The organism is Brachybacterium sp. AOP42-C2-15 (assembly GCF_052377065.1).
In the GTDB taxonomy this organism is placed as follows: Bacteria; Actinomycetota; Actinomycetes; order Actinomycetales; family Dermabacteraceae; genus Brachybacterium.
The window spans coordinates 57,672-113,758 of record NZ_JBQSWK010000006.1 but is presented as its reverse complement, the minus strand read 5'-3'; the positions used below and the strand labels follow the sequence as shown (position 1 = coordinate 113,758).

General features: G+C 71.5%; 48 protein-coding genes and 1 pseudogene (2 of these 49 cut by a window edge). 30 read left to right on the top strand and 19 right to left on the bottom strand.

All coding sequences use genetic code 11. The annotated features are described in order from the left end of the window. On the top strand, positions 1-241 hold the 3' portion of the coding sequence (locus ACT3SQ_RS05105) for a GNAT family N-acetyltransferase (RefSeq protein WP_441444859.1). The gene continues 218 nt to the left of window position 1, outside the view; the window shows 241 of its 459 coding nt (coding positions 219-459); its start codon lies beyond the left edge, outside the window; its stop codon occupies positions 239-241. 229 nt (positions 242-470) lie between these two features. Next, positions 471-959, top strand: a complete 489-nt coding sequence (locus ACT3SQ_RS05100; protein WP_444592151.1) for a DUF4383 domain-containing protein — start codon at positions 471-473, stop codon at positions 957-959. 40 nt (positions 960-999) lie between these two features. On the opposite strand, the gene ACT3SQ_RS05095 is transcribed toward ACT3SQ_RS05100, so the two are convergent. Further along, the gene (locus tag ACT3SQ_RS05095; protein WP_441444862.1) at positions 1,000-2,073 is read right to left on the bottom strand and encodes an erythromycin esterase family protein; all 1,074 of its coding nucleotides are present in this window, start codon (positions 2,071-2,073) and stop codon (positions 1,000-1,002) included. Positions 2,074-2,145: 72 nt separating this feature from the next. On the opposite strand from ACT3SQ_RS05095, the gene ACT3SQ_RS05090 reads away from it, so the two are divergent. Together ACT3SQ_RS05090 and ACT3SQ_RS05085 are read left to right on the top strand one after the other, a co-directional pair. Further along, positions 2,146-2,514: an ArsR/SmtB family transcription factor gene (locus ACT3SQ_RS05090; RefSeq protein WP_441444863.1), complete on the top strand. Its 369-nt coding sequence runs from the start codon at positions 2,146-2,148 to the stop codon at positions 2,512-2,514. Continuing rightward, a complete protein-coding gene (locus ACT3SQ_RS05085; RefSeq protein ID WP_441444864.1) occupies positions 2,511-4,220 on the top strand; it encodes a SulP family inorganic anion transporter in 1,710 nt (569 codons plus the stop codon). Before ACT3SQ_RS05090 ends, ACT3SQ_RS05085 begins: the two co-directional genes overlap by 4 nt. 12 nt (positions 4,221-4,232) lie before the next feature. Here the strand turns inward: ACT3SQ_RS05085 and ACT3SQ_RS05080 are convergent, their stop codons facing one another. Next, the gene (locus ACT3SQ_RS05080; protein ID WP_444600889.1) at positions 4,233-6,869 is read right to left on the bottom strand and encodes an FAD/NAD(P)-binding protein; all 2,637 of its coding nucleotides are present in this window, start codon (positions 6,867-6,869) and stop codon (positions 4,233-4,235) included. Between the two features lie 147 nt (positions 6,870-7,016). On the opposite strand from ACT3SQ_RS05080, the gene ACT3SQ_RS05075 reads away from it, so the two are divergent. The 8 genes from ACT3SQ_RS05075 (at position 7,017) to ACT3SQ_RS05040 (ending at position 15,753) form a co-directional block, all read left to right on the top strand. Next, on the top strand, positions 7,017-8,054 hold the full coding sequence (locus ACT3SQ_RS05075; protein WP_442332130.1) for an amino acid ABC transporter permease: 1,038 nt from the start codon (positions 7,017-7,019) through the stop codon (positions 8,052-8,054). Beyond that, positions 8,051-9,103, top strand: a complete 1,053-nt coding sequence (locus tag ACT3SQ_RS05070) for an amino acid ABC transporter ATP-binding protein (RefSeq protein WP_442332129.1) — start codon at positions 8,051-8,053, stop codon at positions 9,101-9,103. Before ACT3SQ_RS05075 ends, ACT3SQ_RS05070 begins: the two co-directional genes overlap by 4 nt. Next, positions 9,100-10,158, top strand: a complete 1,059-nt coding sequence (locus ACT3SQ_RS05065) for a transporter substrate-binding domain-containing protein (RefSeq protein WP_441444868.1) — start codon at positions 9,100-9,102, stop codon at positions 10,156-10,158. The genes ACT3SQ_RS05070 and ACT3SQ_RS05065 overlap by 4 nt, the downstream gene beginning before the upstream one ends. After that, positions 10,155-11,126, top strand: coding sequence for an LLM class flavin-dependent oxidoreductase (locus ACT3SQ_RS05060; protein ID WP_442332128.1), 972 nt, complete (start codon positions 10,155-10,157; stop codon positions 11,124-11,126). Before ACT3SQ_RS05065 ends, ACT3SQ_RS05060 begins: the two co-directional genes overlap by 4 nt. Continuing rightward, the gene (locus tag ACT3SQ_RS05055) at positions 11,123-12,499 is read left to right on the top strand and encodes an LLM class flavin-dependent oxidoreductase (RefSeq protein ID WP_441444870.1); all 1,377 of its coding nucleotides are present in this window, start codon (positions 11,123-11,125) and stop codon (positions 12,497-12,499) included. Before ACT3SQ_RS05060 ends, ACT3SQ_RS05055 begins: the two co-directional genes overlap by 4 nt. Before the next feature lie 345 nt (positions 12,500-12,844). After that, positions 12,845-14,125 carry a hypothetical protein gene (locus tag ACT3SQ_RS05050; RefSeq protein ID WP_442332127.1) on the top strand — a complete coding sequence of 427 codons (1,281 nt, stop codon included), beginning with the start codon at positions 12,845-12,847 and terminating at the stop codon, positions 14,123-14,125. Positions 14,126-14,350: 225 nt separating this feature from the next. Further along, entirely contained in the window at positions 14,351-15,265 is a 915-nt protein-coding gene (locus ACT3SQ_RS05045) for a LysR family transcriptional regulator (RefSeq protein ID WP_441446277.1), read from the top strand. Between the two features lie 53 nt (positions 15,266-15,318). Continuing rightward, on the top strand, positions 15,319-15,753 hold the full coding sequence (locus tag ACT3SQ_RS05040; protein WP_441446278.1) for a hypothetical protein: 435 nt from the start codon (positions 15,319-15,321) through the stop codon (positions 15,751-15,753). A 1-nt stretch (position 15,754) separates the two neighbouring features. On the opposite strand, the gene ACT3SQ_RS05035 is transcribed toward ACT3SQ_RS05040, so the two are convergent. Beyond that, the gene (locus ACT3SQ_RS05035; RefSeq protein WP_345076171.1) at positions 15,755-16,039 is read right to left on the bottom strand and encodes a YciI family protein; all 285 of its coding nucleotides are present in this window, start codon (positions 16,037-16,039) and stop codon (positions 15,755-15,757) included. A gap of 369 nt (positions 16,040-16,408) precedes the next feature. Here ACT3SQ_RS05035 and ACT3SQ_RS05030 point away from each other — a divergent pair, with 369 nt between their 5' ends. From ACT3SQ_RS05030 to ACT3SQ_RS05020, 3 genes are read left to right on the top strand one after another with little or no spacing between them, the layout of a single operon-like run. Further along, positions 16,409-16,756 (top strand): ArsR/SmtB family transcription factor, encoded by a 348-nt coding sequence (locus ACT3SQ_RS05030; RefSeq protein WP_345076170.1) that lies wholly within the window; start codon positions 16,409-16,411, stop codon positions 16,754-16,756. Positions 16,757-16,758: 2 nt separating this feature from the next. Next, positions 16,759-17,958, top strand: a complete 1,200-nt coding sequence (locus tag ACT3SQ_RS05025) for a serine hydrolase domain-containing protein (RefSeq protein ID WP_441446279.1) — start codon at positions 16,759-16,761, stop codon at positions 17,956-17,958. Beyond that, positions 17,958-18,326 carry a hypothetical protein gene (locus tag ACT3SQ_RS05020; RefSeq protein WP_442332126.1) on the top strand — a complete coding sequence of 123 codons (369 nt, stop codon included), beginning with the start codon at positions 17,958-17,960 and terminating at the stop codon, positions 18,324-18,326. The genes ACT3SQ_RS05025 and ACT3SQ_RS05020 overlap by 1 nt, the downstream gene beginning before the upstream one ends. 9 nt (positions 18,327-18,335) lie before the next feature. Here ACT3SQ_RS05020 and ACT3SQ_RS05015 read toward each other — a convergent pair whose 3' ends face one another. Next, a complete protein-coding gene (locus ACT3SQ_RS05015) occupies positions 18,336-19,121 on the bottom strand; it encodes an alpha/beta hydrolase (RefSeq protein WP_442332125.1) in 786 nt (261 codons plus the stop codon). Positions 19,122-19,193: 72 nt separating this feature from the next. Here ACT3SQ_RS05015 and ACT3SQ_RS05010 point away from each other — a divergent pair, with 72 nt between their 5' ends. The 5 genes from ACT3SQ_RS05010 to ACT3SQ_RS04990 all read left to right on the top strand — a co-directional run bounded on the left by ACT3SQ_RS05010 (position 19,194) and on the right by ACT3SQ_RS04990 (position 25,665). Further along, positions 19,194-20,636, top strand: a complete 1,443-nt coding sequence (locus tag ACT3SQ_RS05010; RefSeq protein ID WP_444600888.1) for an alpha-amylase family glycosyl hydrolase — start codon at positions 19,194-19,196, stop codon at positions 20,634-20,636. Positions 20,637-20,718: 82 nt separating this feature from the next. After that, the gene (locus ACT3SQ_RS05005; RefSeq protein WP_345076165.1) at positions 20,719-21,105 is read left to right on the top strand and encodes a hypothetical protein; all 387 of its coding nucleotides are present in this window, start codon (positions 20,719-20,721) and stop codon (positions 21,103-21,105) included. A 69-nt stretch (positions 21,106-21,174) separates the two neighbouring features. Then, the gene (locus ACT3SQ_RS05000; RefSeq protein WP_442332123.1) at positions 21,175-21,534 is read left to right on the top strand and encodes a hypothetical protein; all 360 of its coding nucleotides are present in this window, start codon (positions 21,175-21,177) and stop codon (positions 21,532-21,534) included. A gap of 481 nt (positions 21,535-22,015) precedes the next feature. Next, entirely contained in the window at positions 22,016-23,842 is a 1,827-nt protein-coding gene (locus tag ACT3SQ_RS04995) for an ABC transporter ATP-binding protein (RefSeq protein WP_444599209.1), read from the top strand. Further along, the gene (locus ACT3SQ_RS04990; protein ID WP_442332727.1) at positions 23,839-25,665 is read left to right on the top strand and encodes an ABC transporter ATP-binding protein; all 1,827 of its coding nucleotides are present in this window, start codon (positions 23,839-23,841) and stop codon (positions 25,663-25,665) included. The genes ACT3SQ_RS04995 and ACT3SQ_RS04990 overlap by 4 nt, the downstream gene beginning before the upstream one ends. Positions 25,666-25,957: 292 nt before the next feature. Here ACT3SQ_RS04990 and ACT3SQ_RS04985 read toward each other — a convergent pair whose 3' ends face one another. Then, positions 25,958-26,617 (bottom strand): GNAT family N-acetyltransferase, encoded by a 660-nt coding sequence (locus ACT3SQ_RS04985; protein ID WP_442332726.1) that lies wholly within the window; start codon positions 26,615-26,617, stop codon positions 25,958-25,960. Between the two features lie 58 nt (positions 26,618-26,675). Between ACT3SQ_RS04985 and ACT3SQ_RS04980 the strand changes: the two genes are divergently transcribed. Beyond that, positions 26,676-27,305, top strand: a complete 630-nt coding sequence (locus tag ACT3SQ_RS04980) for a pyroglutamyl-peptidase I (protein WP_442332725.1) — start codon at positions 26,676-26,678, stop codon at positions 27,303-27,305. Positions 27,306-27,695: 390 nt separating this feature from the next. Here the strand turns inward: ACT3SQ_RS04980 and ACT3SQ_RS04975 are convergent, their stop codons facing one another. The 3 genes from ACT3SQ_RS04975 to ACT3SQ_RS04965 all read right to left on the bottom strand — a co-directional run bounded on the left by ACT3SQ_RS04975 (position 27,696) and on the right by ACT3SQ_RS04965 (position 29,839). After that, entirely contained in the window at positions 27,696-27,881 is a 186-nt protein-coding gene (locus tag ACT3SQ_RS04975) for a hypothetical protein (protein WP_442332724.1), read from the bottom strand. Positions 27,882-28,102: 221 nt separating this feature from the next. Next, positions 28,103-29,020 carry a rhomboid family intramembrane serine protease gene (locus ACT3SQ_RS04970; protein WP_442332723.1) on the bottom strand — a complete coding sequence of 306 codons (918 nt, stop codon included), beginning with the start codon at positions 29,018-29,020 and terminating at the stop codon, positions 28,103-28,105. Positions 29,021-29,110: 90 nt separating this feature from the next. Then, complete coding sequence (locus ACT3SQ_RS04965) at positions 29,111-29,839, bottom strand: DNA glycosylase AlkZ-like family protein (RefSeq protein WP_442332722.1); 729 nt, start codon at positions 29,837-29,839, stop codon at positions 29,111-29,113. 49 nt (positions 29,840-29,888) lie between these two features. Here ACT3SQ_RS04965 and ACT3SQ_RS04960 point away from each other — a divergent pair. Then, positions 29,889-30,296: pseudogene (locus ACT3SQ_RS04960) on the top strand (MMPL family transporter); the annotation flags it as partial. Positions 30,297-30,435: 139 nt separating this feature from the next. Further along, entirely contained in the window at positions 30,436-31,632 is a 1,197-nt protein-coding gene (locus ACT3SQ_RS04955) for a hypothetical protein (protein ID WP_442332721.1), read from the top strand. Positions 31,633-31,662: 30 nt separating this feature from the next. Here the strand turns inward: ACT3SQ_RS04955 and ACT3SQ_RS04950 are convergent, their stop codons facing one another. Then, on the bottom strand, positions 31,663-32,151 hold the full coding sequence (locus tag ACT3SQ_RS04950) for a lipoprotein LpqH (RefSeq protein ID WP_442332720.1): 489 nt from the start codon (positions 32,149-32,151) through the stop codon (positions 31,663-31,665). A 4-nt stretch (positions 32,152-32,155) separates the two neighbouring features. Beyond that, on the bottom strand, positions 32,156-32,692 hold the full coding sequence (locus ACT3SQ_RS04945; RefSeq protein ID WP_442332719.1) for a peptidylprolyl isomerase: 537 nt from the start codon (positions 32,690-32,692) through the stop codon (positions 32,156-32,158). A 200-nt stretch (positions 32,693-32,892) separates the two neighbouring features. On the opposite strand from ACT3SQ_RS04945, the gene ACT3SQ_RS04940 reads away from it, so the two are divergent. The 5 genes from ACT3SQ_RS04940 to ACT3SQ_RS04920 all read left to right on the top strand — a co-directional run bounded on the left by ACT3SQ_RS04940 (position 32,893) and on the right by ACT3SQ_RS04920 (position 39,621). Continuing rightward, the gene (locus ACT3SQ_RS04940) at positions 32,893-33,687 is read left to right on the top strand and encodes a hypothetical protein (RefSeq protein ID WP_444592141.1); all 795 of its coding nucleotides are present in this window, start codon (positions 32,893-32,895) and stop codon (positions 33,685-33,687) included. Between the two features lie 46 nt (positions 33,688-33,733). Next, the gene (locus ACT3SQ_RS04935; protein WP_442332583.1) at positions 33,734-34,381 is read left to right on the top strand and encodes a GNAT family N-acetyltransferase; all 648 of its coding nucleotides are present in this window, start codon (positions 33,734-33,736) and stop codon (positions 34,379-34,381) included. A 10-nt stretch (positions 34,382-34,391) separates the two neighbouring features. After that, a complete protein-coding gene (gene gluQRS, locus ACT3SQ_RS04930; protein ID WP_442332582.1) occupies positions 34,392-35,312 on the top strand; it encodes a tRNA glutamyl-Q(34) synthetase GluQRS in 921 nt (306 codons plus the stop codon). A gap of 89 nt (positions 35,313-35,401) precedes the next feature. Beyond that, positions 35,402-38,539, top strand: coding sequence for a YhgE/Pip family protein (locus ACT3SQ_RS04925; RefSeq protein ID WP_442332584.1), 3,138 nt, complete (start codon positions 35,402-35,404; stop codon positions 38,537-38,539). A gap of 257 nt (positions 38,540-38,796) precedes the next feature. Further along, complete coding sequence (locus ACT3SQ_RS04920; protein ID WP_442332581.1) at positions 38,797-39,621, top strand: endonuclease domain-containing protein; 825 nt, start codon at positions 38,797-38,799, stop codon at positions 39,619-39,621. Positions 39,622-39,891: 270 nt separating this feature from the next. Here ACT3SQ_RS04920 and ACT3SQ_RS04915 read toward each other — a convergent pair whose 3' ends face one another. The 8 genes from ACT3SQ_RS04915 to ACT3SQ_RS04880 all read right to left on the bottom strand — a co-directional run bounded on the left by ACT3SQ_RS04915 (position 39,892) and on the right by ACT3SQ_RS04880 (position 53,990). Continuing rightward, on the bottom strand, positions 39,892-41,277 hold the full coding sequence (locus tag ACT3SQ_RS04915; RefSeq protein WP_444599208.1) for a UDP-glucose dehydrogenase family protein: 1,386 nt from the start codon (positions 41,275-41,277) through the stop codon (positions 39,892-39,894). Next, positions 41,274-43,715: a phosphotransferase gene (locus ACT3SQ_RS04910; protein ID WP_444600887.1), complete on the bottom strand. Its 2,442-nt coding sequence runs from the start codon at positions 43,713-43,715 to the stop codon at positions 41,274-41,276. The genes ACT3SQ_RS04915 and ACT3SQ_RS04910 overlap by 4 nt, the downstream gene beginning before the upstream one ends. Next, positions 43,715-45,691: an ABC transporter ATP-binding protein gene (locus ACT3SQ_RS04905; protein ID WP_444599206.1), complete on the bottom strand. Its 1,977-nt coding sequence runs from the start codon at positions 45,689-45,691 to the stop codon at positions 43,715-43,717. The genes ACT3SQ_RS04910 and ACT3SQ_RS04905 overlap by 1 nt, the downstream gene beginning before the upstream one ends. Beyond that, positions 45,691-46,956: a glycosyltransferase family 4 protein gene (locus ACT3SQ_RS04900; RefSeq protein WP_444599205.1), complete on the bottom strand. Its 1,266-nt coding sequence runs from the start codon at positions 46,954-46,956 to the stop codon at positions 45,691-45,693. The genes ACT3SQ_RS04905 and ACT3SQ_RS04900 overlap by 1 nt, the downstream gene beginning before the upstream one ends. Continuing rightward, positions 46,953-48,296 carry a glycosyltransferase family 4 protein gene (locus ACT3SQ_RS04895; protein WP_444599204.1) on the bottom strand — a complete coding sequence of 448 codons (1,344 nt, stop codon included), beginning with the start codon at positions 48,294-48,296 and terminating at the stop codon, positions 46,953-46,955. The genes ACT3SQ_RS04900 and ACT3SQ_RS04895 overlap by 4 nt, the downstream gene beginning before the upstream one ends. After that, positions 48,286-49,524, bottom strand: coding sequence for a glycosyltransferase family protein (locus tag ACT3SQ_RS04890; protein WP_441444635.1), 1,239 nt, complete (start codon positions 49,522-49,524; stop codon positions 48,286-48,288). Before ACT3SQ_RS04890 ends, ACT3SQ_RS04895 begins: the two co-directional genes overlap by 11 nt. Before the next feature lie 214 nt (positions 49,525-49,738). Continuing rightward, a complete protein-coding gene (locus ACT3SQ_RS04885) occupies positions 49,739-51,121 on the bottom strand; it encodes a UDP-glucose dehydrogenase family protein (RefSeq protein WP_444599203.1) in 1,383 nt (460 codons plus the stop codon). 112 nt (positions 51,122-51,233) lie between these two features. Then, on the bottom strand, positions 51,234-53,990 hold the full coding sequence (locus ACT3SQ_RS04880) for an ABC transporter transmembrane domain-containing protein (protein WP_444600886.1): 2,757 nt from the start codon (positions 53,988-53,990) through the stop codon (positions 51,234-51,236). Between the two features lie 363 nt (positions 53,991-54,353). Here ACT3SQ_RS04880 and ACT3SQ_RS04875 point away from each other — a divergent pair, with 363 nt between their 5' ends. Further along, a complete protein-coding gene (locus ACT3SQ_RS04875) occupies positions 54,354-55,070 on the top strand; it encodes a DsbA family oxidoreductase (protein ID WP_442332610.1) in 717 nt (238 codons plus the stop codon). Beyond that, positions 55,067-55,273 (top strand): hypothetical protein, encoded by a 207-nt coding sequence (locus tag ACT3SQ_RS04870; RefSeq protein WP_444600885.1) that lies wholly within the window; start codon positions 55,067-55,069, stop codon positions 55,271-55,273. The genes ACT3SQ_RS04875 and ACT3SQ_RS04870 overlap by 4 nt, the downstream gene beginning before the upstream one ends. 120 nt (positions 55,274-55,393) lie before the next feature. Here the strand turns inward: ACT3SQ_RS04870 and ACT3SQ_RS04865 are convergent, their stop codons facing one another. Beyond that, positions 55,394-56,087, bottom strand: partial view of a VOC family protein gene (locus tag ACT3SQ_RS04865; protein ID WP_444600884.1) — the 3' portion only. 257 nt of this gene lie beyond the right edge of the window; only the last 694 of its 951 coding nucleotides appear in the window; the start codon falls outside the window, past its right edge — the gene reads right to left on this strand; it ends in the stop codon at positions 55,394-55,396.

The window sequence follows — 56,087 nt, the reverse complement described above, 5'->3', positions numbered from 1 at the left end:
GCACCGCGGCCGGGGCATCGGCGCGGCGCTGATGCGCGAGGCCGAGCAGCTCGCTGAGCCAGCCGGGCGGCTCCGCCTCGGCGTCGGCACGGACAACCCCGACGCCCGCCGGCTCTACGAGCGGCTCGGTTATCGCGGGCTCGGCGAGCTCGTCACCACGACCTACGACTACATGGACGACGAGGGCGTGCGCCGCACCGCCACGGAGACCGACGAATGGATGGAGAAGGACCTGAGCTGACGCGCGCCGCGCCTCCCGCCGCGCGGCGCCATCGCCTCTCCGTCCCGTCACCCCTCCGTCCCGTTGCCCTTCGTCCCGTCGGCCCCTTCCACGCCGTTCGACACGGGCGTACTCTGAAATCCACAGCGTCGAGCGGATCACCCGCTTCCCAGCCGTGCGGTCGGTGCGAGCACCGCCCCGGCCGACCCGTCGGAGCTCCTGCACGGAGCACACGAACGGAGGGACAGACATGTTCATCGACGGCCCCGTCCACCCACCCCTGACCCGCGCGGACGACGACCCCGCGCGCGCACCCGTGAGGTGGGCCGCGATCATCTGCGGGATGTTCTTCCTCGCGATCGGCTTCGCAGGATTCTTCCCCGGCTTGACGTCGAACTACAACAACATCGAGATGGGCTACGGCTCCGAGGCGATGGTGCTGGGCATCTTCCAGGTGTCCGCGTTGCACAACCTCGTCCACCTGCTCTTCGGCGCCGTCGCCATCGCGCAGTCGAGGTTTCCGTACTCGGCGCGCCGGATCCTGCGCATCGGCGGCGGCCTCGCCGCAGTGCTGTGGCTCTTCGGCCTGCTCGTCGACCCGAACTCGTACTCGAACTTCCTGCCGCTGAACCTCGTCGACACCTGGGCGTACTTCGTCCTGGCGATCGTCATGATCGGGCTCTCGTTCCTCTCCGGCGACGTCACGCCCGCCACAGCGAAGGCCGACCACCGCTCCTGAACGTCGGCCATGGGCCGACGACGCGCGTGCTCCGACGCCCCTACCGCAGCACGGCGCGCGTCGCCGTGGCATCCGCCGTGCTGCCTGGCAGGTGGATGAGCGCCGAGAAATCGGTGGAGGCTCTGCGCACCTCGAAGGTGTCCCGCACGGCCCGTGAGTCAGTGAACAGGGACGTGTCCACCTGCCAGCCGATGAACCGGCGGGGGCCGGGGTGCACGAACTCCTCGCTGGTCACGACGGCTCGGCCGAGCTCGGCGAGCGCGCGGTCGGTGGTGTCCGCGTGGACCGGCGGCAGCGGCACCGCCGCGTAGTCGTCTCTGCCGGTCGAAGGGTCCACAGCCCGGCATTCACCCTCGCCGCACAGCATCCCCACTGGCACGTACCGCTCCCCGAGCGCCTGGTCGATCAGGTGCCCCATCGTCGGTCCGCCCCAGCCCTCGGGGTTCCGGGCGAGGTGCTCGTTGTGCGCCCAGAGCACGGTGATCCCGTGGCGGGGCAGGTTCTCGAGCAGGGTGTCGGCCATGTGGGCCTCGCGGCGGTGCAGCCGGGTGAGGTCCGGCGCGAGCAGGTACGCGTCGGCGTGACGGCGGAGATTCTGCGCGAGCGCCGCCGTCTGCGGATCTCCGTCGGCCTCGAGCGTGCGGCACACCTGCACCAGCGCGCTCACCCCGTCGGCCGTGAGCGCATCGCGAGCAGCGACCGCGCGCAGCGCCGGCGCCTGTGCACCCCTCTCGAGCAGCGCGCGAGCGGTGCGATAGGGCTTGGAGATGTCGACCCCGAGGAACCGGGGTCGCCCCGCTGTGGGGAGGGTCGCGATGATCTGCTGCAGGGTGCGCAGGCCATCCCGGATGGTCGTGGTGTTCCAGAGCGAGCTGCCCAGGTCCCAGGCGGCGTCGAGGTCTCCCCCTCCGCGCAGCGCGGCATCGACCTGCAGGCCTACCGTGAAGGACTCCTCGAATGCGAGCATCGCGAGGCTGCCCGTCCGGGCCAGCTTGTGGATCATCTCGAACTTCAGGGCGAACGCCTCAGCGGTTCCGTGCGTGGGCTCCCCCAGCCCCAGCACCGCGTCCTCCGCGAGGCCCGAGAGGAGTCTGCTGACGAGGGAGGCGCTCATACGGACAGCTTTCCATCACGTTGGTCACCATCGCGTGCGACCCGCACTCCCCCGCGATATGATGATTTCATCATGCCACTATCTCAGAGCCAGCGTCCCCTCTACGAGGTCAAGGCCAACCTGTTCAAGGGGCTCTCCCACCCGTTCCGCATCCGCCTGCTCGAGCTGCTCGCCGACGCCGACGAAGTCAGCGTCGCCGCGCTCCAGGCCGAGACCGAGCTCGAGGCCTCCCACCTCTCCCAGCATCTGGCCGTGCTGCGTCGCCACCACCTGGTGACCTCCGAGCGTCGCGCGAGCCACGTCTACTACCGCCTGGCCGATCCGCGCATCCGCGAGCTGCTGGCGGTGGCCCGCGCCCTCCTGCTGAACATGCTCAGCGAGGACCGTGCACGGCTGGATGCCGCCCAGAGCCTGCCCGAGATCAAGGCGGCACAGCGATGACCGCCCCCGCCCTCTCCGCGCGTCTGCGCACGGCATTGGTGCGCTCCCGCGGCCTGTGGCCCGCCCGCGAGGACTACCGCCTGCTGCCGAAGACCTGGCGGAAGGACCTGCTCGCGGGCGTGACCGTCGGCATCGTCGCGCTGCCGCTCGCGCTCGGCTTCGGCGTCAGCTCCGGCCTCACCGCGGAGCAGGGGCTCATCACCGCGATCGTCGCCGGACTGCTCGCCGCCGTGTTCGGCGGCTCGAACGTGCAGGTCTCAGGGCCGACGGGGGCCATGGTGGTGGTCCTGGTCCCGATCGTCGCCAACTACGGCGTGGGCGCGATCGCGGCCGTGACCCTGCTGGCCGGGCTGATCGTCACGGTCACCGGACTGCTGCGCCTGGGGAAGGTCGTCTCGATCATCCCGTGGCCGGTGATCGAGGGGTTCACACTCGGCATCGCCTGCATCATCTTCATGCAGCAGATCCCGCTGATCACCTCCGCGGATCCGGCCGCGCCGGGCGAGCACAGCTCGAACGCCCTGGTCGCCGCCGCGCAGTCCCTCATCGCCGCGGACCCCGCCTACCTGCTGTGGGCACTGGGGGCGGTGGCGATCGTGGCGGCCTGCATGGTGATCGCGCCCCGGATCCATCCCTCGATCCCCGGCTCCCTCATCGGGATCGCCGTCGTCGCACTGCTGGCCGTGCTGATCCCCGGTCCGCTGGCCACGATCGGCGCGATCCCCGCGAGCCTGCCCGCCCCCTCGCTGCCGCGCATCGATCCCGAGCTGCTGGGCGTGCTGCTGCCGGCCGCCGCCACCGTCGCGGCGCTCGCTGCGATCGAGTCGCTGCTCTCCGCGCGGGTGGCCGGCTCCATGGCGGACACCGGCGCCTTCGACCCCGACCGCGAGCTGGTGGGACAGGGGATCGCCTCGATCGGCGCGTCCCTGTTCGGCGGCATGCCCGCGACCGGCGCGATCGCCCGCACCTCGGTGTCGATCCGCGCCGGGGCCCGCACCCGCGCAGCCTCGATCGTGCACGCGCTGGTGCTGCTCGCGGTGGTGTACGTCGCGGCCGGACCGGTGGGGATGATCCCGCTGGCGGCCCTGGCCGGGGTGCTGTTCATGACCGCGATCCGGATGGTGCGCCTGGCCACGGTGCGGGCAATCATGACCTCCACCCGCTCCGATGCCTGGATCTTCGCGATCACCGCATTGATCACCGTGTCCTTCGACCTGATCGTCGCGGTGCTGATCGGCGTGACGCTCGCAGCGGTCGTCGCCCTGCGCGCCGCCTCCCGCTCGACCGGCGTGACGCTCGAACCGATCCGCGCAGAGCAGCCCAGCGAGCTCGACACCTCGATCGTCGCAGTCCGCTTCCAGGGACCGCTGTTCTTCGTCTCTTCCGAGCGGGTCTTCGAGACGGTCATGGGAGTGGGCGAGGTGACCGTGGTGATCCTGCGGCTGGCCCGCCTCGAGCGGGTCGACGCCTCCGGCGCCCAGGTGCTGGCAGAGCTCGTGCGCGGGCTCGAGCGGCGCGGCATCACGGTGCTGATCAAGGGGGTGCAGGACAGCCACAGCTCCCTGTTCCGCCAGGTCGGAGTGCTCGCGGCACTGCGCCACCACAAGCACCTGTTCGTGGACTTCGACAGCGCGCTCGAGCACGCGAGATCGCACGTGGAGCGGGCGCGCGCCGCGCAGCCGCCGTCCGCCGTCGCGGGATCCTGAGGCGGCAACCTCTCAGGCGACGCGCACCAGCTCCCGGCGGAGCCGGCTCAGCTCATCCCGGGTGCTCCACCCGCTGAACAGACCGGCTCCCGGCTCGAGCTCGCGCCCCTCGGCGAGGGTGCCGACCCGCACGGGCTCGTAGCCGATCAGATGCAGCAACCGGCCCACGGCATCGGCGGCTCGCTGATCGTCGGCCGCCACGGCGATCGCCCGCCGCTGTGGATCGCCGTCCTCGCGGCCGTGGTCCTCGACGTCGTGATAGCCGATGTGGTTCAGGGTCTTCACCACGTGCGCCGCGGGCAGGCGGGCCGCGAGCAGCTCGCTCGTGGACAGCAGTCCGTCGAGGTCGCCGAGCTCGGCGCGGGCGGCCGCGACCGCGGCGGCGTCCGCCTCGCCCCAGGGATTGGTCGCGTCGATCACCACGACGTCCTGGAATGCGGCGGGCTCGAGGGCGAGGGCGACATGCAGAGGCACCGTGATCGCGACGACGTCGCAGCTCAACGCGAGGACGTCGGGGCCGACGTGCCTCGCACCGGGCAGCCTCGCGGCGAGCGCGGCAGCCGGGGAGCGCCCGGCCACGGTGACCTCGACACCGCGGCGCAGGGCGGCGCGGGTGAGGGCGCTGCCGCTCTTGCCCGGGCCCAGCACCCCCAGGCGCGGAATGCGCGCCGTGCGCGGGACGGTCGCCCCGGCGGACTCCACCGCCGGCTCCACCGCCAACTCGACGGCCGGCTCCACGGGCGACTCGAGGGGCGACTCGATGGAGAGGGTCGCCGTGCTCGGCCGCGCCGTCTCGCCGTGGCGCAGCGCGCCGTGACGCAGCGCGGCATCCAGCAGATCGCGGGCGAGGGCATCGTTGCGACGGTGGCAGGGGGCGTTGGTGCGAGGGCGGGCGAACGCGCCGACGGGCAGCTCGGAGGTCCAGGGGCCGACGGCCCACAGCCGAGGCTGCGCCTGGCCGTCCGGTCCGATCACCCGGTGGTGGGAATCGACCTCGAGCGTGCCGGGTGAGGCGGCGGACTCCTTGCCCACCGCCGTCCCACCGCCGGTCACGAGGTCCCGCAGCAGCGGATTCGTGGACTCGGCCAGGGACGGCTCGGGCAGGAAGGCGTCGACCAGGGCGTCGGTCGTGACGCGCACGCCCGCCCCGCCGCGCGCAGTGAACAGGCCGGAGGCCTCGTCGGCGCTGACCCTCACCTGCGGTCCCAGGAAGTGGACCACCCCGGCACGCTCGAGCGCGAGCAGCTGGTGCAGGCGGTGCGGCGGGGGCCCGGAGTCGACGAAGCTGAACAGTGAGTGCCACCAGCGCGGGTAGCCGCCGGCCTCGCCGCCGCGGAGCCGTGCGGCGGGCAGCTGATCCACGAGCACGCCGTGCAGGCGCAGCAGCAGCTGGAACAGAGCCCGGGCGGAGCTGACGTCCCCGTGGGTGCGGGAGCGGAGGTCGTGCTCGATGTGACGCACCACGGCGTCGCGGGTGACCCGCGGATGGGCATCGCCCTCCAGCCAGGACAGTGGACGGTCCAGCCAGTCGAGGGGCTCCTCACCAGGGGCTGCGAGGGGCGAGGCCGGCACCCAGCGGTGGATCTCTGCGGCGATCAGCGGCACCACGTCGGCGCGGAAGTCGAGGAGGCCGTCGGCGTCCTCCCGCTCGCGCAGCGCCCCGGGGGTGACATGCACGAGGTCGCCGAGCCCAGCGGGCTCGCCCTCGTCGCGGACCTTCGAGTGGTAGGGCACCCCACGGCGCGATCCCACCCAGAGCCGGGGCTCCCGGCCCGAGGGGACATAGTTCAGGCGCCCGTGCTCTCCCGGTCGCGGATCCGGCGTGAACACTCCCCCGCGCCCCTCGGTGAGCAGCGCCATCAGGTCGATGAAGGCCAGGCCCATGCCACGCACGATCACGTCATGCCCGGGGGCGAGGAGGTCCAGCTGCGCGTCGGAGGCCTGGGACGGCGCGAGATAGGTGCCGCCGTGGCGGCGGGCGAAGGAGGACAGCTGGTGCCGGACGGCCGACGGGCGCGCATCGGTATGTCCCGCGGCCAGGAGCAGCAGGTCCGCGCGCAGCGGGTCACGGTCCTCGAGCTCGACCACCCAGCCCGCTCCGTCGACCGCGGCGGTGGGGCGCACCACCGTGGGACGGACCGCGGGAGGGCGCACCGCGGTCGCCGTGGTGCGGTGCACGGTGACCGTGACCGCCTGCGGCAGTCGTGTGAGGACCTGTCCGAAGAACCATTCGAGGTAGAGCGCCTGCACACGCCGGCTCGGGAAGTCCGCGGCCTGCAGCGCCTCGATCTCGGCGAGGCGCTCGGTGCCGGCGGTGGGTGCCTCGATGGTGCCGCGACGGATCCCCTCGGCCCACTCCGCGAGCGAGGGGCCTGCCTGGACGGGGCCGGCGCAGTCGACCGTGTCATCGGGATAGATCGAGACGTCCGCCGCGCGCGAGTTCATCAGCAGCAGCGGGCTCTCCGTGGCCCGCCAGATGCGTCCGGCTCCGGGCATGTGCGGATCCACGATGTCGACCTGCAGCGGGGCGTGCGCGAGGGTCTCGCACAGCGCGGCATTCGCGCCGAGCCGCTCGAGCACGCCGATCGCTCGCGGTCCGCCGCCGATGATCGCCAGGCGCGTGCTCGCTGCCCTGATCGAGGAGTTCATCCGTCGGGATCCCTTCTGAGGTGCTTCTGTGTCATACCGTGACGATCCATAGCCGCCGCCTTGCATGTTCATTAGATTGGCTTATACCGTCGGGTCCTGCAAGCCCGGACCACGCTCCGGTTCACGTTCCGTCACGGAAGGCACCTCATGACCTCGTCCGTCGTCTCCCCTGAGACCGCACGCCGCACGCCCCCGGCCACCCACGCCGCCGGGCATGCCCCGGCGAGGGGACCGCACGAGATGTCGTGCCCGAACGGCCAAGCACCGCCCGAAGACCTCTCCCACCTGCGGGTCGTCCCAGCCCGGCATCCTGGCCGCGTGGTGCTCGCGGTGGTCGTCGGCCTGGTCGTCGCCGCCGTGCTGTACTCCTTCGTCACCAACCCGAGGTGGGAGTGGGGCGTGGTCGCCCAGTGGTTCTTCGCGGAGTCGATCATCCGCGGACTGCTCGAGACGCTGAAGCTGACCGTGCTCGCCGGCGCCCTGGGCTTCAGCCTGGGACTCCTGCTCGCCCTGATGCGCCTGTCCCCGTCGGCCCTGATCTCGGGTGTGAGCTGGACGTTCTCCTGGGTCTTCCGCTCCACCCCGCTGCTGGTGCAGCTGCTGCTCTGGTACAACCTCGGCTACCTGTACGAGCAGGTGCGGCTCGGGATCCCGTTCACCGATGCGACCTTCTTCGAAGCACGCACCAGCGACCTGATGACGCCGATGCTCGCCGCGGTGCTGGGCCTGGGCCTGCACCAGGCGGCCTACTCCGCAGAGCTGATCCGCGGCGGCATCCTCTCGGTGGACCAGGGCCAGCTGGAGGCGGCGAGCGCGCTCGGCATCCCCGCCCGAGACCGTTCGCTGCGGATCGTGCTGCCGCAGGCGATGCGCGCGATCCTGCCGCCCGCCTTCAACGAGATCATCGGGCTGGTCAAGGGCACCTCGATCGTCTACGTGCTCGCCCATGCGGAGCTGTTCTTCACCATCCAGCTGATCTACGGCCGCACCCAGCAGGTACTGCCGATGCTGCTGGTCGCGACAGTCTGGTACGTGGTGATCACCTCGGCGCTGTCCGTCGGCCAGTACTACATCGAGCGCCACTACTCCAAGGGGGCGGTGCGCACCCTGCCACCCACCCCGCTGCAGTCGCTGCGCGCCCGCCTGGCCCGCTTCCGCCCCACCCCGACGGGAGCCCCCGCATGAACCTGCTGACCCGACTCCCCCGCCGCCGCAGGCCCGGCCCCGCCCCGGCGCTGAGCAGCGCGCCGCGCAGCGCGCCGATCTCGGTCGATTCCGAGCCCGGATCCGCCGATATCGGCTCAGAACCGTCCGATCTGGCCGATCTCGATCTCGCCGATCTCGACCGTCGGGCCGTCGACGCGGCGGACACCGCCGCACCCGGCCACCGGCGCGGCGGACTGGTCGAGATCCGCGGCGTGCACAAGTCCTTCGGGGACCTCGAGGTGCTGCGCGGCATCGACCTGCGGATCGAACCCGGCTCCGTCACCGTGATCCTGGGCCCCTCCGGCTCCGGGAAGTCCACCCTGCTGCGCACCATCAACCACCTCGAGCCCGTCACCGAGGGCCTGGTCAGCGTGGACGGGGAGGTCATCGGCCACCGTCGCGAGGGGAACCGGCTGCATGAGCTGCACGAACGGGAGGTGCTGCGCCAGCGCACCGCGATCGGCATGGTGTTCCAGAGCTTCAACCTCTTCGCCCACATGACGGCGCTCGCGAACGTCGCCGAGGCGCCCCGGCGCGCTCTCGGGGTGCCCCGGCGCGAGGCCGAGGCGCGCGCCCGGGAACTGCTCGCCCTGGTGGGGCTCTCCGACAAGGAGCGTGTCTACCCCCGTCAGCTCTCCGGCGGGCAGCAGCAGCGGGTTGCGATCGCCCGGGCCCTCGCTCTGCGGCCGAAGGTGCTGCTGTTCGACGAGCCCACCAGCGCACTGGACCCCGAGCTGGTCGAGGAGGTGCTGGCGGTGATCCGGTCACTGGCGCGTGCTGGCACCACGCTGGTGATCGTCACCCACGAGATCTCCTTCGCCCGCGACGTCGCCGACACCGTGGTCTTCATGGACCACGGCCGGATCGTCGAACAGGGACCACCCGCGGAGGTCCTCGACCACCCACGCCACGAACGCACCCGTTCGTTCCTGCAGCGGGTGCGCACCGGCGAGGGCGTCCCCGTCGCCGCAGCTGCCCTGCCTGACCTTCCTGACCTGCCCCACCATCATCCCGAGGACCACTCATGACCCATCGCTCCCAGCCCCACCGCACCCCGTCCCGCTCCACGCTGCCTCCCCGCACCCCGTCCCGCCCCACGCTGTCACGCCGCACCCTGGCAGCGTCTGGCCTGCTGCTGCCCGCCGCCCTGCTCGCGGCCTGCTCCGATCCCGCTCCTGCCGCCATCGCTGGCAACGACTCAGGCTCCGGCTCTGCGGCGTCCGACGGCGGCGGGGCGAACGCGGGAGGCATCGACACCTCCGGCACCCAGGAGCTGATCCGCGCCACGGCTGATGAAGAGATCGCCGCCCTGCTGCCACCTGAGGTCGCCGAATCCGGCGTGCTGCGGGTGGGCATCAATGGCACCAGCGCCGCACCGCTGTCCTTCCTCGCCGATGACAACCAGACCTACATCGGCTCCGAGATCGACATCGCCCGCATCGTCGCGGACAAGCTCGGCCTCGAGTTCGAGCTGAAGCTGACCACCTGGGAGAACTGGCCCCTCAAGCTCGAGGCCGGAGAGTTCGACGTGGTCCACGCCAACATCGGCGTCAACGCTGAACGGCTGCAGAAGTTCGACTTCGCCTCCTACCGCGCGGCCTACATGTCGTTCCTGGTCAAGAAGGGCGCGGACTTCTGGCTCGAGGACGCCGACTCCCTCAGCGGACGCATCATCGCCGTCGGCAACGCCACCAACCAAGAGCGGATCCTCACCGACTGGAACGCCGAGCTGGAGTCGGCGGGCAAGGAGCCCGCGGAGCTGAAGAACTACTCCACCGACGCCGACACCCTGCTCGCCCTCGGCTCCGGACGCGTCGACGGCTACATCTCCCCCTTCGCCTCGCTGAGCTTCATCGCGGCACGTCGTGATGACTTCGAGCTGCAGGGGCGGATCAATGCCGGTTGGCCCGACGAGACCCTGGTCGCCGGAACCTTCGCCGGCGGCAGCGGTCTCGCCGCCCCGTACGCGGCGGCGCTCAACGCCCTGATCGCCGACGGCACCTACGGCAAGGTCCTCGAGCGCTGGCAGCTGAGCGAAGAAGCGCTGACCGAATCCCGCGCCCACACGAAGGAGAACCCGTGAGCACCACCACCCATGAGCTGCCCGGGCACCCCGCCGCAGCCTCCGACCGGGCACTGCCCGTGCTCGCCGTCGACCTCGTCACCGATCCCGCCCTGCTGGGCGGCCTCGCGGACCTGGCCCGCGGCCTCGAGAACTCCGGCATCGGTGCCCTGACCCTCAGCGACGGCGGCCTGCACCCGATCCATGTCGCCTCCCATCTCGCGCCGCTGACGGAGCACATCGGCCTGCTGCCACGCACCGACGCGGTCTACGTCGAGCCGTTCCACCTGGCCACCCAGCTGATGAGCCTCGATCACCTCAGCCACGGCCGGGCCGGCTGGCTGCTGAGCGCCGAGACCGACCCGGGGGTGGCCGCGACCGTCGGCCGCGCCGTGCTCGACCTCGACGCCACCGCCCGCGAGGCGGCCGACGTGCTCGAGGCCGCGCGGCGCATCTGGGACTCCTGGGCACCGAACGCGGTGGTGCGCGACGTCGAGCGCGGGCTGTACGTGGACGCCTCGCGCCTGCAGTACGCCGACGTCGAGGCCGAGACGTTCTCGGTGCGCGGCCCGGCGATCACCCCGCGCTCCCCGCAGGGGCTGCTCCCGGTGCTGGTCGCCGATGCGGATCGCGCCGCCGCCGGCGAGCGCGTGACGGCTGAGCTGGCCGACGGGCGGGTGCTGGACCTGGACGTCTCCGGCGGTGCGCTCTCTGGCGCCGTGAGCACTCTGATCCGGGAGGACACCACGCGCACCTCCGACGCCGCCTCGGTGCGGCTGGTGCGCCTGGTGGGCCTGGACCTCGCGGCCGATCCCCTGGGCACGGTCGCCGAGCTCGCCACCGCCCTGCGCGCCGAGGGCCTGATCGCCCCGGGCCCCTCCTCCGGGCAGGACCTGCGCACGCAGCTCGGGCTCGAGCCTGCACCGTTCCGTCCCGATCCCGCACGGCGCGGCGACCGCGCCCGCCTGTCCCGCGAGGAGTCCGCATGACCACCGCCCCGTCCCTTACGCCGACTGAGGCTCCGCTCTCTTCGGAGGCCGCCGCGCTCGCCACCGGCCCGGCCGAGCACCCGCTGCACCCCGACCACACCCCCACCGGGCAGCTCGCCTTCGGCGCGTTCTTCCAGGGAGTGAACTCCTCGACGATCTGGCGCCTGCCCTCCAGCGGCGATCAGGTGGCATGGGAGTCCTTCGAGGCGCTGGTGCGCACCGCGGAGCGTGGGAAGTTCGCGGCCTTCTTCCTCGGCGAGGGCCTGCGGCTGCGAGAGCACCGCGGGGTCCCCTTCGAGCTCGACGTCGCCGGACGCCCCGACGCGCAGACCCTGCTCGCAGCCCTCGCCGCGGTCACGGAGAGGATCGGGCTGGTCGCCACCCAGAACACCACCTACAACGATCCGGTGGATCTGGCCCGACGCCTGCAGACCCTCGATCTGCTCTCCGGCGGCCGGGCGGGCTGGAACATCGTCACCACGGACAACGCCTGGACCGGGGAGAACTTCCGCCGCGGCGGCTACCTCGCTCACGCGGACAGATACGTCCATGCCGAGGCGTTCGTGCAGATCGCCGAGCAGTACTGGCGCGGCGAGCAGATCACGCACGACGGCCCCCACTACTCGGTACGCGCTCAGGGCGAGCTGCCCCGCTCCCCGCAGGGCCAGCCGGTGCTGTTCCAAGCCGGGGCCTCCCCCACCGGGCAGGACTTCGCCGCCCGCACGGCGGACGTCATCTTCTCCCCGCACGGCTCCCTCGAGGCGGCGGTCGAATTCCGCCGCAGCATCGTCGAGCGCACCGTCGCCGCCGGCAGGGACGCGGGCTCGGTGAAGATCCTCCCAGGGGCGGAAGTGGTGCTCGCCCCCACCGAGGCCGAGGCCGAGGCGAAGATCCGCTGGGTGCGCGACCTGCAGATCGGCCCCGAGCAGGCCATCGCCCTGCTCGAGCAGTACTGGGGCCGGGACCTCTCCGCCTTCGATCCCGACGGGCCGCTCCCGGACGTGCCGCCGGAGGTGGTCGAGTCCGGGGTGACCCGCGGGGCCGGCTTCCAGTTCGCCAAGGCCGAGGAACTCACCCGCGCCTGGCGCGAGGAGGCCGCGGAGAAGGGCCAGTCCATCCTCGAGTTCGCCCGCACCAAGGCCGGCGCCCGGCGCGGCACCTTCAGCGGCAGCTACGACGCGGTCGCCGATCGGCTGGTGGAGTTCGCACGCCTGGGGGCGATCGACGGCCTGAACATCACCCCGTGGCTGATCCCCTCCGGGCTCGACGACATCGTGGACCACCTGATCCCTCGCCTGCAGGAGCGCGGGGTCTATCCGGCCGACTACGCGGGGGCCACGCTGCGCGAGAACCTGGGGCTGCCGCCGGTGTGAGGGGCTAGGTGGGCGGGGCTGTGCGGATGGGGCTGTGTGGATGGGGCTGTACGGATGAGGCCCCGTGGATGAGGCCAGGTGGATGGGCCCTGCGCATCGAGTCGTGAGTTCTGTACCGAAAGGCTGCGTTAGAGGCACAGAAGTTACGACTCGATGCCCCGGCGGCCCCTACCCTCACCGTCCAACTTCCCCGGCCACGCCAGCGCATAGTGCCTCGCAACAAACCGATCACGAATTATTTCGACGCCAGATTTTCCTCTGGTCGGGCACCGAATGTCGGTTCTGCGCGAGACACTCATGAGGATGTGGCAGCACGAAGCCGCCCCCTAGCTCCCGGAGCACCGAATGACGAATGAGATCGAAGTGATCAGCGACGGCGATGGACTCGCCGTGCTCGGTGCTCCCGGGGACGTCGACGCCTTCTTGACGTCATTCGGTTTCGAGTCCCGCGAGCTCGAGCTCCACCGGCTCGGCCCGTCGTATAAAACCTCTGCAGGCATGCTGAACGCCGGGGCTGGGGTCGCGGCGAACTCGGGCCGCTGGATGAAGCTCACGTCGGAATCCTTCGCCGCGTCGAAGGCTCTGCCGCTCGTCAAGAACGCCTCCACCGGGAACCTCCACGCCACCCTCCGCGCGTCGAGCGGCCAGTTCGCCAAGAACCTGCAGTTCGTTGCGGGGCCGGCATCCCTGCTCAACCCCGCCGCCCTCGCCGCCGCCGGAGCGGTCATGTCGCAGATGGCGATGCAGGAGGCGATCGAGGAGATCGGCGAGTACCTCGCCGTCATCGACGAGAAGATCGACGACATCCTGCGTGCGCAGAAGGATTCGGTGTTCTCGGACATGATCGGCGTCGACCTCATGATCGAGGAAGCCATGACGGTTCGCGACGAGGTGGGCCGCGTCTCGGAGGTGACCTGGTCCAAGATCCAGAACTCCGCGCTGACCCTCGCCACCACCGAGGCTTATGCGCTGCGGCAGATCGATGCGCAGGCGGAGAAAGTCGAGAAGGCGAGTGTCGCGGACCTCGCCACGAAGGCGAAGGCCGCCGAGTCCACCGTGCGCGAGTGGCTCGCCGTGCTCGCGCGCTGCGTCCAGCTGCAGGATGCCCTGGCGGTCCTTGAGCTCGATCGAGTCCTCGACAGCGCGCCGGAGGATCTCGACCGCCACCGCCTCGGACTCCGCGCGGCACGGGCAAAGCGCCTCGCGCTGATCCACCGCACGACCGAGGAGCTGCTCGAGCGCATGAACACCACCATCCGTCGGGCCAACGCCAAGGTCCTCCTGTCCCCGCGGCCGGCTCGCGCGGCGGTCACCTCCAGCAATCTCGTCGTGGGCCGAGTGCTCGACTTCCAGACGGCCCTGGAGATCGAGGACGGCCACGACTCCACAGATGCGAAGCGATGGCGGACGGCAGCCGGAGAGGTGCGCGACAAGGTCGTCAGAACCGGCGTTGACGGCGCCGGCGCAGCGATCCAGTTCGGTGGCGACACCGCGGGTCGCGTCCGCTCCGGGGCCGGTCGCTTCTCGGAAGGCGCCCGCGCGTTCCGCGAGGCCGTCCGTCGCGAAGACCCCGAGGCGAGTGACGAATCGGCGACCGCGCAGCCGGTGGACGAGCAGGCCAAGTAGCTCGCCTCACCGCATATAGCAGCTCGATGCTGCGGGAGAACCTGAGTCCTCCACCCCACCGAGCCGTAGGAAACGTGCCGCAGATTCCGCTTCGGGGCACGTTTCCTACGGCTCGCTACATCCCGCTGCACCTGACCAGCCGAGTCGTAGAGTGCCCGACCCCCAGAAGGAGCGCTGTGCCCGAACCCATAAGCCAGGCTTGCCACCCGCGCCTAGGATGGGGTCATGGATCCACGTCGCCTGCTCATCTTCCGCACTGTGGTGCGCAACGGCTCGATCGGTGCCGGCGCCCGCGAGCTGGGCTGGACCCAGCCCGCGGTCTCCCAGCACCTCGCCGCGCTGGAGAAGGAGGTGGGCACCCAGCTGCTGCTGCGCTCCTCCGCCGGCATCACGCCGACGGAGGCCGGCACCCGCCTCGCCGCGCATGCCGAGGCGATCGCCGCGCAGCTGCATGCCGCTGAGGAGGAGCTCGCCGACATCACGGCGCTGCGGCGCGGGACGGTGAAGTTCGGGACGTTCCCGTCGGCCGCGGCGATGCTGCTGCCGCCGGTGCTGAAGCGGCTCTCCGAGACCGCTCCGGATCTGGACGTGACCTTCGCGGAGCTCGAGCCGCCGGATGCGGTGGTCGCGCTGCGCGAGGGCGAGCTGGATCTCGCGCTGGTGTTCCGCTACCCGTGCAGCGACATCGGCGATGAGGGCACCCTGGAGTGGACCCCGCTGATGGAGGACCGCGTGATGGTGGTGCTGCCGCGCGACCACCCTCGGGCCGAGGATCCGGACCTCACCCTCGGCGACCTGGCGAAGGATCCGTGGATCGCGGGCTGCGAGCGCTGCCGGGCGAACCTGATCTCCAGTGCGCGCCGCGCCGGCTTCTCCCCGCAGGTGCGCCACTCCACCGATGACACGATCGTGGTCCAGCAGCTGATCATGCATGGCGGCGGCGTCGCGCTGATGCCGGAGACCGCCCTCGAGGCGGCACCGTCGGCCGATCTGGTGGTGCGTGCCATCCCGAACCTCGACAACCGGATGATCGGGCTGCTGAACCGTCGCGGCGCGCTCGCGATCCCGGCAGTGGGCGCCCTGCGGGATGCGCTGGTGGCTGAGACCACCGAGCGCCTGGACACGGCGGTGATGATCTGAGCCCCCGCACGGCCGGCGGTGCCCCGGCACGTACCTGGGTGCGGCCGGGCCTGATGCTCATCGGGGGCCTGCTGCTGGCGGTACTGCTGCTGCTCGCCGACCAGTGGATCGCCGCGATCGCTGTCGCGCTGTTCTCCGTCTTCATGGCGTACTGGACCAGCCCACTGCGCTCCGGCCCGCACGTTCCGCTGGCCGAGGCCCGCACGCAGGGACCGGGCACCGCGATCATCCTGTGGGCACCCGGCAACCCGCTCTCGGCCCGCCTGCAAGCGGCGATCCGCGGCCCCCGCCAGGACGTGGCCTGGGTGAACGTGTTCCGCGACCCGCACGCGCAGGAGCTGCTGACCGCGCACGGCGGCACGGGCGCACTGCCGCTCGTGCTGCTCGGCGAGCAGACGATCGCGAACGCAACCGCCGGGATGCTGCTGGACCTGCAGGAAGCCGAGCAGCGGCGTCGGACCGAGGGCGGGGACGTCGGCGAGCGCTGACTCAGGCGCCGGGCAGCTGCCCGATCACGACGGTCCACTCGCGCACGCTGCGGTCCGCGATGACCCGCTCGCGCTTGAAGGGGTCGCCGTCGAGCTTGGCGAGCGCATCCTCCGCGGAGTCCGCGAGGAGGATCAGCAGCGCCCCGGGCTCGCCGCTCAGCGGGCCGGACAGCAGCAGCGTCCCTTCGCGGTGCAGCTCGGAGAGGTGCTCACGATGCTCGGGGCGGAAGGTCGCGACGCGCGAGGCGTCATCGATGTAGGTGTACTGAACGGCGAAAGCGGCCATGGCTTCTCCCTGGGGCGGGGGCCGACGCCGGTGCGCGGCCCGTAGTTATCTGGGTTCATCGTCCCGCATCTGCGCGGGTCACGCGGGGTCGTCCAGGAGACCGCATCTTTCCTTTTCCGTAATTACGGATATAGTGGGTCTCGTTCCCGACCCGCAAGGAGGCCCGACATTCCCGTCGCCCCCGCCCCCGCCGAGCTCCTGGAGCGGCTCTCCGCCCTCGAGGCACGGGTCGCCGAGCTCGAGGGCGAACGCAGCGACGCTCCATCACCGCCCCGCAGCACCACCGCGAGCGATGCGGGCGACAGCGCGCCCGAGGATCCGTTCTGGGCGCTCGCCTCGCTCAAGGAGCACCTGCCCGCACCGGGCGGGGTGCTGCTGACCGGCGCGGTCGATGTCGGGGCGGGACATCTGGAGTACCAGTGGGCGCGCCCCACCGAGCACCTGCTGGAGACGGACTGGCAGCAGCATGCGGAATCCGTCGGCGCCCTCGGCCATCCCCTGCGGATGGCGATCCTGCGTCGGCTGCTGGACGGCGAGCACACCGTCGCCCAGCTGGTCGAGGAGCTCGAGCTGGGCTCCACCGGCATCGCCTACCACCACCTCTCCGCTCTGCAGGCAGGCGGCTGGGTACACTCGCCGCGCCGCGGCAGCTGGGCCCTGCTCACTCCCCGCGTGATCCCCCTGCTGACCATCCTCATCGCCCTCGAGAGGGGCTGAGCGTGAACTCCCCCCGGCCCGCCAGCCCTCACGACCCCGCGCCCGAGACCACCGCTCCTGCCGATCCCGCCGAGCCGGTCGGCCCCGCCGCTCCGGCACCCACTGCATCGGCACCCTCAGGCCCGGTCACCCGCCGCACGGTCCTCGCGGCAGGGATCCCGGCCGTCGTCGGTCTCGTCGGCCTGGGGGCACTGACCAACCCCCGCCCCGCGAGCCTTGGAGACCCCATCGGAGATCAGCAGCTGACCAGCGCCCTCGCCCCGCATCTCAGCGGCCACCGACGGGTCGCCGTCGCCTACCTCGACGGCAGCGGCAGCCCCCGCTTCGCCGGCTTCGGGGCCGACGAGACCAGCGAGTTCGAGATCGGCTCGATCTCCAAGACCTTCGCCGGCGCACTGCTCGCCGAGGCGATCACCCGCGGCGAGGTCACCGCGGAGACGACCGTGGCCGAACTACTCGGGGCGGAGGCCGCGGGCAGCGAGATCGCGGGCGTCACCCTCGCCGAGCTCGCCACCCACACCTCGGGGATGCCGCGCCTGGCCCTCGCCGCGCTGCCCGGCTCGATGGTCGCGAACTTCCTGCGCAAGGACCCGTATGCGCGGCGGGATGCCGCACAGGTGATCGATGATGCCCTGGGCAGCGCTCTCACCGGGCGGGGCGAGTTCGCCTACTCGAACCTGGGCGTCGCCCTCCAGGGCCAGCTGCTGGCCCGCGCGGCCGGGACCGACTATGCCTCACTGCTCACCGAGCGGATCCTGGACCCGATGGAGCTGAGCGGCACCTACGCCCCGATCCTTCCCGAGCACCTGAGGGAGTCGGCGACCCGGGGCCGAGGGAAGAACGGCCTGGCGCAGGCCGCATGGACGATGTACGGCAGCGCTCCAGCGGGCGGCATCCGCTCCACCGCGAAGGACATGGCAACCTACCTGGCCGGCACGTTCGACGGTTCGGCGCCCGGCGCGGCCGCCGCCTCGGAGGTCCTGCACAGGGTCGACGAGACCGAGAACATCGGCATGAACTGGTTCCAGGAGGACTTCGGCGACGGCACCTGGCACACCTTCCACAACGGCATGACCGGGGGCTATGCCTCGTTCGTGGGGTTCACGCCGGAGACCGGGCGCGGGATCGTGCTGCTCACCGATACCTCTCGCAGCCTGGATGCCCTCGCGATGGACGTGCTCACCAAGCAGGTGGCGCTGTGATGAGCCTGCTCCCGCTGCTGGTGGGACTGCTCCTGGCCGCGATGCTGCTGACCTCTCTCGTGTCCCTGCTCCGCCACCACCAGCATCCGTGGCGGATCCTCGAGCGGGCGCTCGGCAGTGCGAGCCTCCTTGCGATCATCGGCGTGATCGGGATCGTGCCCGCGTCGCTGTGGTGGGTGCCGTGGCTGCTGACGCTGCTGCTCGCCGCCGGTGTCGTCGTCGCCTGTCGGCGCCTGCTCACCCAGGCTCCGCCTGCTCAGCCCTCCCGGCGCCAGGCGACTGCCCTTTCCGCGCCGAGCCGCTCGAACCTCATCACGGAAGGGCTGCTCTACCTCGGACTGCTGGTCATCGCGCTGGCCGCAGGCTGACCCGGTCGCTCAGCTGCGGAGCGGCAGCCAGTCGAGCACGTCCTGGATGCCCTGGTCCCAGAACTCCCAGGTGTGCGCGCCGGGGCGCAGCCGGGAGCTGAGCTCCACGCCCTGCTCCTCGGCGGCGGAGAGGAAGCGACGGTTGTGGTCTAACAGCTGATCCTCGGTCCCGCAGTCCAGGAACAGAGCCGGCAGAACCGCCGGATCGGCGGCGCCGAGCAGGCCCAGCAGATCGTCCTGCGTCTCGGCGATATCGCGTCCGGCCCAGATCCGCTCGGCGAGATGGCCGGTGTTCAGATCCAGGCTCAGCGAGGCAGGGTCCAGCGCACCGGACAGGCTCGCCGCGGCCGCGAACCGCTCCGGATGGTTCAGCGCGAGCTTGAAGGCCCCGAAGCCGCCCATCGACAGGCCCGCCACGAAGGTGTCCTCCCGCGCGGTGGAGACGCGGAAGGTGCGAGCGATCAGCTGCGGCAGCTCCTCGGTGATGAAGGTCCAGTACTTCTCCCCCACCGCTTCGTCGGCGTAGAAGGAGCGGCGCACTTCGGGCATCACCACGGCGATGCCCTTCTCGGTCGCGTAGCGCTCGATCGAGGTGCGGCGCTCCCAGATCGTGCAGTCATCGCTCAGCCCGTGCAGCAGATACAGCACGGGAACACCGCGGCCAGAGCCCGCCGTGGAGGCGTCGCCGCCTGCCCCCTCCATTCCGATTCCCGCAGCGGCCTGCGGCATCAGCACCACCATCGAGGTGCCCATGCCGAGGGATTCGGAGAAGAAGTCGGTGCGCATGCGGATCATCGGTGATCGCTCCTGGGTCGGGTCCGGCGAAGTGCTGGCCCTATTGAACACTCCCCCGCTTACGATGGCGCCATGACTACCGTGCCCGCTCCGTCCTGGATCCGCGATGCCATCTGCTGGCAGGTCTACCCGCTGGGCTTCTGCGGCGCACCGCGCGTGCGCACAGACCTCGGCGGCGAGGGCTACGGCGGGGCCGACGGGGAGAACGTGGTGCACCGTCTGCGCCGCCTGGACGGCTGGCTCGACCACCTGGTGGGCCTCGGTGCGAACGTGCTGCTGCTGAACCCGATCTTCGACTCCGTCTCCCACGGCTACGACACCCTCGAGCATCGCCGCCTCGACCCGCGGCTCGGCGACGAGGACGATTTCGACGCCCTGATCATCGCCTGCCACGCCCGGGGCGTCCGGGTGGTGCTCGATGGCGTGTTCAACCACGTCTCGGACAGCCACCCGGTGGCGCGGCAGGCGATCGCCGCCGGTCCCGGCACCGAGGACGGCGCCCGGATCCGCTGGTCCGGCACCAGCCCCTACGGCTTCGAGGGCAACGCGGACCTCATCGAGATCGACCTGGCTGACTCCGTGATCCAGGATCGGGTCGTGGAGATCATGGGGCGCTGGCTCGAGCGGGGGGCCGACGGCTGGCGGCTGGACGCGATGTACGCGGCAGGGGCCGAGGCCTGGGCGCCGATCCTCGAACGGGTGCGGGCCGCGCATCCCGAAGCGTGGATCCTCGGCGAGGTCATCCACGGCGACTATCCGGCCTTCGCCGCCGCGTCCACTGCGGATTCGATCACCCAGTACGAGCTGTGGAAGGCGATCTGGTCCGGGCTGCGCGATCACAACCTGTTCGAGCTCGCCCACGCCCTGGGTCGCCACCAGGAGTTCCTGGAGGCCGAGGGCGGGGCGCATCCGCAGACCTTCGTGGGCAACCACGACACCACCCGCATCGCCTCCCAGCTCACCGACGGGCGAGACCTCGCCGCAGCCTTCGCGCTGCTGGCGCTGCTGCCCGGGATCCCGACGATCTACGCCGGGGATGAGTTCGGCGCCACCGGCATCAAGGAGGAGCGGGTGGGAGGGGATGACGCGATCCGGCCCTGGTTCCCCGGCAGCCCTGAGGAGGTGGTCGCCGCGGCCGCCGCCGCGGACAGCGCCCCGGGCGGGCCCCACCACCTCACTCTGCTGAAGCCCGACGCCGCGGAGCGCATCCTGGAGGTGCATCGCCGGCTGTTCTCGCTGCGCCGCCGGGAGCCATGGCTCGTGACCGCGTCGGTGCGCGTGGAGGAGGACTCGCTCGAGAACACCTGGGTGCAGATCGTGCTCACGCCCGGGGAGGGGGACAGCGCTGACGGGGTGCCGCCCTCGCCACTCACCCTGGTGCTGAATCTCGGGGACGAGGACCGACCCGCGCCAGGCGAGGTGCTCGAGGTGGTCAGCGGCGCGGACATGCTCGACGGCGTCGGCCCGGCGGCACCCGGCGTGGTGCCCGCACACGGCATCGCCGTGGTGCGGTGATATGGGGCCGCTACCCCGTCGATGACGGGCCGGACACACCGGACGGTGAACCGTCGGCCTGCCCGTAACCTACGATTCGGACATGATCATCGCCGGTCGCATACTCCTGCTCGTCGTGTCGTTCGTCCTGTTCGGGTGGGCGCTGGCCCTGTTCGTCACGGGAGGCACGACACGGGTCATGCTGGAGGAACGCATCGATTCGGAGCATTTCACGGCGGTGATCGCGGAGATCAAGTGTGGATCTGTGGCCGAAGGATTGAACTCCCACGTCATCTACGACGTCATCGATACCGTGGACGGCGAAGAGGCCGGAGCGGTCAGCGGCCCCACGGGGAGCGGCAATGAGCTCCTGATCGGGCAGTCCTGCGAGTCGTTCCGGAGCGCGCGGTCGACGGGGATCACCTTGCTCGCGGCCCCCACGATCGTTGCCGGTGTGGGCGGGTTCGCGCTGTCGTCTCGACGGAAGTAGGCGACCGCCTCACCCCACCCCGAAGCAGCGCCTCCGCGGCCACGCACCCCTCCGTCGTAGGCTCGTCCCATGAGCATCGCGATCAAGCCCGCCGAGTCCGTGAACACCGCCCCCGTCGTCGCCCTCGGGCTGGTCGGAGGCTGGCTGACCGCCCGCGAGACCGGCATCCGGCCGCTCGGCGGCGTGGTGCTCGCCGCCGCCGGGCTCTACGCGGGCCGCAGCTGGCTGGCCCGTCGCGGCCCCGCCACCACCGCCGTGCTCGGCGCGACCTACGTGGTCGGCTTCGGGCTCTCCCACCCGCTGGCCAAGAAGATCGGCCCGTGGCCGGCGGTGCTCACCGTCACCGCCGCAGCCGCCGGCGCCGCCGCACTGCTCTCCGACGCCGCGTACAGCGGATGGCTCCCCGCCGAGCCCGACGCCGACGCCTGAGCTCGAGTCCAAGCCCAAGCCCAAGCCCAAGCCCAAGCCCAAGCCCAAGCTTCCCCCGCCCCGCCGATCCCCTCCCAACTGTCGTTGCGCCGCCCCGCGAGCGACAGTTCAGAGGGGATGGCTCACCGCTCGTGCATCCATCCCCTCTGAGCTGTCGTCCGACCACCCTCGTGGCGACAGCTGAGAGGGGATGCCCGGCTCCGGGCGCGGGCGGGGAGAGCTGAGGGGATGCCCGGCTCCGGGCGCGGGCGGGAGAGCTTCTGGGCAACTCCGGGCGCGGGCGGGAGAGCTGATGCCCGACTCAGCATGAGGGCTGGGAGAGCTGAGGGGAGGCTCGCGATGCGGGAACGGAATCGGTCACGGCTCCGGTCGCGCTTCAGAGGAATGCGCTTAACAGGTTTCCATCGTTGAGATAGTTGACTAAGCTAAGCCTCCGGTCCGAACGTCGGGCCGCCCGATCCCCCCGAGGTTCTCTCCCCCCATGCTCGGCACCATGCGCCGTCTCTGGCAGACGGTCCGTCCGATCCGCTTCCGCCTCTATCTCGGCCTGCTCAGCGCCATGACCGCGTCAATCGTGGCGCTCATGATCCCTCAGGTCCTCGAGTACATCGTCAATCGGCTCGACTCCGACGCGACCTCCGTCGTCATCTGGACCGGTGGCGCGATCGTGCTGGCCCTCGGCATCGTCGAAGCCTCCCTGATCTGGATGCGCCGCACCTTCGCGGTCGCCCCCTCGACCACCGTCGAGAAGCAGATCCGGGTGGACTTCTACCGCAAGGTCCAGAACCTGCCGGTCACCTTCCATGACGGGTGGGGCTCCGGCCAGCTGCTCTCGCGCATGCTGAGCGACATCAACCAGATCCGCCGCTGGATCGCCTTCGGCATGATCATGGCCGTGACCAGCATGGTCACCGTCGTGGTGGGCATGGGCCTGCTGGTGCGCTCCTCCGCGATCCTCGCGCTGATCTTCTTCTGCGCCGCGGTGCCGGTGACGGTGATCGCCTATCGCTTCAACCGCTCCTACTCCGTCCTCTCCCGCCTCTCGCAGGATCAGAACGGTGACCTCGCCACCACCATCGAGCAGTCCGTGCAGGGCATCCGGGTGCTCAAGGCCTTCGGCCGCGGGCCGACGGCCCTCGAGGGCTTCACCGAGCAGGCCGAGGAGCTGCGCCGCACCGAGGTGCGCAAGGCGACCGCTATCGCCCGCTTCGACATGTTCATGTTCATGCTGCCGGAGCTCGCCCTCGGCGTGGCCCTGCTGGTGGGCCTGCACCTGACGGCCTCGGGGTCGATCTCCACCGGCCAGCTGGCCTCCTATTTCGCGACCGCCACCCTGGTGGTGGGTCCGGTGCGGATGCTCGGCATGCTGCTGGGCCAGGCAGTCAACGCGACCACCGCCCTGGACCGCCACTACGAGGTGATGGACTCCGCCGAGGCCATCACCTCCCCTGCCTCTCCGCAGCGCCTCGATCCCGCCGCCGCCACCGGCGCGGTGCGCTTCGAGGGCGTCCACTTCCGTTACGAGGACGCCCCGGACCACATGCCCGACGTGATCAACGGAGTGGACCTCGAGATCCGCCCGGGCGAGACCATGGCACTGGTGGGCGTGACCGGCAGCGGCAAATCCACCCTGCTGCAGCTGGTGCCGCGCCTGTACGACGTGACCGCCGGCGCGATCACGATCGACGGCATCGACATCCGCGAGCTGGACCTGATCAGCCTGCGCACCCTCACCGCAGTCGCCTTCGAGGACGCCACCCTGTTCTCCGACTCGGTGCGCGAGAACGTGCTGCTCGGCGCAGATCAGTCGCTCACCGCAGAACAGGCCGAGGACCTGCTCCACCTCGCTCTGCGCACCGCGGATGCCACCTATGCGTACGAGCTGCCCGAGGGCGTGGACACCCGCATCGGCGAAGAGGGCATGAGCCTCTCCGGCGGCCAGCGCCAGCGCCTGGCCCTGGCCCGTGCGATCGCCGCCCGCCCCGCCGTGCTGCTGCTGGATGATCCGCTCTCCGCTCTGGACACCAAGACGGAGGAGACCGTCACCGAGCGCCTGCGAGAGGTGCTCAGCGGAACCACCACGCTGATCGTCGCCCACCGCAGCTCGACCGTGGCCCTTGCGGACAGGGTCGCCCTGCTCGACGGCGGCCGGGTGGTCGCCGTCGGCACCCATCACGAGCTGATGGCCACTTCCGCCCGCTACCGCTGGGTGATCGCCAACCAGGCCGAGGAACGCCGCCGCGACCAGGACATCGAGACCCTCACCTGCGAGCTCGAGCTCCGCGCGATCCAGGAGGAGGGCCGATGAGCGCCCCCGCAATGAAGAACCAGCGCCCGGACCAGAACGACCCCGAGCACCAGACTTTCAACGACGCCGAGAACACCGCTTCGCGGAAGCGCTCCTTCGCCCTGCTCGGCGAGCTGATCTCCCCCGTCAAGGGCCAGTTCGTGGGGATGGCCATCATGGTCGTCTTCGCGCAGCTCGCCGTGGTGGCCGGCCCAGCGATCATCGCCTGGGGCATCGACCACGGCCTGCCATCCCTGGTGGCCGGGGACTCCGGCCCCGCGTTCCAGGCCGCGGCGCTGGCCGTCGGCGCCGCGATCGTGGGCGGCGTGCTCACCTACGGGTACGTGCGCCAGTCCGTCGTCGTCGGCCAGAAGATGCTGCTCGCGCTGCGCCGGAAGGTCTTCCGCTTCACCCAGAAGCAGGACCTCGAGTTCCACGAGTCCTACACCTCGGGCCGGATCGTCTCCCGCCAGACCTCCGACATGGAGGCGCTGCGCGAGCTGCTCGACTCCGGCGTGAACGTCATGGTGGGCGCCTCGTTGTCGATGGTGTTCACGATCGTGCTGATCGTGACCATGGACCCGGTGACCGGCCTAGTGATGCTGCTGATGCTGATCCCCTGCGTGCTGCTGACGATCTGGTTCCAGAAGCGCTCCCGCATCGAGTACCGGGCGATCCGCACCCATTCGGCGCGGCTGATCGTGCACTTCGTCGAGGCGATGGCCGGGATTCGCGCCGTCAAGGCCTTCCGCAAGGAGGAGCGCAACCAGGCTGAGTTCGACACCCTCGCCCAGGACTACCGTGACGCCTCGATGCGCTCGATCAACGTGTTCGGCATCTACCAGCCCGCCCTGCGCGTGCTCGCCAATGTGACCATCGCCGCGGTGCTGGTGGTGGGTGGATTCCGGGTGATGTCCGACGATCTGCAGGTGGGTGTGCTGGTGGCGCTGGTGCTGTACTCACGGCGCTTCTTCCAGCCGGTGGACGAGATCGCGAACTTCTACAACGCCTTCCAGTCTGCGGTGGCCGCGCTCGAGAAGATCGCGAACCTCCTCGCGGTGCAGCCCCACGTGAAGGAGTCCGAGACCCCCACCCCGCTGCTCGCCGCGAGCGGCCAGGTGGACTTCGAGGACGTCTCCTTCCGGTACAGCGAGGATGGCCCGCTGGTCCTGCAGCCGATGGACCTGCACATCCCCGCTGGGCAGACGGTCGCCCTGGTGGGCCAGACCGGCGCCGGCAAGTCCACCGTCGCGAAGCTCATCTCCCGCTTCTACGACGCGACCGACGGCAGCGTGCGCCTGGACGGGGTGGACCTGCGGGACATCTCCATGGCGGATCTGACCCGTAACATCGTGATGGTCACCCAAGAGGCGTACCTGTTCTCCGGCACCGTCGCGGACAACATCGCCCTCGGCAAGCCCGGCGCGAGCCGGGAGGAGATCGAGGCCGCGGCCCGCGCGATCGGGGCCGACGAGTTCATCGAGAAGCTCCCCTACGGCTACGACACCGACGTGAACAAGCGCGGCGGGCGGGTCAGCGCCGGGCAGCGGCAGCTGATCTCCTTCGCCCGGGCCTTCCTCGCCGACCCGCGGGTGCTGATCCTCGACGAGGCCACCAGCTCGCTGGACATCCCCAGCGAGCGAATGGTGCAGGAGGGGCTCACGAAGCTGCTCGGTCGGCGCACCTCGCTGATCATCGCCCACCGCCTGACCACCGTGATGATCGCGGACCGGGTGCTGGTGGTGCACGGCGGCGAGGTCGTCGAGGACGGCTCCCCCACGGAGCTGGTCGCCCAGGGCGGTCGCTTCGCCGCGCTGTACCAGGCCTGGCAGGACTCGATGTGACGCATGGCCGGGGCGGGTGCACCACAGCACCCCGCCCCGGCCCGGCCGAGCCGCGGCCCCCTGAGTGAGCGGCACCGCCCCCGATGCGGTCCCCGCGGGCGGCCGCCCCGGCAGGGCTGATGCGCATCCACTGGCGCTGAGCCAGCACACATCCCCACATACCGGGTCGAATGCTGGCTGAGCGCCACTGGATGCACCGGCCACCCCCGGCCCGGCCCGGTTCGGCCCGCCCAAGCCGGTTCGGCCAGCCCGAGCCGGTCAGGCCCGCCAGGTCACGCCAGGTCACGCCCGGTCACGCCCCCAGCATTGCCCGGAGCTCCTCGGTGAGGCCGCCGATCTGCACCCCCGTGCTCGGCCGGCGGAAGGTCTCGGGCGTGACCAGGAACCGCTGCTCGAAAACGGTCGACCCGCGCAGTGTGGACACCTGAGTGCCGTTGTCGACGTAGCCGCAGGAATGCGAGACGCCGAAAGAGGCATCGTTCCCGACCGCCGCGGCGGACTCGGCCCGCAGCGCCCCGAGGTGGTCGAAGGCGAGCACCAGCATCGCCTGCCGCATGAGCTTCCCGTAGCCGTTCCCGTGGGCGTCCAGGGTGAGCCAGGATCCGGAGCTGACCACGCGCCTCTCGGCGAAGCGGGTCGCGGACATGTCCTGGCATCCGATGAGCCTGCCCTGCGCCCACACCCCGAACGGGAGCGTCCACGACTCCGGCTCGATCCCGCTGCGCAGCCGCCACTGGAAGGCCAGCGCGTTGCGGACCCGCTCCTCGGTCTCAGCCCGGTACCAGGGGAAGACCGCCGGGGACTGCGGGTCCTCGAAGATCGGCCGACGGAGCAGCGCCGCGTACTCGGGCAGATCAGCATCGGCGAGCGGGCGCAGGGTGAGGCCACCGACGCGCAGCACCAGGCCGAGAGGCGGATACAGGGTGGCGAGGTCGTCGAGGGACGTGGTCATCGGCCCAGGCTAGAGCCACGGCGCATCGCCCGCCTCTGCTTTTCCCTAGGCTGTGCCCATGACCACCGACGTGCTGCTGAGCGGATTCGCGCCCTTCGACGGAGCGAGCGTGAACGAGTCCTGGGAAGCGGTGCGCGGCGCGGCACCGCTGCTGCAGGACCGGGGGCTGACGGTCGAGACCCTCGAGCTGCCGGTCGAGTTCGGTCGGGTCGGGGAGCTGCTCGCCGCGGCGGTGCGGGAGCACCGGCCCTCACTGGTGGTCGCCGTCGGTCTCGCCGCAGGGCGCGCAGGGATCACCCCGGAACGGGTCGCACTGAACGTGCGCGATGCGCGGATCCCGGACAACGCCGGCGCGAGCCCGGTGGACCAGCCCGTGGTCGCAGGCGGCCCGACGGGCTACTTCAGCACCCTGCCGATCAAGGCGATGGTCGCCGCGCTCACGGCCGACGGGGTCCCGGCCGCGGTGTCCCAGACGGCCGGCACCTACGTGTGCAACGACGTCTTCTACGCGCTCCAGCACCTGCTGGCGACCGACCCTGAGCTCGCCGACACCCGCGGCGGCTTCGTCCATGTGCCGTCGGCCGACGTGGTCGACGCCCCGTCCGGGGCTCGCGCCCTGGCCCGGATGGTCGAGGTGGCGCTGCACACCGCGGGCGATGCGGCCCTCGCGGGCGGGGCCGAGCACTGAGCCGGGGCTGAGCGTCGAGGCGGCCGCGCCCGGACACCGCGTCGGCCCCGGGGTCGGCATCGCGCCCCGGCCGCCGCGTACATCGGCATCGCGCCTCAGCCGCCGCCTCCGCCTATCGCCCTGTGGCGGCCCTTGTCAACAGTTCGGCCCGACTCGGGACAAGATCGCGCCTGACGCTGTGCACAACCGGTGCATCTCGCCGCACGTCGGCTCGAGAACGCCGTCCTTCCACCCCGCCGACAGAGTTATCCACAACGTTTTCCACAGGCGTGGACGAATGACAGACATGTAGTTCCGCAGGTACAGCGGAGAACCCGGGCGTGTCGTCGGCCCCGCTCTCTGCGACCGTCGTCGCCACGCGACCTCGCTGCGCCGCCCCTCGACGACCCCTCAGGCTCCCGCATCACCCCAGGTCATGGAATCTTCGGGAGGCGGCAGCGGGGTGCCTCCCGGCCGGGTGGAGCGGTGCTCGGGCTGGTTGCGCGGCAGCGACTCGACGGTGAGCATCCGCACGCCGCTCGGGAGCGCCCTGACTCGTCCCCACTGTCCGTCCACAGCCGATCCCCGGTTATCCACAGCAAGATCGTGCAATCCCCAACGGTCGACAGAGTTATCCCCAATTCTGTCCACATCTGGGGAAAACCACATCCGTGTAGTTCCCCCATCGCCTCACCGGGCGGGTGCAGTCCGTGCTACAGGGGTCGGGAGAGCCCGGATGACGAACGGGTCGGGGCGGCCTGCTCGCCGCCCCGACCCGTTCCGGTGCTCCGTCCGCGCCCGCTCCCGGACGCGCGATCTCACGACATCGGCACCGTGAGCGTCTTGAGGACGATCAGCGCGACGCACAGCACGAGTGCGGCCACCACCACGCCGGAATGCACGAGGGCGGAGCGTCGAGCCAGCACCTCGCGGTCCGCGCCGGCGGTGGCCTTCGGGCGCAGCGCGAACATCCCCGCGGTCACCGCGGCACCGAGCACCAGGCCCCCCAGGTGGCCCTGCCAGGAGATGTTGGGGACGGTGAAGGTGATGACGAGGTTCAGACCGATCAGCAGGAGGATCTGTGCGGTCTGCCCGCCCAGGTGCCGATTGACCACGAACATCGCGGCGAACAGGCCGAAGACGCCGCCGCTGGCCCCGAGGGTGCCGGTGAACCAGGACTGGCTGATCGGATCGGCGATCACGTACACGGCGGTGTGCCCACCCAGCATCGAGGCCAGGTAGATCGCGGTGTAGCGGACATGGCCGAGGGCCTGCTCGAGGTACTGCCCCACGATCCACAGCGCGTACATGTTCAGCGCCAGGTGCAGGATCCCGCCGTGCAGGAAGCCAGCGGTGACGAAGGTCCACGGCATCAGCAGCGCCCGGAACGGCGCGAAGATCCCCAGCTGCTCGACGAGCCCCGGCGCGAGCATCTGCCCGAGGTAGGCCAGCACGCACAGGGCGATCACGGTGTACGTGACGTACGGGGTGCGCTTGCCCATGCGAGCGCCCATCGCGTTCCGCGGCCGGGTGGAGGCCTGCTGCCGGGAGATGTCCCGCTCGCAGTCCACGCAGAGCACCCCCACAGAGGTGGGCCGCTGGCAGTCCGGACAGGCCGGACGGTCACAGCGCTTGCAGCGCACGTAGCTCACCCGGTCGGGATGCCGGGGGCACACCGGCGGCGCCTGGGGGTCCGGTTCGTCCTCGGCGCTGTAGCCGTAGCTGGGTCGTTCCATGCTCTCATTCCACCACGCGGGCCTGTGCCGCCCCCGAGTGGACAGAGGCACGACCCCATGGGCCCTACGGAGTCGGCGCCCGGCCGCCTTTCACGCCACGGTGTACGGGAACGCCGCGAAGAGCTTCTCGAATCGGCGATGCTGCGTCGGGCTCACATCCCGCAGCTCCTCGAGCACGAGCTTGCGCCGACCCGCCGTGCCCTTGCGGCTCCAGACGCCCACCACCTCGCCGCGGCGCAGCGCCGCCCGCTTGAACACGCCGTTGTTGCCGGGGACCAGCGCGCGATGTCGCTCCTGGTCCATCAGGAAGAGCCGGTCGCGATAGCCGAGCACCAGCTCGTCGAAGCCGGGCAGCAGCAGCTCGCGCACGGTCTCCTTCTCCGCCTCCGCGTACTCCTGGAGCAGACCGGGCCTCCACCACAGTCGCTCCCCGTCGCCGCCGCGGGCCGCGTCGACGGTCGCATGGAGCCGGCCGTGCCGGTCCGCATAGCCGCTCTCCAGCGCGTCCTCGATCTGCGGCAGCGCGGCGCGGATCGACCCCAGCGGCAGCTTCGACCACCAGGCGAGGTCCCGCTCCCCCGCCGGTCCGTGACTGCTGAGGTAGCGCCGGGCCAGTTCGGCTGCGGCCGCGGCGTCGTCGCCGTTGAAGGCGCCCTCGAGGTCGCTGCCGGCGGGCAGCCAGGTGCGCGCCAGCACCACCGCGGTCTCCCCGTCCTGCCACGGGCCGTAGGCGGCGATCCCGCCGGTGATCATCTCCACCAGCGGGTGGTATCCGCGCCCCTGGTCGGTGCGGATCCCGGCCGCCTCCCACGCGGCCATCAGCTCCTTGCGCAGCACCCCGCGGCCCGTACCCGGCACCGACCGCTCCGCGGCGATCGGGCTGGGGCTGTGGGCCGGCCGCCTGCTGCTGGACATCCCGGCGCTGGACGTCACGGTGCCGCTGCTGGCCTTCCTGTTCCTGGTCGCGCTCTGCGTGGACTACACGATCTTCCTGGTCCACCGCGCCCGCCACGAGGCGGGGACGCATGGCACCACCCGGGGCATGGTGCGCGCCGTCGGCTCCACCGGCGTGGTGATCACCAGCGCGGGCGTGGTGCTCGCCGCCGTCTTCGCGGCACTCGGCGTGCTGCCCCTGGTGGTGCTCGGCCAGCTGGGCCTGATCGTGGGCCTGGGGGCGCTGCTGGACACCCTGCTGGTGCGCACCGTGCTGGTGCCGGCGCTGTTCGCCCTGCTCGGCGAGCGCATGTGGTGGCCCTCCCGCCCGGCGCGGCACTGAGCCACCGCGCCGAGGGGAACGGGCCGACGGGCGGAGCGCAGGAGGTGATCTCTCCGGCACTCCGCCCGTCCCGCTTCGTCGACGGGAGGAAGAAAGTTACCGTGACCTGAGACCCCTCTCTTCTCGACGAAAGCGCTCCATGACGTCCCGACGCCACCTCCCCGCCCGGTCCGCTTCCTCTCTCGCCCGCCGCGGGGTGCTGCTGTCGGGACCGGCCCTGCTGCTGGCCGGCTGCGGGCTGCTGCCCTCCGGCGACTCGCGTGCGCCGTCGGCAGGTGGCGACGGTGCGGCGGAGGTGACCGACGAGCCCGGCGCCTCCACCCCGCCTCCCGGCAGCGCCGCGACCCTGGAGTTCGACGTGATCGAGGTGGTCGACGAGATCGCCGCGGGCAACCTGATGTCCCGCGTGGAGGACTCCGAGACCATGATCCACCCCTTCGCCCAGGCCACCGTGGTGGCCTCGACGCTGCTGGAGAGCCTCACCGCCGAGCAGTACACGGCCCTGACCGGTCAGGAGGCCCCGCCGGCCGACGGCGGCGCCGAGGGCGAGGGCGGTGAGGCGCAGCCCGCCACCACGCTGCTGCCCGGCACGATGAAGAGATTCCTGCTCACGGCCTGGGAGTCCACGGACCCGGACTGGAGGCCGACGCCGAGCCGCCTCGGCACCGAACTCCACATCACCCACGCCGGGAACGAGGCGATCCGCCTGGGCCGGGCGGAGAAGGGCGATGCCGAGCGCAGCGGGATCGTGCTGGCGGTCGTGGACGCCGACCCGGCCCCGGATGCGGTGGCGCTGCGGGCCGAGATCGAGGGCGGCCTCCAGGAGCTGTCCCTGGTGGACGGCTCCGTGATCGCGACCCCGGCCCCGCGCATGTACACGCGGGGGCTCGAGGTGGAGGTCTCCGACGCGGACGTCATCGACATCTCGGTGCCCGACGGTTTCGGGCAGGACGTGATGACCCTGCACGGCACGGTGGAGGAGGCCTACCTCTCGCCGTTCGTGGACTCCGGGCTGGAGCACGGGGGGCACCTGGGCTGGGCCGAGGAGGGCGAGATCCATCTCGTGGTCCCGCTGACCTGGGACCGCGACTTCTCCTCGAACGTCGAGGAGCTCACCGAGGTGGTGCTGGTGCTCCCCGACGGCACTGAGCTGCGCCCCGCACAGGACCAGTCGCGGATGTTCGGCAGTGCGCACCGCCGCCCGATCGCCACCTTCACCGTCCCCGCCTCGCTGGAGTCCGCGACCGTGCAGATCATGCCGCGGTTCGGTCAGGTGCTGGACGAGGACTTCGAGCAGGTCGAGGAGCCGCTCACCGCCACGCTGACCTTCGCGTGAGGGACGCCCCCGCCGAGGGGGACGGCCGTCTCAGCCGCAGCTGACCGTGAGCGTGAACCGGGTGGTGGCCTGGTCGTTGGAGGTGCCGGTGAGCGTCCCCGCGCCCTCGATCTCGTAGGTGTCCCCGTCGACGACGACCTCGGTGGAGGGCACCCCGACCCCGCCGGTCGTCGCGGGTGAGTACAGCAGCGTCCTGCCGTCGGGCAGGGAGAAGCGGGCGGAGGCCACCTGGGGATTATGGTCCGGATCGGCGATGACGGCGCTGATCCCGGTGGAGCGGCTGGGGTTCTCCGTACTGATGTCCCCGATGCGCAGATGCATGCTGCCGTCGATCCGTTCGCAGTCCACGATCCCGGTCTCGAGCTCGACCGGCTCCCCGCCGAGGGTCGCCTCCCAGCGCCCGCCGCTGGGCTCGCGCCCGGCATCAGAAGCGCCGCCGACATCCCCGCAGCCGGCCGGGGCCAGGACTGCCAGGACGCCGACGGCGCACAGGATCGATGAGCGCTCGAGGACGCTCATGGGGTCACTTCTCGATGGTCACCGAGGAGATGACGACGTCCTCGAGGGGACGGTCGCGCATATCGGTCTTGACGCCCTCGATGGCGTCGACGACCTTCTTGGAGTCCTCGTCGGCGACCTGGCCGAAGACGGTGTGCTTGCCCTGCAGGTGCGGGGTGGGGCCGACGGTGATGAAGAACTGCGAACCGTTGGTGCCGGAGGGCTTGCCGGTCAGCGCGTTGCGGCGCTTGCCGGCGTTGGCCATCGCGAGCACATAGGGCTCGTTGAAGTTCTTCTCCGAGATCTCGTCATCGAAGGTGTAGCCGGGGCCGCCGGTGCCGGTGCCCAGCGGGTCGCCGCCCTGCAGCATGAAGCCGGAGATGATGCGGTGGAAGATGACGCCGTCGTAGAACGGACGGGTGACCTTCTCGCCGGTCTCCGGGTCGGAGAACTCGCGGGTGCCCTCAGCGAGGCCCACGAAGTTCTCGACGGTCTTGGGGGCATGGTTCGGGAACAGCTCCATGCGGATGTCGCCATGGTTGGTGTGAAGAGTTGCAAACATGGCGACATCCTCCCACATGGGACGCCTGGCCGACCGACTGGACGGGCACCGCGCACCTCTGCTTCTTCTCATCTGCTGTGAGCGTGCAGACTCGCTCACGTTAGAGTTGTGCCACACGGGTTCGTGACGGTCTTCCGACTGTCCGGGCCCAGGGACCACCGTCGGCCCGACCCGACGGATTCGACCGAAAGGGGAACCCCATGGCGCTGACCACCAAGCGGGAAGCCAAGAAGGCTAAGAAGCACGCCGCGAAGACGGCTGATGCCGCGAGTGCGACCAGCCAGAACGCCCAGAACGCCGTCGAGGAGCTGCAGAAGCTCGCCGCTCAGGTGGGCCCCGTGGTGTCCGAGGGCGCTCGCGAGGCTCGTACCCGTGCCACCGAGCTGTACGACCACTACGCACCCGAGGCTCAGCAGAAGCTGCGCGAGCAGTCGGACAAGCTCCGCGACCAGTCGGAGAGGTTCTCGCAGAACCTCGGCCCGCGTGCGGACAAGATCCGTCACGACGTGCAGGACGACTACATCCCGCGCGCCCGCAAGACTGCCGAGACCACCGGCACCGTCCTGAAGGCCGCCGTCGACGCTGCCCGCAAGGAGCTCGACAAGGGCCAGGGCAGCATCCGCTCGGCCGTCCTCGAGCCGACGCCGCAGCCCAAGAAGAGCCGTGCCGGCAAGGTGCTGCTCATCCTGGGCCTGGCCGCCGCGGGTGCCGCCGCCGGCTACGTCGTGTGGCAGAAGACCCGTCCGGTCGAGGATCCGTGGGCCCCGCCCGCCGACTTCGCCCGTGCGCACTACCCGGCGTCCGCCGCGAATGAGTCCGACTCCTCGACCGTCTCCGACACCGTCGGCTCGGCCGATGCCGGTGACGTCGCCTCGGCCCTGAAGGGTGAGGACCGCTCCTCCGACGTGGAGCCCAAGGAGGTCAAGGTCGATTCCGATCCGGACGCCTCCTCAGCCGACGACGAGAAGCGTGGCAACCACCGCGGCGACTCCTGAGTCCGCGCCTCGGTGCTTCACGAGTGAGCGCCTCACGGAGCAGTCCGTGAACCACAGCGCGGCGGTCCCGTCCCCGGACGGTGACCGCCGCGCTGTCGTCATCTCCGGGATCGTCACCACCCGCCTGCGCCTGGCACCGGTGCGCGCGGAGGATCTCGAGGAGCTGTTCACGCTGCACTCCGATCCCCGCGCCTTCGCCGAGGACACCACCGCCCCGCTCACGCAGCTCGCCCAGATGCGGCAGGTGCTCGCGCAGTGGTGCAGCGCGTGGGAGCGGGACGGGCTGGGGTACTTCACGGTGCGGGCACGGGCTGCGGCGGAGCCCGACGCCCGGTGCGAGTCGCCGCGCGGCGGCCCACAGGGTGCCGATGGCGGGGCCGAGGAACTGCCGGCAGGCCTGCTCGGCGTCGTGGGTATCACCGCTCTGCGAGCCGGCGACTCCGAGCTGCTGAGCGCCTACTGGCGACTGGATCCCGGGATGACCGGCCGAGGCGTGGCCAGCGAGGCGATGCGCGCCGTGCTCACCGATCCGCACCGCGGACCGGGCGGTCGCGAAGTGATCGCGGTGACCGCCTCCCGCAACCTCACCTCGCGCACCCTCGCGGCCCGCCTCGGCTTCCGCCCCGCGGCGGCTGCGCGCCCCGTGCCCGGCGGGCGGGTGGGCGATGTGCTGCTCGTGCGTCCCGCTTCCTAGACTGGCCGGCATGCCTGCCGCCCCGAACCCGCCCGGCGCGGGCCGCTACGCCCCCTCCCCCAGCGGTGACCTGCACCTGGGGAACCTGCGCACCGCGATCCTCGCCTGGGCACTCGCCCGCCGCACCGGCCGCGCCTTCCATCTGCGCGTCGAGGACCTGGACCGGGTCAAGGAGGGCTCCGAGCAGCGACAGCTCGAGGATCTCGCCGCACTGGGGATGGACTGGGACGGGGAAGTAGTCCGCCAGTCCGAGCGGGGGGCGGCGTACGACGAGGCCATCGCCCGCCTCGAGGCGCAGGGACAGGTCTTCGAGTGCTACTGCACCCGCCGGGAGATCCTCGAGGCTCCCAGCGCCCCGCACGCTCCGCCCGGCGCCTACCCCGGGACCTGCCGTGACCTCACCCTCGCCGCGCGCGAGCAGGGACGACAGCGGATGCGGGAGCTGCGGCGCGCACCGGCCCTCCGACTGCGCACCGAGGTGGAGTCGTGGCAGATCCACGATCTCTGGGCGGGAGAGGTGACGGGCACGGTCGATGATCTGGTGCTGCGGCGCGGCGACGGCGTGGTCGCCTACAACCTGGCCGTGGTGGTCGATGATGCCGCAGCGAGAGTGGACCAGGTGGTGCGGGCTGATGATCTGCTCAGCTCGGCTCCACGCCAAGCGCATCTCGCCCAGCTGCTGGGCCTGCCGGAGCCGGGTTATGCGCACGTCCCGCTCGCGGTGAACTTCGCCGGGGCCCGGCTCGCAAAGCGCGATGGCGCGGTGACGCTGCGGGATCGTCTGGCACGCGGCGAGAGCGTGCCCGAGGTCATGGGCCGGATCGGGAACTCGCTGGGGCTGCGCGGCTGCCGTGCTGCGGCCGACGTTCTCGAGCGATGGGACCCGGCCGCATCGCCGCGGCATCCGTGGGTGGTCGAGCTGCCGGGCTGACCCTGTCGGTGTCTGCGGGCGTTTGCCGCACCACACTTATTGCCGAACAGTAACACTTCTCGATACACAAATGTATCGTGTGCGGCGTGATGCGACTCCTCCGTGCACTCCTCTCTGCCCTGTCCACCGTCCTCACAACTGCCCGCCGCGCTGTGTCCTCGGCCGTCGGCGTCCTGGGCGGTGCGCTCGCCCGCGCCCTCGGAGCGACCGGTCGCGGGCTCTCCGCCGTCGGCCGCGGAGCCCTGGCCCTGCTGCCCGGTGAGTGGAAGAAGCCGATCGCGGCACTGTTCGTGACCGGCCTTGCCCTGGTCCCATTGATCTACTCGGGCAACATGACCTGGTCGTTCCTCGATCCGAGCAACAGCCTCGACCAGATCACCGCCGCCGTGGTGAACGAGGACGAGGGCGCCACGGCCACCTCCCCGGACGGCGAGGAGAGCGAGCTGAACGTCGGCGCGGAGTTCACCGACACGCTCCTGGACCTCGACAAGGAGACCGTGTACCGCTTCGTGGAGGTCTCTCCCGGTGAAGCTCATCGTGGCCTGGCGGACGGCACCTACGGCGCGACCGTCGAGATCCCCTCGGACTTTTCGGCGAACATCGCCTCCCTCGGCGGCGATGCCGAACACGCGGCTCCGGCTCTGCTCACGGTGACCACCAACGACTCGGTGAACTACGTGGGCGGCAACTTCACGAAGTCCGTGGGGACAGCGCTGACCGATTCGCTGCGCTCGAGCGTGCTCGAGCAGTACCTGGGCCAGATCTACGTGGGCTTCACGACCATCCACGACGGCTTGGGCGATGCCGTCGACGGCGCCGGCGAGCTCACCGACGGTGCCACCACCCTGCACGACGGCACCGGAGACCTGGTCGACGGCAGCACCGAGCTGGCTGACGGCACAGCACAGCTGGTGGATGGCGGTGCGGAGCTGGCTGACGGCACGCACGCCCTGCACTCCGGGAGCCTAGACCTGGTCGTGGGCCTCGACCAGCTGAGCACCGGCGCGGTCACCCTGCGCGACGGGACCGCGACCCTCGACGCCGGCGCCCGCGAGCTCCGCACGGGCCTGGTGACCCTCGACGAGAACGGACAGCCGCTGCGCAACGGGGCCCAGCAGCTCGCCACCGGCACCTCGGAGCTCGCGACCGGCGCGGGCACCCTCGCCGACGGCGCCGGGCAGGTCGCCGAGGGCACCCGCCAGCTCGACGAGACCGTCACCGCCGCGCAGCAGCGCGCCGACGAGCTCGGCGTGACCCCCGAGAGCGTGCAGCGCACCAGCGAGGACCTCGTCACCGCGATCGACGCTCTCGAGGGCATCGCCACGGACCTGCCGGGACGACTCGCCGACCCGGTCACCGCCGCCGGCACCGTCTCCGAGACGGCCACGACCCTCGACGAGACCGTGACCAGCCTGGACGAGACCGCGCAGAACCTCGACCAGACCACGACCGACCGCACCGAGGACGCCCGCACCCTGCGCGACGCCGCCTCCACCATCGGTGAGGACGCCACCGCACTGGACGAGGACGTGCAAAGCGCGCACGAGGCCACCACCACCGCCTCCGAGAGCGCCGCCACCAGCGAGCAGAGCGTCCGGGACTACACCGAGGAGGTCGATGTTCTCGCCGCACGCTGCGAGGCCTCCGGCGCCGACGCCTCCTTCTGCCAGGACCTCACAAGCACGGCGGACTCCTCCCAACAGGTGCGCGACGACGCCGAGCAGGCCTCCGTCGACACGGCCACGGCCCAGGAGGCCACGGGCACCGCGGCCGAGCAGTCGACCGACATCGCCGGCATCGCTTCGGACATGACCGGCTCCGCGGAATCGATGGTCACCTACACCGAGGGGCTCTCCGAGACCACCTCGACCCTCGCCCGGGGCACCTCCTCCCTCTCCGAGGCCACGGGGACCCTCGCCGAGGACACCTCGACCCTCGAACAGGACCTCAGCACCCTGCGCGACGACGCCGTCTCGGCCGCTCCCTCCCCCGAGCAGGGGACGAGCGCCTCCGACCTCGCTACAGACCTCGCGCAGCAGGCCCGCACCGCAGCGACGGCCCTGCCCGAGGCCTACGGCGCGCTCGAACAGGGCGCGCAGGACGCACGCCGCCTGAACACCGGCGCCCAGGAGGTCGCCTCGGGCGCCGACCGGCTCGCCGAAGCGAGCGGCACTGCGAGCGACGGCGCACAGACCCTCTCCGGCGGGGTCACCCGCTACACGGACGGGGTGGGCACCGCCCGCACCGGTGCCGAACAGCTCTCCGGAGGCACCGGTCAGCTAGCCGACGGCGCCCAGCAGCTGGTCGACGGGACATCCGAGGCCGGAGACGGTGCGCAGCAGCTCGCCAGCGGTGCCGGACAGCTCGAGGATGGTGCCACGCAGCTCCACGACGGCGCGACACAGGTCGACGACGGGGCGACCGAGCTGGCCGACGGCGCGGTCGCCCTCGACGACGGGGCGGGCGAGCTCGCGGACGGCTCGGAGGAGCTGCGAGACGGGCTCGCCGAGTCCCAGGACGACATCCCCGCCTACACCGACGACGAGAGCGACGCGCTCTCGGAGACAGCCGCAGAGCCTGTGCAGATGAGCTTCGAGCGCGCCCATGAGCTCACCCGCTTCGGCGAGGGCCTGGCGCCGCTGTTCCTCGCGATCAGCCTCTGGGTGGGCGGCATGGCCATCTTCCTGATGATGCCGCCGTTCTCCTCCCAGGCCGCCGCTCGCGGCGTGGGCCCGGTACGACTGCTGGCCGGTGGCCTGGTGCCCGCACAGCTGCTGGGCCTGGTGCAGACCGCCATCGCCGTGGGAGCCCTGTACTTGCTGGTGGGCGTCTCGATGAACGACCTGCCCCTGATGATGGGCCTGGCGGCGTTCACCTCGGTGGTGTTCGTGGCGCTGAACCACGGCTTCGGCGCCCTGTTCGGGCCGGTCGGGAAGTTCGTGGCGCTGGTGCTGATCGCAATGCAGATCTCCGGTGCCGGGGGCACCTATCCGGTCTCGACGCTGCCGCAGTTCTTCCAGGTGATCCACCCGTATCTGCCGATGACCCACGCCGTGGACGCCTTCCGCGGAGCGATCGGCGGAGGCTGGATCGACCCCGCCGGGGATCTGCAGTGGCTCGGCGGGTGGCTGCTCCTCGGCATCGCCCTGGGCCTGGCCGGCGCGCTGAAGGAGGGGCGCCGGGCCTCGGCCCAGACACCGGCATATGGTGACACCGGCGCATGGTGACACCGGCACGAGCACATGCTGACACCGGCACATGGTCGGGTACCGGCGCAGGAGCGATGACTATGCCTATTTCGCCGTACTGATCGCCCTGACGCCAGCACTCGACCATTATCCGGCCAGAAATGACCGGGGCGGTCAGTGAGAGGCCGGGGATGCCGCTGCTGCGCCGGCAACGGATGCTTCCTCCACGGCGGTGCTCCCTCCACAGCGGAGGTTCTCGGCCCTCGTCCGCACCAGCTTTGACCTGTACTGCAGGTATGAGAATCCCCGGTATCGCACACAGATCAGATCTCCCGGGTCTCGGCATCACCGACGCCACTCGTCGGCGACTGCTCCGACAGGGGCAGATGAGGCGGGTCGGCACCTGGTACGTGACCGACGAGGCCCCTGAAGCCCTCGTCGCCCTGCTGGAACAGGGAGTGCGACCCACCTGTGTCACCGCAGCGGAACAGCACGATCTCTGGGTGCCCCTGCACACGGGAGATCACGTGTACCGGCCCCGAGGCCTCGTACCCGGCGCCCCCGGCTCGGGCCTTGTGAAGCACGGCTCCGAGATGAGGATCTGGCCGGACCGCGACCCGGACGCTGATCTGCCGCTGGCCCTTGCGCACGCCGCACGGTGCCTGTCCGTTCGTGACACGGCGATCCTCGTGGAGTCCGCGCTGAATCGGCGAAGCATCACGATGCACGAGGTGCAGCGTCTCCTCGCCTTCCTTCCCGCTGCGCGGCGGGCCCAGCTTGGCAGGGTCTCGCCGCTCGCCGAGTCCGGGACGGAAACAGCGGTGAGATGGTGGCTGGAGTCGCTGCACATCCCGGTCACGCCCCAGGTGCAGATCCCGGGAGTCGGCCGCGTCGATCTGAAGCTCGGCGCGAGCTGGATCATCGAATGCGACAGCGTGAGCTTCCATCACGATCCCCAGCAGTACCATCGGGACAGAGCTCGTGACCTGCGGCTCCAGGCTCGGCGCTACATGGTCACCCGGCTCACCTGGGAGCAGGTCTTCCTCGATTGGGAGGAGACGGCATCCCAGCTGCTGGCGATCATCCGCCGGCGCGACCACCGGCGGCCGCTCGCCGGATAATGGTCGAGAACCGGCGGCCGCTCGCCGGATGATGGTCGGGAACTGGCGTGTGGGCGACATCTACGACGATATCGCCGTACTCATCGCCCTGGCGCCACTACCCGACCAAGCCCCCAGCACCCGACCACCGGCCACCCCCTGGCCAAACCTCCACTACCCGACCACCGGCCAGCCCCTGACCAGGCCTCCAGCACCCGACCAGGCAGCGGTACCTGAGCAGCGCCCGCACGGCCGGAGATAGCTGGTAGGCAGGAGCGGCTGTGCTCATGCTCAGGCCAGGGCGGGCTCCCGCTCGGTGATGGGGGTCGCCGGCAGGGCACTGGCCCGGCCCAGGGAGCTGATCTCCCAGCCGGCGTCGCGCCACTGCCGCGGGTCGAGCACGTTGCGGCCATCGATCATCCGCGTTGCCGCGACCAGGCCGGCCGCACGTACGGGGTCGAGGTCGCGGTATTCGTCCCACTCGGTGAGCAGCACGGTCAGCTCCGCTCCGCGCAGTGCCGAGGAGGTGTCCGGCTCGAACTCCACCAGTCCGCCGAGGCGGCGTTCGGCGTTCTGCAGCGCCTTGGGGTCGGTGACCGTGACCATGGCCCCGGCGGCACGCAGGCGGCAGGCGACGTCGAGCGCCGGGGAGTCCCGGGTATCGTCGCTGAGGGGCTTGAAGGCTGCGCCGAGCACGGTGATCCGGCGTCCGGTGAGGTCTCCGAGCATCTCACCGGCGAGCGTGACCACCCGGGCGCGGCGCCGCTCGTTGACGGCATCGACCTCGCGGAGGAAGCCGAGGGCCTCCCCCACGCCGTTGTCCTCGGCGCTGGCGAGGAAGGCGCGGATGTCCTTGGGCAGGCAGCCGCCGCCAAAGCCGACCCCGGCTCGCAGGAACTTCGCGCCGATGCGGTTGTCCATGCCGATCGCGCGGGCCACGTCGGTGACGTCTGCCCCGGTGACCTCGCACATCTCCGCCACGGCATTGATGAAGGAGATCTTGGTGGCGAGGAAGGCGTTGGCCGAGGCCTTGACCAGCTCGGCGGCCTCGTACCCCATCACCAGGCGGGGTGCTTCGCGTTCGAGGATCCGGGCGTAGACGGCGTCGAGCATCGCGACGGCCTGCGCGGCGACGGGGTCCTCGGTGTCGTGCACGCCGTAGACGAGCCGGTCGGGGTCCAGGGTGTCCTTCACGGCGAAGCCCTCGCGCAGGAACTCGGGGTTCCACATCAGGGTCACGCCCTCAATCTGCTCGAGGCGGCCGGCGAGCATGCGGGCGGTGCCTGCGGGGACGGTGGACTTGCCGACCACCAGCGTCGGCGCACCGCCGCGGACGGGCAGCACCTCGGCGAGCGTGTCGACCGCGGCCTCGAGGTAGGACAGGTCGGCGCCGAAGCCGTCGGCCTGCTGCGGGGTGCCGAGGCCGAGGAAGTGCACGTCGGCGTCGGCGATGTCGGCGTAGTCGGTGGTGAAGCGGAGCAGATCGGCGTCCAGGCCACGGGCGAGGATGTCCTCGAAGCCGGGTTCGTGGAAGGGGGCGCGCCCGGCCTGGAGGGTGGCGATGCGCTCGGCGTCGATGTCGAGGCCGACCACGTCGTGGCCGAGGTCGGCCATGGCGGCGGCGTGCACCGCACCGAGGTACCCGACTCCGATGACGGAGATCTTGGTGGTCTTCACGACATGCTCCTTTCGAGGTGGGCGACGGCGCCGCCCAGTGGGGTGTCCTCTGCCGCGGGTGCGGGGAGGGAGGCCCGGGATGCAGGGCCGGGGCCGGCCGGGTCGAGGGAGGCGGCGAGGATGCGGGCAGCGCCGCGCCACCGTGGCCGGAAGGCGTAGACGCAGGCGAGCCGGGCGATGGTGCCGCTCTCGTAGGCGGCGAGGGTCTCGGGTGGGATGCCGCTGCGCGCGGCGGCCCGGTCGATCTCGTCGCGGACCACGGCGGCCTGCTCCTCGGTCCAGATCCCCTGCAGCTCGCGCCAGGTGGCGTGCGCGCGGAGGTTCGCGGCGTCGAGGGCGGGATCACCGGCGGTCGCGGTGTCGACGTCCAGGAGGGCGGGACGGTCGCCCTCCTGCCAGAGGATCTGCTTGTCGTGCAGGTCGCGGTGGATCAGGGCAGGCCGCTCGACGTCTTCCAGGCGCAGCAGCTCCCTGCGGGCCAGCGTCAGGGCGCGACCGCGCAGGACGGCCCCGGCGGGATCGACGGCATCGGCACGTCCACCCCAGGCCTCGAGCACCTCGGCCTCCGCCGCTGGTCCGTGGAGGGTCGCGGTTCTCGCGCGGTCGCGGGAGGTTTCGACGGCGGTGGTCCAGGCATCGAGGGTCTCGCGCCAGGCGCGGCGCCAGGTGCCGTCAGCGGTGGGGAGCCCGTCGTGCAGGAGGTGTCCGGGCAGCTCGGCGAAGGTGACGGTGTCGTCGTCGGCGTCGAGCACCCGGGCGGTGCGGAAGGGGCCCTCAAAGGCGGTGGAGCGGTCGATGGCCTCCAGCAGCGGTGCGGCACGGCCGGGGCGGACGATCTTCACGTAGCGGGTCCCGGCGTGCTCGCCCTCGCTGCCCTCGCCTCCCTCGAGGCGGACCACGGCGCGTTTGCCGGGCCGGTGCGAGACGACGGTGCCGCTCGGATGCTCTCCGAGCACGCGGGCCAGTGCGGGCAGGCGCGGGTCGGTGCCGTCCTCGAGCACGGTGACCTGGCCGGTGGCGGGGTCGAGGCGGGCTGCGCGCAGTCGGGCTCCAGAGCGGGTAGGGGCGCTGTCCTCGAGCTCGAGGGGCAGGCCGCGGCCGTCGTCGGCCCACGCACGGTGCACGGTGAGCACGCGTCCGTCATGGGTGACGGTGGTGGGGACCAGGCGCTGCTGCTCCCCTGTGCTCGGGGCCGCGGGGGCCGGGGCGGGCAGAGGCAGGCGGCCGGGCCATTCGAGGACGATCTCGGCGAGCGCGAGGCGCCGCTCGACCCGCTCCATCCAGTCATCGCGGTGACGGCGCAGCGGGTCCAGGGCGGAGGAGAGCAGGGCGCGGGCGGTCCAGGCTGCAAGCTCGGTGCTCGGCGGCAGGCCGAGGTGGCGGGTGTAGCCGCGGAGGAAGGCGGTGGCCTGCTCCTCGACTCCGGCGAGCAGGCAGGAGGCGATCCAGGAGCCGAGGTCAGCACTGCGCGGCCCGAGGCCGGAGCGGTCCAGGTCCACCACGCGCAGGGGCAGGTGCCCTTCGCCAGGGACGGCGGTCTCGTCGACCGAGATCAGGACCTGGTCCGGGGAGAGGTCGCCGTGGATCAGGGCCAGGGGCCCGTCGGTCGTGAGCGTCGCGCGCAGTCGCTGCGTGAGCTGCTCGACCTGCTGTGCGCGGTGCGGCAGCAGCTCGGCGACGGCCTCTGCGGTGGCGGGGACCAGGTCGCCGATGCGGGCTGCGGGCAGGTTGTGCCCGGAGACGTCGGCGGCATGCAGGCGGGCGATGATCTCGCCGAGCCGGGCGGCGGCCGGCATCGAGTGGGGATGGCAGGACAGCCCCGCAAGATCTCCCTGGCCCCACTGCCCACCGATCAGCACCGAGGGGCGGCCGCGCCAGCGGCGCTGGGCGACGGTGGGCAGGCCCAGCTCCCGCCAGCACTCACCGACCCGCAGCAGGTCATCCAGCGGCCTGGCCGCGATGCGCAGCACCTCGCCGGAGTCGGGCAGGAGCAGCACGGAGTGGCGGCCGGGGTTGTAGCTCAGCACCCGCAGGGCGGTCTCGTCTCCGCATCGGTGCAGCAGGCGGTGGATCTCGCGGCCCAGCCGCGGGTCGCTGTCGAGACCGCCGCTGAGCAGGTACGGGCCGTCGGCTGTGGTGGTGTGCTCGAGGATCTCCGTCCCGCTGCGCTCGGCGCGGTGCAGGATGTTGCCACGCTTGTCGCGGGAGGCGACCAGCTGCACCCAGCCGACGCCTGCGAGATCCTGCCCCCGCGTCCCGGCGGGGACGGTGGCGCGGTAGGAGACGAGCACCGAGGCGGTGGGCTTGATGCGCACCCGGTCCAAGGTGATCTCGCGCCCCAGCAGGGTGGACAGCTGCTCGGGTTCCAGCAGCACGGCGGCTCCGGGCAGGCGGGCGTGGTCGCTGAGAAGCTGCAGCGGAGTGGCGGTCATGGTCATCACCGGATCTCCTGTCCCTTCGGCTGTGGGGCGTCGAGGGCCTGTTCCGCGGCGCGCTGCTCGACGATCCAGCGCGAGTAGTGGGAGTCCGGATCGGCGGCGAGCTGCGCCGGGGTGCCGTCCTCGAGGATCCGGCCGTCCTCGAGCCAGAGCACCCGGTCCAGCCCGGCCACGGTGGTGGCGTCATGGGTGATGGAGATCGTGGTGCGGGAACGGGCGAGCTCGCGCAGCGACTCGTTGACCTGGGCCTTCGCGGCCGGGTCGAGGCCGGTCGTCGCTTCATCCAGCACCACCACCGGGGCACGGCGGATCATGGCGCGGGCGATCGCGATGCGCTGGCGCTGACCGCCGGAGAGGGTGTCGCCCCGGTTGCCGAGCACGGTGTCGTAGCCCTCCGGCAGGCCCATGATGAAGTCGTGCGCACCGGCGCGGCGGGCGGCCTCCTCGATCTCGGCAGGCGTGGCGTCGCGCCTGCCGAAGCGGATGTTCTCGCGCACGGACTCGGTGAACAGCACCGACTCCTGAGGGAGGATCGCCACGTGGCGGCGCAGATCGGAGAGGCTCACCGAGCGGGTGTCGTAGCCTCCGATCCGGATCCGTCCCTCCTGCGGCTCGTTCAGACGCAGCAGGTAGGAGACCAGCGTCGACTTCCCGCCGCCGGAAGGGCCGAGGATCCCGAGGTGCTGACCGGCGGGGATCCTCAGGTCCAGGTCCTTGAAGAGGGGGCGGCCGTGACCGTCGGGCGAGGTGATCGAGGAGAACTCGACGGTGCCGCGCACGTGGCGCATCGGCACCGGGCGCTCGGGGTCGGCGATCTCGATCTCCTCGTCCATGAGGTCGGCGATGCGCTCCCCGGAGGCGGAGGCGCGGGCGATCCGGCCGGTGTACTTGGCCATGTCGCGCAGCGGCTTCATCGCGATCTTCAGGTAGGTCAGGAAGAGCACCATGTCGCCGGGGCTCATCACCCCTCGCAGCACCTGCAGGCTGCCGACGACCAGCACGGTGCCCTGTGCGATGCCCACCAGCACGTCGGTGGCGCGCTCGAGGCCGGCGGCCAACTTCTTGGCCTTCACCCCGGCCTTCATGGCCTTCTCGTTGCCGCCGGCGAACTCGTGGGCGACGGTCTTCTCCAGGCCGTAGGACTGGACCACGCGGATCGCGCCGAGCGCCTCGGCGGCGGCGCCCACCAAGGAGCCCTCGCCCTTACGGGTGCTGCGGGAGGCGCGCACGATCTTCGGGGAGGAGCGACGGGACAGCAGCAGGTAGATCAGGCCCGTGGCGATCACGATGCCGGAGAGGAAGGGATCCAGGATCACCATCACCACCAGCAGCACAGCGAGCGTGATGACGTTGCCGATCAGCGGCAGCCCCGCGGTGACCGCGACGTCCTGCAGCCTCCCCACGTCCCCTACGAGGCGCTGTGAAGTGTCTCCGATGGAGGCGCGCGAGTGGTACCGCAGCGACAGCGCCTGGATGTGGTCGAAGACCCGGGTGCGCAGCTCGGTGGCGATGCGCGCGCCGACCTTCGCGAAGGAGATGGTGGCGAGGTAGTTCGAGCCCGCACGGCCAGCGATGATCATGGCCAGGCCCAGCGCCGCGGCGATCACCGTCTGCTCGATGTTCAGGCCGAAGGGTGAGGCGTCCGAGGGCAGGTCAGCGCCGAGCGCCGAGGTCACGGCGTCCACCGCGTACTTCAGCGGCCAGGGCTCGAGCACCCGGAAGGCGACGTCGAGCAACAGCCCGATCATGCCGACCAGGCACAGCAGCAGGTGGCGCGGCAGGTGCGGGCGCACCACCTGGAGGGTGCGGCGCAGGGCCGAGGGATCCAGGCGCTCCTTCTTCGGCACCGCCGAGGTGCCCAGGAGGCGGCGCAGCAGGGGCGTGCGTTCGCTGCGAGGTGCGGGATCGTGCGGGGCGGGGTCGCGCGGTGCGGGGTCGCGCTGGTCGATCCCGGTGCGCGAGGTGCCGATGGCCATCAGGCACCCACCTCGGCCAGGCTCGTAACCTGAGCGGGGCTCGCAGCCAGGACCGGACTCCGTGCCTCTGCCGGGCTCGCAGCCTCCACCTGGCGCAGCAGCTCACGGCAGCGGATCTTCCAGTCGTGCTCGCGCACGGCCGTCTCGCGGGAGCTCCTGGCGAGGTGGGCGCGGTGGGCAGGGTCGGCGGCCAGCTCGTCGAGGGCGGCGGCGAGCTCGTCCACGTCCCCGGGCGCCACCAGCACGCCCAGCTCGCCCTGGCCGAGCAGCGCCGGGATGGTGCCGATCGCGGAGGCGACCGTGGGCAGTCCCGCTGCGAGGTACTCGTAGACCTTCAGCGGGGAGAAGTAGTGCTCCCCGGCCGGGTAGGGGGCGGTGGCGATGTCCAGCTCGTGGAGGATCTCGGGCACCAGCTCGGGGGCGACGGCGCCGCGGAAGCGGACCCTCCCTGCGATGCCGAGCTCGGCGGCGAGCTGCTCGAGCTCCTCCTGCTGCGGGCCGGTGCCGCAGATGTCCAGGCGCAGGTTCTCGCGGGTGCGGGCGAAGGCACGCAGCAGCACATCGGTGCCATGCCAGGGCTTCAGGGTGCCCACGAAGCCGACGGTGACCGGCGCCTCCGGGCCCGGCGCGGTGACGGGGCGGCTGCCGGGGGTGATGCGGCGGGTGTTCACGCCGTTGGGGGTGACGACCACGCGGGCCGGGTCGGCGCCCTCGTCCAGGGTCCACTGCGCCACGGCCTCGCTCACGCAGGAGACGAGGGTCACGCCGCGCAGCTGGCGCCGGGTCGCGGCGAGCGCCCCGGCCTCATCGGCCAGGCTCCGGTGCTGGCGCTGCTCGGCGATCAGCGGCGCGTTGACCTCGAGGATCGAGGGAATCGGGGTGACCGGGGCGGTCGCGGTGATCGCGGGAATCGGGGTGGTTGCCGGGCCTGCAGGTGTCGAGAGCCGGGCGGCGGTGTCGGAGAACAGGGAGTAGCGCTCATAGACCAGGTCGAAGCCGCCGGCGGCGATCTCCTCGGCGATCGCGGCGGAGGCGGCGGCGACGGCCTGTTCACGCTCCGCGCCGCTGCCCTTGGGCAGGCGGTGGCGGCGCACCTCGAGGTCGGCGAGGTCGGCGGGGATGTCGTCGTTCACGCGGGTGCAGAAGACGGTCACCTCGTGGCCGTCGGCCCGGAATGCGCGGATGACCTCCTGGACGTGCACGGAGGCTCCCTTGGTGCCGAACACTCCGATGCCGGGGTCGAGCAGGGCGTAGGCGATCCTCATGACAGGGTCCTTCCGGCGGGGGCGATCGGCTGGGCGGCCGACGGGGCAGCGGCGGGCGAGAGCGCCTGCGTGGCCCGCTGCAGCGCAGGCAGCTCGATCGGCTGGGTGAGGATGTTGCGATGCGCGGAGCACTCGGCGAGGGCGCGCAGTCGGCGGGCCTGGGAGCGGGAGTCGTACTCCGCGGCGACCAGCTCCCGGGCGGCGTCGGTGAGGGCGAGCCGGTCGGTGGCGGGATCCAGCGCCTCGCGGACGGCGTCAACCAGTGCGGTCGTGTCCCCGGTGGGGACCAGCCAGCCGGTGCGGCCGTCGATGATCACCTCGCCGACGGCGGTGACGGAGGCCGCTACGCACGGGATGCCGGTGGCCATGGCCTCGAGCAGCACGGTGGGCAGCCCGTCGGCATTGCCGTCGGCCCCGATCACGAAGGGGGCCACGAACAGGTCGGCCACGTCCAGCAGATGGCGCACCTCCTCCTGGGTGCGCGGTCCCAGCAGCCGGACCTGCTGCTGGAGTCCGAGCTCGGCGATCTTCGCAGCGAGCTCGTCGCGCAGCGGGCCGTCGCCGACGATCTCGGCGCGCACCTCGCGGCCTTCCTCGCGCAGGGCGCGGACGACGTCGATCAGCTGGTCGAAGCCCTTCTTCTCGACCAGGCGCCCCACCCCGAGCAGGAGCGGCACCTCGGCGAGGCCTGTGCGGCCGCGGTAGGGGAAGCGCTCGAGCTCGAGGCCGTTGCGCACCAGCTCCAGGCGGGCGGTGTCCCGGGCGCCGAAGCGGGCGTGCAGGTGGCGGCGGTTGTACTCGCTGATGGTGACGGCGTGGTCCGCGTCGCGCAGCTTGCGGGCGAGGTCCTCGTCCTCCACGTCGCGGTGGAAGATGTCCTTGGCGTGGGCGGTGAAGGAGAAGGGCAGGTCCGTGAGCAGGCCGGCCAGGCGCGCGACTGTGGTCGCCATCGAGGCGAAGTGGGCGTGGAGGTGGCTCACGCCGTGCTCGCGGGCGAGCATCGCGACGGCGAGCGCCTGCTCGGCGTCGTCGACCCCGGCGCGCACCAGCTCTCCGAGCTGCGCGGCCATGCCCGGTGCGAGCTCCGGATCGGCCATCGCCGCACCCCACACCTCCCAGAGGCGGCGCGGGCTGGAGGAGCGGCCCACCTGGATGACGGGGGCCTGGACCCGGGCGAGCTCGGGGTGGAAGCGGGCGTCGATCGGGGGTCGCAGGGAGAAGATCACGATCTCCTCGCCGGCGGCCTCGCGGGCCAGGATCTCCGAGACGATGAACGTCTCCGAGAAGCGGGGGTACATCTTCAGGACGTAGGCGATGCGGTGGGGATTCTCAACCGACATGGCGGGACACCTCCGGGTGGGCGGGGACGGAAGCGGGCAGGAGCTGGGCGGCCAGAAGCGGGGTTGGCAGAAGCTGGGCGGCGAGGTGGGCGACGATGGCGAGCCCGCCGAGGTCGATGTGGCCGCGGTCGGTGCGGCCGGTGACCGAGCGGCGCCACCAGGCGGAGATGTCCTCGCTGGTCAGGGTCTCGGGGTCGCAGGTCTCGACGGCGCCGACGGCGGCGAGGGCCTGGGCGCGGCGCGGCTGTTCCTGGCGGCGGCGGTGGCGGGGCACGACGAGGGCGGGGGTGTCGGTCGCCATGACCTCGGCCATCGTGTTGTAGCCGCCCATGCACACCACCGAGACGGCCTCGGCGATCAGCTCGGGGACGTCCGCGGCGCTGCGGATCACGGTGGTGGCCTCGCTCGTGGCTGTGGCCAGCGCACGGATCTCGGCGATCTCCTGCTCGGGCATCTGCGGCCCGGTGATCAGCAGGTGCTGATGCCCTTTCGGAAGCTGCGCACTCGCGGCGAGGCGGGCGAGCTCCGCGCCGTCGGAGCCGCCGCCGAGGACGGTGAGGACGTACGGAGGGGGCGGCTTCGGCGAGGTGCGGCCGGGGGTCGCCGGGCGGGCGGCGGGTCGGCCGTGGGAGAGATAGCCGGTGGGGGTGGCCAGTCGCGCGAGTGCAGGCGGCAGCTCGCCGGTCAGGCGCGGGTCGTAGACGTGGTGGTCGCCGTAGACCCAGACCGCATCGAGGTAGGAGGCCACGTGTTCGGCGCCGCCGAGGGCCTCCCATTCGGCGCTGGCGACCCGCGGAGAGTCGAGCACCTCCCGCAGGCCCAGCACGGTGGCGGTGCCGCAGGCACGGAGGTTCGCGAGCACGGGCTCGAGTTCGCCGTCGATGCCGAAGGGGTGGCGGTCGGCGATGAACAGGTCCGGCTTCAGAGCGGTCAGCGCCGCGTCGATGGTGGCGCTGCGCAGGTCCCGCAGGGCATCCGGTTCCATGCCGAGGCGGCGCGGGCCGTACCCGCTGCGGGTGCGGGTCATCCCGGGCAGCACCAGCCAGTCCCAGCCCTCGGGCAGCGGGTCGCGGCCGGCGTCCGGATGGCCGGCGATCAGCAGACCGCTGACGCCGCCGCCGGTCAGCGCCGGCAGCTGCTCGGCGAGCGCATAGGCGAGGGCGCGGTTGCGGCGGGCATGGCCCAGTCCCACGGAATCGTGGGAGTACAGCGCGATCGTGGTGTCCATCGGACTCTCCTGCTCGTTCGGTGACGATCAGAAGGTTGCCGAGCGGCCATGAGGAGTCGATGAGTCGTCGATGAGGAGGCTCTCATCCCGTTCACCGGCCTGTGACCAGGGGTGACGGCGCTTCCATGAGGTCGAAGCCGGTAATGCCCGTGCTCGGCGGCTCACGGTACCGTCGCCCGGGGTGAGGCCGAGGAGAGGCCAGGGTGAGGCCGGGTCAGAGCAGAGCGGGGACCGCCGGTATCGAGGCAGCAGGCTGCTGGAGTGCGCTCGAGTCAGCGCGGCCGAGGGAGCGGAACTCCCAGCCGGCCTCCGCCCAGCGCCGAGGCTCGAGCACAGTGCGGCCGTCGAGCATGCGCGGCACCGCCACCAGGTCAGCGGCCCAGACCGGGTCGAGGTCGCGGTATTCGCGCCATTCGGTGAGCAGCAGCGTCAGCTCCGCGCCACGCAGTGCGGCGGCCAGCTCCGCCTCCACGGTCAGGCCCGGCACCCGCTGGGCGGCGTTGGCGAGGGCCTGCGGATCGGTGACCGTGACGCGCGCTCCCGCCTGCATCAGCCGGTCGGCGACATCGAGGGCCGGGGAGTCGCGCACATCATCGCTGTCGGGCTTGAAGGCTGCGCCGAGCACGGTGATCCGTCGGCCCTCGACCCCGCCGAGCATCTCGCCGGCGAGCTCGACGGTCCGGGCCCGGCGACGCTCATTGATCAGGTCCACCTCGCACAGGAAACCGAGGGCCTCCCCCACACCGTGCTCCTCGGCGCTGGCGATGAAGGCACGGATGTCCTTGGGCAGGCAGCCGCCGCCGAACCCCACCCCGGCGCGCAGGAACTTCGCCCCGATACGGTCATCCATCCCGATCGCCCGAGCCACGTCGGCGACATCCCCGCCTACGGCCTCGCACATCTCGGCGATCGCGTTGATGAAGGAGATCTTGGTGGCCAGGAAGGCGTTGGCGGAGGCCTTGACCAGTTCGGCGGTCTCATACCCCATCACCAGGCGGGGCACCCCGGCCGCGAGCAGCGCGGCATAGACCGCGTCGAGCATCGCGATCGCCGCCTCGGCCTGCGACCCCTCGGGCTCGCGCAGCCCGTAGACGAGCCGGTCCGGCTCCAGGGTGTCCTGGACCGCGAAGCCCTCGCGCAGGAACTCGGGGTTCCACAGCAGCTGCACGCCCTCGATCTGCTCGACCTGATCGGAGAGCCGACGGGCGGTGCCGGCGGGGACGGTGGACTTGCCCACTACCAGCGTCGGCGCGCCTCCACGAGCCGCGAGCACCTCGCGCAGGGAGTCGAGGGCGGATTCGAGATGCGAGAGGTCCGCGCCGAAGCCGTCCTTGCGCTGTGGGGTGCCCAGGCCCAGGAAGTGCACCTCAGCCGGCTCGAGCTCCGCATAGTCCGTGGTGAAGCGCAGCCTGCCGCTGCGCAGCCCCCGGCGCAGGATCTCCTCGAAGCCTGGTTCGTGGAAGGGTGCTCGCCCTGCCTGGAGGGCGGCGATGCGGTCGGCGTCGATGTCCAGGCCGATCACCTCGTGGCCCAGCTCGGCCATGGCGGCCGCATGCACCGCTCCGAGATATCCCACTCCGATCACGGAGATCACCATCAGCGTCGCTCCCTCCTCGCCGACCCCGAGCGGGCCAGGCCCTGTGTGCACCGTGGCAGGCACAGGTGACGTCGAAGTGACGCGGCGATGGAAGGCAGGGAAGGAGCTGGGGTCAGCGGGAGGTGTCGCCCGTGGCGCGCATCCACGCCGCCAGCCAGGAATCCGGATCCTCGGCGAGCTGCCCGGGGGCGCCGTCCTCGGCGAGCACGCCGCTCTCGAAGCACAGCACCCGGTCGGCATCGAGAACCGACTGCGGCTGGTCACTGCTGACCAGAGCGGTGCGCCCGGCGGTGAGGGAGTCCAGTGCTCGATGCACCGATTCGTGGTCGGCGGGAGCCAGCTCGGCATCGGCGCCGTCGAGCAGCACCACCGGGGCGTCACGCAGCAGCGCCCGGGTGATCGCGATCCGACGACGCTGCCCATCAGTCAGCGCAGCACCTCGGCGCGCGAGGACGGTGTCGTAGCCCTCGGGCAGCAGGGTGATGAACTCATCGGCACCGCTGCGGCGAGCCGCCTCGACGACCTCTTCATCGGTGGCGCCCGGCCTGCCCACCCGGATGTTCTCCCGCACGGTCTCGCTGAACAGCGCCGATCCGCGCTGCACCACGGACAGTGCGCTGCGCAGATCCGCCAGGGCGAGGGTGCGGGTGTCGTAGCGATCCAGCAGCACCCGCCCGCTGTCGGGCTGGTCCAACCGCAGCAGATAGGACAGGAGCGCGGAGGCCTCGGTGCCGTCGCGCCCCACCAGGGCCACGCGCTGACCGGCCGGGATGATCAGCGAGATGCTCTCGAACAGCGGGCCCCGCGGCCCAGCGGTGCTGAGCACCGAGTACACCACCTCACCGCGCAGCGCGCCGAGAGCCTGGGGGCGAGCGGGCTCGGAGATCACCGCACGATGCTCGAGCAGCGCCCCGATCCGGTCCCCGGCGGCAGCGATGGCTCGCAGCCCGGTCGAGTGGCGGACGATCTCGCGGGCCAGGACCACAGCGATCAGCACAGCGGCGATCACCATCGTCAGCTCGCCGGGGGTCATGGTGCCGGCGTTCATGCGCCAGCCGCCCAGGAGCAGCGCTGCGCCGACGCCCAGCCCGGCGATCAGCTCGCCGAGGAAGTCGCCGACGGCGCTGCTGCGACGGGCGACAGCGTGCGAGCGGGCGGAGCGACCGCCGAGCTCGGCGAGGCTGCGCTGAGCCCGCTGTTCGAGCCCGTAGGACTGGATGGTGCGGGTGGAGGCGAGCAGCTCGTCGGCGGTTTCGGCGAGGCGTGCCCCGTCGGCTTCGGCAGCCGTCTCCTTCCGTCGCTGCGCGGACTGGGCAATCCGCGCCACCAGTGCGTAGAGCCCCGCAGTGACCAGCACGATCGCGGCGGCGATCGGTTCCACGACCAGCATCACCACGGTCAGGGAGGCCAATGCCAGCAGGCCTGCCGCCAGGCGCGGACCGGTGTGCGCGACCAGGTCGCGCAGTCGTGCCACGTCCTCGGTCAGCAGGGAGCCGGTGCGGCCGAGGCCTTCGCCGTCGCGCCCAGGGCCGAGCAGATGGACATGACCGAGCAGGCGACCGCGCAGTGCGGTGGCGACGTGCCCGCCGATCCGGTGCAGGGCGCCGACCGCGAGGGCACGGAATCCTGCCTGCAGGGCCACCAGGGCAGCCAGCGCTCCGGCGGCGAGCAGCAGAGCGGTGACGGGGTCGCCCCCGATGCCGGTGGGGGCAGTGGAGCCGGCGCCGGCCGCAGCGAGCGCGGCATCGATCGAGTATTTGAGCGGGAAGGGCAGGGCGACGAGAGTCCAGATGCTCAGCACCAGGGCGCCCAGGCCGACGATCAGCGTCGAGCGGTGGGCCTGCAGATCGGGGAGCACGAGGTCGAGGGCGGCGCCGAGGGTGCCGGCTCGCCGGGCCTGGTCTGCGGTGGGCGCGGGGTCCGTGGTGGACGCGGGATCCGCGGTGGACGCGGGATCCGCGGTGGACGCGGGATCCAGCGTCAGCGCGGGCCGCGGCGGAGCCTGAGTCTCGACGAGGCTCGGCGACTGCCCGGCAGGTTCACGCACCGGCTCTGGCTCCGGCAGGGACTCAGGCCCGGCCACGGGCTCGGGCTCCGCAATCGGCTCCGACACACGCACTGGCGCTGGCTCGGGCTCGGGCTCGGGCATTGGTTCAGTATCGGACTCGGGCTCGGGCACGAACTCGAACTCCGGCTCCGGCTCCGGCTCCGGCTCCGGCTCCGGCTCCGGCTCCGGCTCCGGCTCCGGTGCAGCAGCATCGCGGATGACCTGCCAGCGCTCCGCAGATTCGGGGTCCTCGGGACTGACTGCCACCGGCTCCCCACGCGGCTCGGGGTCGGGGCCGGGTGGGAGAACCGGGATCTCGTGGGTGGACGGCGTCGGCTCACCCGCTGGGTCCTGGACCCAGAGGTCAGCGGGAATAGCGTCCTCCGCTGCGGGGCGCGATACCTCCTCGACCGCGAGGTGCGGCGACCTCTCCCCCGCGGAGTCGCGGGCTGCGGGACGTCGGAACGGACGTGCCGTGGCACGGGGCGCTCGTCGCAGCCGGACCCCGCGCAGGGACGGAGAGGTGGGGCTGTGCGGAGTCGCCTCTGCCGCGCTGGTGTCGGCATCGACGTCGGCACCGGCGGGATCGTCGGCCGGAGCAGCCGGCTTCAGGAGTTCGAACCTTCCTGGTGCGGCCGCGTGCACGGTCTCATCCGCCGCGCCCGGCGCATCCCAGGCATCCCGCGCCAGCTCATCCGACCAGGTCGGCGGTGCGGTGCGACGTTTCGGGGAGCCGATCTCGATCCATGCGGGCTCTGCGGCCGTCTGCTCGGTGTCCCTGGCGTTCCGGAGGGGGACGTCGGGGGTGGCGTTCGTGTTCATGCGCTCTGCTCCTCCTGGCATCGCTGGGCAGCCCGGCAGGTCACAGCGACTGCGGGGCTGTGGTGCGGGGCGCGGTGGTTCACGGTGGTCATGGCGGTCCTGAGAACGTCGGGTAGCGATGCCCGGAGGCACGGACCGGGGCGGGAGGCGCTCCAGTCTGTCATCGTCCGTGGCAGTGCCCATGCTGGACGGGCTCGGTGAACCCCAGGTGAGACGATGATGAGGACTTCCTCAGTCTGCGCCAGGAGCGGAAGCGCCCACCCCACCCCGTCTCGCCCCGCCCTTTCGAGGGCCCGCGCAGCAGAATTTTCAAGGAAAGTGGTGGCCGTGTCACCACCCCCGAACCGCTGACGGAGGATCCCGATGACCCAGAGCCCTGAGAGCCGGACCGCACCGAGCGAGCCCACCGAGCCGCTGATCACGATCGACGTATGGACCGACGTGGTGTGCCCGTGGTGCTACATCGGCGAGTCCCGCCTGCACGATGCGATCGAGGCGGAGGGCCTCAGCGACCAGGTCCACGTGCGCGCCCACTCCTTCGAGCTGGATCCGACCTCGCCCACCGACAGCGTGAAGGACAACATCGCCCACCTGGTCGAGGCCAAGGGCATGGACGAGGCGAAGGTGCGCGAGATGGAGGCGCAGATCCAGGAGATGGCCCAGGAGATGGGCCGCGAGTACGTCACCGGGCGGCCGATGGCGAACACCCGCGGCGTGCACCGCGTCATGCAGGCCATCGGCGAGGCGCACGGCATCGACGCGGCGACGGACTTCTTCATGCAGCTCCAGCGCGGCTACTTCACCGGCACCATGAACCCCTTCGAGGCCGAGACCGTGATCGCCCGCGCCGTCGAGGCGGGCCTGGACGAGCAGGCCGCCCGCGCCGCGCATGCCGGCGAGACGCACGATGACAAGGTCGAGGCAGAGGTGCGCGAGGCCGCGTCGATGGGCGCGCGCGGTGTGCCGTTCTTCCTGTTCAACGACAAGTACACCGCCCCCGGGGCACTCCCCACGGAGTCCTTCCGTCAGGCGCTGCGGCAGATCGCCGACGAGGCCCGGGCCGAGCGGGCCCAGGCATGAGCATCATGCAGCACGGCACCGGCAGCACGGCCGACGGGGCCGACGCGACAAGGGACGGCGCCGCGGCGACGGCGGAGGCTGCACTCGCGGCACCTGCGGCGGAGACGACCGATGCCCCCGTCGCGCTGACCTCACTCACCTCCCTGCTGGGCGGGACGATCCAGGGCGGGACGAGCTGCGAGGTGGACGGCACCTGCGACTAGCGCGACCAGGCCAGCGTGAGCTCGACGCTCACCCGCACCCAGCCGCACGAAGCCGCACAGAAGAAGGGACGCCCGGATGCGCCACTGGGGCGCGTCCGGGCGTTCCTCTGTCCTCGCTGATCAGCGGGCGAGCAGCTCCTCGGTGCTGGTGCCGGGCAGGCTGAGGGTGACCGGAGTCCCCCAGGGGTCCTGGACCGAGATGGAGCGGCCGTCGTCGGCGAATCCGATGCCCGCCCTGGTGAGGCGTGCGGTCAGCGCGTCGAGGTCCACCCGGGCCGGGAGGGTGATGGCGACGTCGGCCAGCCCCAGGCCTGCGGCGCGCGGACCGGCACCGCGGCTGTTCCAGGTGTTCATCGCGACGTGGTGGTGGTATCCGCCGGCCGCGGCGAACAGGGCGCCGGGATGGTTGCCCGCGGTGACCTCGAAGCCGAGGGTGTCGATGTAGAACCGGCGTGCGGCGTCCACGTCACCGACCTGCAGGTGCACGTGGCCGACGATTCCCGGGCGGATCCCCGGATCGGCCTGGACGTCCTCGGTGAGGTGCTCACCGAGATACTTCTGCGGGTCGATGAACAGGGAGTCCATGGCGACTTCGCCGTTGTTCCACTGCCACTGGTCGCGGGGGCGGTCCCAGTACAGCTCGATGCCGTTCCCCTCGGGGTCGGCGAAGTAGAAGGCCTCGGAGACGAGGTGGTCGCCGGTGCCTGCGAAGCGGGAGTGGGGATCCTGGGCGGCACGCAGCACGGTGCCGGCGAGCGCAGTCTGGTCCTCGAAGAGAAAGGCGGTATGGAACAGTCCGGCCTGGCCGGGGTCC

Bases quoted from the DNA above. Each gene is read 5' to 3' on its own strand.
- ACT3SQ_RS05010 (WP_444600888.1), top strand. From the start codon at position 19,194: ATGACTACCGTGCCCGCTCCGTCCTGGATCCGCGATGCCATCTGCTGG.
- ACT3SQ_RS05080 (WP_444600889.1), bottom strand. From the start codon at position 6,869: ATGAACTCCTCGATCAGGGCAGCGAGCACGCGCCTGGCGATCATCGGC.
- ACT3SQ_RS05065 (WP_441444868.1), top strand. From the start codon at position 9,100: ATGACCCATCGCTCCCAGCCCCACCGCACCCCGTCCCGCTCCACGCTG.
- ACT3SQ_RS04925 (WP_442332584.1), top strand. From the start codon at position 35,402: ATGCGACTCCTCCGTGCACTCCTCTCTGCCCTGTCCACCGTCCTCACA.
- ACT3SQ_RS04885 (WP_444599203.1), bottom strand. From the start codon at position 51,121: ATGGTGATCTCCGTGATCGGAGTGGGATATCTCGGAGCGGTGCATGCG.
- ACT3SQ_RS05075 (WP_442332130.1), top strand. From the start codon at position 7,017: ATGACCTCGTCCGTCGTCTCCCCTGAGACCGCACGCCGCACGCCCCCG.
- ACT3SQ_RS04910 (WP_444600887.1), bottom strand. From the start codon at position 43,715: ATGACCATGACCGCCACTCCGCTGCAGCTTCTCAGCGACCACGCCCGC.
- ACT3SQ_RS05000 (WP_442332123.1), top strand. From the start codon at position 21,175: ATGAGCATCGCGATCAAGCCCGCCGAGTCCGTGAACACCGCCCCCGTC.
- ACT3SQ_RS05100 (WP_444592151.1), top strand. From the start codon at position 471: ATGTTCATCGACGGCCCCGTCCACCCACCCCTGACCCGCGCGGACGAC.
- ACT3SQ_RS05045 (WP_441446277.1), top strand. From the start codon at position 14,351: ATGGATCCACGTCGCCTGCTCATCTTCCGCACTGTGGTGCGCAACGGC.
- ACT3SQ_RS04970 (WP_442332723.1), bottom strand. From the start codon at position 29,020: ATGGAACGACCCAGCTACGGCTACAGCGCCGAGGACGAACCGGACCCC.
- ACT3SQ_RS04965 (WP_442332722.1), bottom strand. From the start codon at position 29,839: ATGGCCGCGTGGGAGGCGGCCGGGATCCGCACCGACCAGGGGCGCGGA.
- ACT3SQ_RS04990 (WP_442332727.1), top strand. From the start codon at position 23,839: ATGAGCGCCCCCGCAATGAAGAACCAGCGCCCGGACCAGAACGACCCC.
- ACT3SQ_RS05085 (WP_441444864.1), top strand. From the start codon at position 2,511: ATGACCGCCCCCGCCCTCTCCGCGCGTCTGCGCACGGCATTGGTGCGC.
- ACT3SQ_RS04955 (WP_442332721.1), top strand. From the start codon at position 30,436: ATGACGTCCCGACGCCACCTCCCCGCCCGGTCCGCTTCCTCTCTCGCC.
- ACT3SQ_RS05020 (WP_442332126.1), top strand. From the start codon at position 17,958: ATGAGCCTGCTCCCGCTGCTGGTGGGACTGCTCCTGGCCGCGATGCTG.
- ACT3SQ_RS04880 (WP_444600886.1), bottom strand. From the start codon at position 53,990: ATGAACACGAACGCCACCCCCGACGTCCCCCTCCGGAACGCCAGGGAC.
- ACT3SQ_RS04895 (WP_444599204.1), bottom strand. From the start codon at position 48,296: ATGTCGGTTGAGAATCCCCACCGCATCGCCTACGTCCTGAAGATGTAC.
- ACT3SQ_RS05040 (WP_441446278.1), top strand. From the start codon at position 15,319: ATGCTCATCGGGGGCCTGCTGCTGGCGGTACTGCTGCTGCTCGCCGAC.
- ACT3SQ_RS04940 (WP_444592141.1), top strand. From the start codon at position 32,893: ATGGCGCTGACCACCAAGCGGGAAGCCAAGAAGGCTAAGAAGCACGCC.
- ACT3SQ_RS05015 (WP_442332125.1), bottom strand. From the start codon at position 19,121: ATGATCCGCATGCGCACCGACTTCTTCTCCGAATCCCTCGGCATGGGC.
- ACT3SQ_RS04920 (WP_442332581.1), top strand. From the start codon at position 38,797: ATGAGAATCCCCGGTATCGCACACAGATCAGATCTCCCGGGTCTCGGC.
- ACT3SQ_RS04945 (WP_442332719.1), bottom strand. From the start codon at position 32,692: ATGTTTGCAACTCTTCACACCAACCATGGCGACATCCGCATGGAGCTG.
- ACT3SQ_RS04900 (WP_444599205.1), bottom strand. From the start codon at position 46,956: ATGAGGATCGCCTACGCCCTGCTCGACCCCGGCATCGGAGTGTTCGGC.
- ACT3SQ_RS05035 (WP_345076171.1), bottom strand. From the start codon at position 16,039: ATGGCCGCTTTCGCCGTTCAGTACACCTACATCGATGACGCCTCGCGC.
- ACT3SQ_RS04980 (WP_442332725.1), top strand. From the start codon at position 26,676: ATGACCACCGACGTGCTGCTGAGCGGATTCGCGCCCTTCGACGGAGCG.
- ACT3SQ_RS05005 (WP_345076165.1), top strand. From the start codon at position 20,719: ATGATCATCGCCGGTCGCATACTCCTGCTCGTCGTGTCGTTCGTCCTG.
- ACT3SQ_RS04870 (WP_444600885.1), top strand. From the start codon at position 55,067: ATGAGCATCATGCAGCACGGCACCGGCAGCACGGCCGACGGGGCCGAC.
- ACT3SQ_RS04890 (WP_441444635.1), bottom strand. From the start codon at position 49,524: ATGGACACCACGATCGCGCTGTACTCCCACGATTCCGTGGGACTGGGC.
- ACT3SQ_RS04875 (WP_442332610.1), top strand. From the start codon at position 54,354: ATGACCCAGAGCCCTGAGAGCCGGACCGCACCGAGCGAGCCCACCGAG.
- ACT3SQ_RS04985 (WP_442332726.1), bottom strand. From the start codon at position 26,617: ATGACCACGTCCCTCGACGACCTCGCCACCCTGTATCCGCCTCTCGGC.
- ACT3SQ_RS05055 (WP_441444870.1), top strand. From the start codon at position 11,123: ATGACCACCGCCCCGTCCCTTACGCCGACTGAGGCTCCGCTCTCTTCG.
- ACT3SQ_RS04950 (WP_442332720.1), bottom strand. From the start codon at position 32,151: ATGAGCGTCCTCGAGCGCTCATCGATCCTGTGCGCCGTCGGCGTCCTG.
- ACT3SQ_RS05095 (WP_441444862.1), bottom strand. From the start codon at position 2,073: ATGAGCGCCTCCCTCGTCAGCAGACTCCTCTCGGGCCTCGCGGAGGAC.
- ACT3SQ_RS05050 (WP_442332127.1), top strand. From the start codon at position 12,845: ATGACGAATGAGATCGAAGTGATCAGCGACGGCGATGGACTCGCCGTG.
- ACT3SQ_RS05070 (WP_442332129.1), top strand. From the start codon at position 8,051: ATGAACCTGCTGACCCGACTCCCCCGCCGCCGCAGGCCCGGCCCCGCC.
- gluQRS (WP_442332582.1), top strand. From the start codon at position 34,392: ATGCCTGCCGCCCCGAACCCGCCCGGCGCGGGCCGCTACGCCCCCTCC.
- ACT3SQ_RS04905 (WP_444599206.1), bottom strand. From the start codon at position 45,691: ATGGCCATCGGCACCTCGCGCACCGGGATCGACCAGCGCGACCCCGCA.
- ACT3SQ_RS05090 (WP_441444863.1), top strand. From the start codon at position 2,146: ATGCCACTATCTCAGAGCCAGCGTCCCCTCTACGAGGTCAAGGCCAAC.
- ACT3SQ_RS04995 (WP_444599209.1), top strand. From the start codon at position 22,016: ATGCTCGGCACCATGCGCCGTCTCTGGCAGACGGTCCGTCCGATCCGC.